Origin of the sequence: Nostoc sp. DedSLP04 (genome assembly GCF_034530775.1) — a bacterium.
Taxonomy (GTDB): Bacteria; Cyanobacteriota; Cyanobacteriia; order Cyanobacteriales; family Nostocaceae; genus Nostoc.
In genome coordinates this window covers 1-46,789 of record NZ_JAVRCL010000067.1, presented here as the reverse complement: position 1 = coordinate 46,789, position 46,789 = coordinate 1, and the positions used below count along the sequence as shown (strand labels likewise).

The following is a 46,789-nucleotide window of genomic DNA, read 5'->3' as shown; positions in this document are numbered from 1 at the left end:
TTTTCTTTTAATCCTTTTATTCAGAATACTCGGAAAGTGACAGAAGAGGGATATTTGAGATTACTCATAGCTTTTAGCTTGACTTTATATTATTAGCGATCGCATTTCCAGGTCAATTTGGGATAAAAGAATGTAGAGACGTATCACTTCTACGTCTCTACAAAGGTTTTAGATGGAGATATCTTAGCGATAATCTTGACTTTGAATGCTCCCTAAACGAGCAGCATCACGAATATTGTAGTCAGCACGGGTAAAGCGATTTAGCTGCATTTCAAAAAAGTCTCGATTAGCTTGTAAATGCTTGGGATTTTGGTCATCTAATGGATATAAAAGTGCAGTTCGCAAAGCTTGAATTACCGCAGAAGTGACACAGTACATTGAACGTTGAAAACTCACTCCCAACTGAATCAACATATCTTCTTCACCCCGGCAATGTTGGCTGTAGTAATCCACAAGATAGGGTGGTAAAAAATGCAACATATCTTGCATTAATAATGTTGGGGGAATGCCAGCAGTACCCACTGGGAATACATCAGCGTAAAGAATGCCATAGTGAAAGTCCTTTTGGTTTTCCGGCACTTGACGCGCTTGAGCATTATAAGATTTTGTTCCTCTAAAGGGTGAAGTGCGGTAGAAAACTGCTTCTACATAAGGTAGTGCAGCTTCGTATAACCACATGAAACCCTTAGATTTGGGGATAATTTCGTAGCATTCACCACGAATATAAACGTGATGGTAAATCGGACGACCTGCGATCGCAAATATACCATTAACTATGAAGCTCATCGCTTCTGGGACGCTGCTAATGGTACCTTCGTCATAGCGGTCTGACATTTCAAAGAATACTGGGGCCATGATTTCCCAGAATAAGCCCAGGTTGGCGTAGTATGACATCTGGCGGCACTGTTCCAAAAACATATCGGGGAACAGCGTGTAAAGCCCCAGCATGACGGGGTTGCCTTGGAAGTAAGCTTTAATTGCTCGGTCAGCGTTGGCTTTGTATTCTTCAGAATCTAGGTAAGGGTCAAATTGTCCACCCATGCCTCTGTGCCACAACATCGCCCGCATACAAGCTTCCGCAAATTCCATGTTAATGCGATCGTGCAACAAGTGATGCAACAACTTCGGCATTTTGAAAGTTTCACCCTTTTCAATAAATGCCAAAAGTTCTGGATGTGCAGTAGCTTCGCCGCGCCAAATTCGTAAATCGGCATCATCACCAGCATAATGATTATGCCGTTCTAAATACTCTTTGGGTAAGAAGTATTTAAAGAAGGGAAGCGGGTTTAAAAATTCGCGTTCGGCAATATAAAGTAGGTCGCGCCAGTAGAAATCCATCGGTACAGCATAAGCTTTGTATAAACCGATGATTTGCATCAAATTTTCTGGAGTATCGGGTAACATTGCACCGCCAGCTTCTAAGCGGTGAATTACTTCGGCAAACTCATGCGTGGAAGGAGGTAATTTAATCGCTGTTTTAATTGCTGTCATGGTAATCGGGAATGGGGAATGGGGATTGGGGACTGGGGATAGAGGAAAAAACTGTAACCTGTAACCTGTAACCTGTAACCTGTAACCTATTTCAGTGCGACTTCAGAGACTACGGTTTTTTCCAAGGGGGGAATTGCAGCCACCATTGTTGTAGTTGTGGATTCACTCCAACGCACTAACCAAGTGGGTTGTACTCCTAAAAAGATGATGAAAGCTGCCAAAATTAAAGCGGGGATTTTTTCACGCCACATAACTTTGGGATAGTAGGCGAAGTTATCGAGTCTGCCAAAACAAGTGCGATTGAGGAGGATGAGAAAATAAACTGCGGTTAATCCACTAGCCACTATACACAAAATTGTCGGGATGGGGAAGCTAGAGAAACTACCTTGAAAGACAATAAATTCCGCGATAAATCCTGTTAAACCGGGAATACCTGCGCTAGCCATTCCGCTTAAAACTAGTAAGGCGCTAATTAGGGGTAAACCGCGTATGGGACTCATTAAACCATTGAGTTTATCTAACTCGCGAGTGCCAACTTTGGCTTCCACGACTCCCACCAAGTGGAAGAGAATTGCCAAGATGAGTCCGTGGCTGAACATTTGGGCGACTGCACCAACGAGTGCTAAGGGAGTACTAGCAGCACCAGCTAACAAAATATAGCCCATGTGACCAACGGAACTGTATGCTACCATGCGCTTGATATCTGTTTGAGCGATCGCAATTACTGCCCCATAAATAGCGCCGATTGCTCCCCAAATCGCTAGAGTCGGTGCAATAATGCTCCAAGCATGAGGAAACATACCCAACCCAAATCGCAGCAATCCATAAGTTCCCAGCTTTGCTAACACGCCACCGAGAAGAATGGCAATTGGTGCTGAAGCCTCAACATAAGCATCGGGTAGCCAAGTATGGAAGGGAATTAAGGGAATTTTAATCCCAAAACCTAATACTATTCCTGTTAGTAAAAGGATTTGCTTTGTTGTTGAGAGGTTTTCTGTAGAGAATGCATCAAAAGCAAAATTGGTAGAACCACTAAGCCATACCATACCCAAGAATGTTGCCAGAATTAAGGCTCCCGAAACAGCAGTATAAATCAGGAATTTCATCCCAGCATAACCCCGTTTTGCCCCTCCCCAAATGGAAATTAGCAAATAGAAGGGGATTAATTCTAGTTCGTAAAATAGGAAGAATAGCAGTAAATTCTCTGCTAAAAAAGCACCTGCAACTCCTCCACTAACTAATAAAATCATGGAGTAGAATAGCCGGGGACGTTCAGTTTCTTGACTACTGCTATAAATAGCAATCCAGGTGAGCAGGCTATTTAACACCAACATCAAGATAGAAAGCCCATCAACACCTATTTGATAGCTCAAACCAAGGGTTTCATTCCAGGGTAAATACTCTTTAAATTGCATTCCTGGATTGCTGATATCAAATTTTAACAAGATAAACAGGTTCCAGAACAGAACTATTCCCGAAAATATTAATGATATTAAACGAATGCGATGCTTAGGTATACTTCCAGGTAATATTGCTATGATAATAGCAACAAAAATTGGGAGCCAAATCAAGACACTTAACATGGGAATTTTGTCCTTTGTTCTTTGTCATTTGTTGTTTGTCATTTGTCATTTGTCATTTGTCCTTTGTCCTTTATGACTCAATACGCTTCAGTTAAGAGAATAATAGATTGGATTGAGCGTATGCGTTACCCAACTAAAGTCTCGATAATGTTGGTTTACTTTTCTCCTTTGGAAACGCTACGCAAATAGGCAGCAAGCTAAGTTGTTCAACCAAACATACATCAGTATAATTTTCAGGCTTAACTGAAGTGTATTACTTTATGACTTACTCTTAGCCAATGACTAATGACAAAGGACAAAGGACAAAAAAGCTAACTTACTAGACTGATTTTTCCACTATCTAAATCGTAATAACCACCGACTATTTTCAGTTTTTCTGCCTTGATTAACTCAGATAAAACTGTCGATGATTTCAATGTTTCAATTTGCGCCAAAATATTTGCTTTACAAGCATTTTCTAACTTATCTCCTGATTGATCTTTTGAGCTTTCTACACTTGGTTTAATTGCTTCAAGCAAACTTCCAATTCGCCCTGGCACTGAAGCACCTTTAATTGCCGCCTCTACCGCACCACATCTTTCATGTCCCACAACCATGATAACTTTAGTACCTAACACTAAGCTACCAAATTCTAAGCTACCAATTTGCTGTGTTGTGGCAATATTACCAGCTATCCGGCAGACAAATAAATCTCCAAGTCCTTGGTCAAAAACAATCTCTGAAGGAACCCGTGAATCTGCACAACCTAGAATAGAAGCAAAGGGCTTTTGACCTTTGGCAATTTCGACTAAACGTGATTTAGTTTGGTTAGGATTACGCCGTCTTGCTTTAACAAACCGATCGTTTCCATCTAATAATTCTTGCAATACCTTGTCAGGTGTAAGATCCTCTGGTGCTGATTTTGTTTCGACTGCAAGTAAGTTGGAACTAAGTCCGGCTGTCAATACACCTGTACCGATCGCACCTGCACCAAACTTCAATAAACCTCTTCTAGAAACATTGATTTGGGGAAGTTGTCTGCTCATGAAATTCTCCTCACAATATTAAATTGTTAACTTTTAGTAGGATAGTTACTGCTATCCAATTGTCGTCGAGATTTGAAAAACCAAATTTAAAAACTGCATTCCCCAAAATTGCCAAGTTACCCACATTCCTAAAAGACTCACTCCTAGAAGAACAGTGAATGCATAAAATTGGGTTTGCCCAGAGGTGCTGTATTTCAGACCTTCACTACCTAATAGCGAAAATAAACCAACGAAGTTAACAATGCCATCGACTACAAATCGGTCAATCATATCGGCAAGTTGGGAAATTTTGGCAACTCCAAAAATAATGGTCATTTTATAGAGTTTAGGGGTGTAAAAGTCGTATGCAAACAAATCTTGTAAGCCTTTCCAAGGGAGGCGAATTGGTTTGGGAATATTGCTTAAATAAATCACGCCAGTGATGCTACAACCGAAAATACTCGACCAAATTAACAGCAGTGCAACATCTTTATTTAGGCTTACCCAATCTGGTAAAAGTGATAAGCTTTGCAACACTAAAGGAAGATGTAGACTGACACCAAGTAAAATCATGGTTGGCAAAATCATCGGCCAGTGAGCTTCAGGCGATCGCTGACTCATTTGTGTAGGTTTACCCCCGAAAATTAAAGCAAATTCTCTGGTTAAACTCACGGCTGTTAAAGCATTTACTGCAATAACTACTCCTACTAACCAAGGTTGAGTTTCCCATAACCCATCTGCTAGTTCCATCAGCGCCCAAAAGCTACCCAACGGTGGAAAACCAATTAATCCCAATGTCCCGACGATAAAAGCGATCGCAGAAATCGGGCGACGCCTCCACAATCCGCCTAATTGGGTAACATCTTGGGTAATGCTATTCCAAATAATTCCCCCAGTACTCATTACCAACAAAGCTGCGGATATGGCGTGAGTAAGTACTAACAATAGCGCTGCTTCGTATTGTTGCACTCCCACAGCGATAAATACTAAACCCATGTATGCGCTGACAGAATAGGATTGACAGCGTTTAAGATCGATTTGAGCGATCGCAATTAAAGAAGCACCCACGGCTGTCACCGCACCAATCGCAACCATCGCTGAGGAAGCTATGGGGGAGATGTTTAACACCGGTTGCAATTTAATCAGCACCCATGCACCACTAGCTACTACTACCGAGTTCCGCAAAATCGTACTGGGAACCGGGCCTTCCATCGCTTCATCTAGCCATAAATGCAGGGGAAATTGGGCACATTTACCCATCGGCCCAGCAATTAAAGCTAAACTTACCAGTGCCATAGTTGTCGGGTTGACGTTAGCAGTAGCAGCCCATTCGGCTAATTCTGTATAATTCCAAGTTCCAGCTAAAGGCCATAATGCCAACACGCCTATTAGCAAGAATAAGTCTCCCACCCGCTTGGTTAAGAAAGCGTCTCTTGCACCTGAAACTACCAAAGGCTGGCTAAACCATAAGCCTACTAGTAGATAGGTTCCCAGCGTCAAGACTTCCAGAATTACATAGCTGAAAAACAAGTTATTACATAAAGCAAGGGCACATAATCCCGCTTCAAATAATCCCAATAATGAATAGAAGCGTCCCCACCCCCAATCCATTTCCATGTAACCGAGCGCATAAATTTGCGCCAGAAAGTTCATACCAGTAATCACCACCAAAGCGCTGATACTGACTGAGGATATATCCAAAGCAATGGTTAAATCTAAACCAGCCGTAGATAACCAAGGAATAAATACTTCTTGGGCTGGGTAATTCCAAGTTGCTTGTAAGGCGATCGCACTATGTACCAACGCCAAAAATGTCATCACCAAGTTTACATAACCTGCCGGTCTTGGCCCTGTTTTCCGAATGATCCCTGGCGACCAAGGTACGGCTAACAAACCACCTATTAAGGCATAGCACGGAACTAGCCAAACAGTCTCTAGTAGAAACTGAGCCATCAACTCACCTCTAAGATTTGGATCAAAAATTATGGGTTTTTAGTCAACTGGCGTTGATCCCAGTTAATCTAGCGACGATCTACGACGGACGACGCCTACGCAGAACATACAAATTTATGTTTATTTAATTTTGTTAGAAACAGCTTACCGTTATATCTGTCAAAATGGAATTAGCTAATTAAATAAATTTAAGATAATAACTCTAATTATTTCTTATATAATCAACTATTTCAACAAGAAATAATAGGTATTTATTCTTATCTATGTATCGAATCAGGGATGAATCAATAGTTATCATTAGTTTTATCAATTTATATAAATGACAAGAGACGCAATTGATTGCGTCTCTACAAATCGAATAAATGTAAATTATATTTTGGTGATTTTGTCAACCTGCCAGTGAGAGATAGTAATGGCAGGTGGGGAGTCAACTTGGCTGATGGGGGCGGGTTTCATGTCTCGGTAGTCCAGGAGTTGGACTACGATGAGGTAGGCGATCGCTAAAATGACCGAAATCGCACCTGTAAGAATAGCAATTAATTTTGAACGTTCCATCAGTATTTCCTGTAATGCAAGTTATTGTGCAGTGCCTATATCCACATAATAGACTTGGCTATAGTTACTGGGCGTGAGCGAACCGCAGTTTAGCAGATAAAATATTAACAACCTGAAAGCGACATTGAGCGATCGCCATGACAACGAAACAAGCTATCTTTGACGCTATTGAACAACTGCCAGAGCAACACCTAAAAGACGTGTTGCAGTATGTTCAACAACTTGCACGTATCCAAAAATCATCAGCATCCAACCCATCCACTCAAAGCAGCGATCCTCTTGCAGATTTCATCGGGGCAGTATCTCACGGTTCTCTAGCTGCCAATTTAGACGATGAACTCTATGGCAGATAAGCTTTTTAATTGATACATGGGGCTGGCTCACGCTCCATGACAGAAGTGAACGCTATCACCAAGAAGCTACAGAAGCTTACCAATATGCGTAGACGCATTCGCGCAGCATCTTGTAGAGAAGCGGCTTGTCGTCAGATATCGCTGAAAATGGGCAAATTTATACAACAGATTATGTTCTTGACGAAACGATTACTTTCTCGCTGTTAAAATACCACCAGTCCGCTAAATTAAACGAGACATAGAGCTTATGATTACTCAAATGATGGTTCAACCTTCATTCTGGGTAGATTCTGGAATCAAACTCAGTAAAGTTAGGGACATATATTTGTTTAAATTTACTGAAGAATTACAGTCTCGACTCGAAGAATTGTCTGAGAAAAAGAAAGCTGGATTGCTAACAAGCGAGGAAGATGCTGAATTGGCAGGCATATTGGAACTTGATAGAATTTTTACCTTGCTTAATGCCAAAATCATTTCTCAATCATGACAGTTAATGATGCGACCAAAAAATTAGTTAGACAAAGAGCGAAATTTCTTTGTGAATACTGTCATTCTTCAGAAGAAGCAAGTGCCGCTCTATTTTCTATTGACCATATTACACCGCAGTCTCTTAAAGGTTCGGATGACCCTGATAACTTGGCATTAGCTTGTCAGCGTTGCAATGGATATCGCTACAATTTCACCACTGGAATTGATCCAGATACAGGACAGATGCTACCTCTATTTAATCCACGCCAGCAAAAGTGGTCTGACCACTTTATTTGGTCAGCAGATGGTCTAACAATTATTGGCATTACTTCTGTAGGACGAGCTACAAGTAATCGTTTAGACCTCAATGATGAACGTCATAATGAAGGCTCTATTGTCAAAGCTCGTCGTCTTTGGATCAAAGGTGGTTGGCATCCACCTGATGAAGACCCGCAACAAGAGACTTCCAATTAAAAAAATATTCCATCGCTTTGAGGGCAGGGGAGCAGGGAGCAGGGAGCAGGGGGAGAGAAAGTCGTTTTGATGAACGTGAAATGGGATAATTTATTTTCTGGAAGTCCCCAAGTAAAAAAGAGCTGACCTTCAAAGGTTAAATGTTGACCTTCTGAGGCTCGAAGTTGACCTTCTGAGGCTCGACGTTGACCTTCTGAGGCTCGAAGTTGACCTTCTGAGGCTCGACGTTGACCTTCTGAAGCTCGACGTTGACCTTCTGAAGCTCGACGTTGACCTTCTGAAGCTCGACGATGACCTTCTGAGGCTCGACGTTGACCTTCTGAGGCTCGACGTTGACCTTCTGAGGCTCGAAGTTGCACCTTTTATCCTCGAAATTGCACATTTGAAGCTCAACTAACAAATATATCTAACCATTTCTGAATGTACAGGGATGAGGGTGTAGTAAAATTTGCTCACCTTTGTAAAGTGGAACATGGCTTTAGACTTCTCCGGTGAAAATCTTCGAGGACGCAACTTCAAAGGTAGACAAGACCTTGCGGGTGCAAACTTTAGCTATGCCGACATCCGAGGGGCAAACTTCACTAATGCTAACCTGACAGGGGCAAACTTCAGCCATGCCAAAGCTGGACTGCAACGACGTTGGGCAATTGGTTTAGTTATTATCTCATTCTTATTGTCGGGACTGTCAGGATTTCTCTGGGCTGTCAATGGTTACTTGGTAGCGCTGATGTTTAGCTCATCTCCTGAGAACCAAATTGCGGCCTGCGTTGCTCTAATCACATTGATTGTCTTTTTCGTCATTACGATTCGCCAAGGAATAATAGCTGGTTTAGGAGCCGTCGCCGTCGCCTTCGCCGGAGCCGGAGCCAAAGCCGGAGTCGGAGCCTTCACCGTCGCCTTCGCCGTCGCCTTCACCGTCGCCTTCGCCGTCGCCTTCGCCGTCGCCTTCGCCGTCGCCTTTGCCGTCGCCTTCGCTGTCGCCTTCGCCTTCGCCGTCGACGGAGCCGTCGGCGGAGCCGGAACCGTCGCCGGAGCCTTCGCCATCGCCGTCGCCGTCGCCGTCGTCGTCGCCGGAACGTTATTTAGTATCTACATCAGCTGGCAAGCCATGAAAGGAGATCAAAAACACTCCTTAATTCGCAATATTGCTGTTGCTTTTGCTGCAACAGGAGGTACAAGTTTTCGTGGCGCTGACTTAACCAATGCTGATTTCACCCAAGCTACGCTTAAAAGTACAGATTTGCGAAACACTATCCTTATCTGTAGCTGTTGGCATCAAGCCAAAATGCTTGACCGTGTTCGTCCTGGCTCAACTTATCTGCAAAATTCACAAGTACGTCAACTGCTGGTTACAGGACAGGGACAGGATAAGAATTTTTACCGTGAAGACCTGCGCGGTATCAACTTACAATCAGCAAACTTAGCAGATGCCAGCTTTATTAGTACCGATATCAGTGAAGCCAACTTGCAAGATGCCGATTTGTCAAGAGCAAAACTGAAGCAAACGCAACTAGACGGCACAGATTTAACAGGTGCAAATCTCACAGGCGCGTACATCGAAGATTGGGGGATTACAAATACAACTAAATTGCATGGGGTGAGGTGTGAATATGTCTTTATGCGTTTACCCACCAAAGAAGACCCTGACCCCCTCCGCAAACCCGATAATAAACAAGAAGTATTTGCAGACGGCGAGTTTGCCGACTTTATCAAGCCAATTTTTGACACCCTCGACCTTTACCATAATCAAGGCGTTGACCCCCGCGCTGTTGCCATAGCCTTCAAAAACCTTGCCGAAAACCATCCCGAAGCCGAGTTAGAAATTGTGGCAATGGAGAAACGCGGCGATGATAAAATCTTGCTCAAAGCTAAAACCGCCGCAGGTAGTGATAAATCTCAACTGAGTGCAGAATATTTTGATGATTATAATCAACTCAAAGCTTTATCGCAGAGTCAGCAATTATTGCTGGTAGAAAAAGATCAGCGCATTATTAGTTTAGAAAATATGGTAGACACTGCTCTCAAGCAGCCAAAATTTTATACTCAAGGAGATACAAATATGTCTGATATCAGCGGCATCAGTATTCAAGGCAGCAGTAATGTAAGCGGTATCGCTGGCAATAATTCTATTGCTAATCTAGGAACCATTAGCGGTAACGTGAGTATTGCCCTCAATCAGTTACCTGATGCAACCGATGCCGAGAAACCAGGAATCAAAGAATTATTATCGCAGTTGCAAGATGCGATCGTACAATCCACATATTTGTCAGAAGAAGACAAAACCGAAGCGCTAGAACAGGTGAAGACTTTGGCAGAAGCGGGTAAAAGTCCTCAAGAATCCACTAAGCAGAAGACGGCAAAAACTGCAATCACTATGTTGAAAGGGATATTTACCGGCTTACCTGCTGTTGCTTCGCTAGTTGAAGCGGGTAATAAATTATTGCCTGCGATTTCTAAACTATTCGGTTTGGGATAATTAAGGGACTGACAAATAAAAAAATACTCAACTACTTCTTGTGGGGTGGACATCTTGTCCGCCCTTTGCTATGGGCGGGCGAGACGCCCACCCCACAAGATTGGATAATTTATTTCTCTCCCTCTCCGACTCGGAGAGGGACGATTTTACGTAGTAAAACCAGGGAGAGGTCTTAAAATCCCTAAGCCGTTAGTAGTTCGTAATTAAGAGTTTTAATTACGATTTACCTGGCCACGATCGCATCTACTTTCTTCATTCTCAGGTAGTTTTGGAATGTAGAGTCGAATTTTTCCAAAATGTCTTTAACTGAAGAAATTCTTTCCCAATTACCAGGCGATGTTTTAAAAGGATTGCGCCAAGGCGATCGCATCCTTACATCTGTGCGCGAAAACTCTGCACCCACACTACAGTTAGTTAAAGAAAATTAACAGTCTTTAAGCGTCCAAGAATAATTAATCAAAGATTGAAATTACCTATTGTGGTAAATTCAATACCATGATTAATTTGTATAGTGCATAAGTCTTATATCAATATTTATGCAAAGGTATCTTGATTACATGAATCTAATGAACTTTAAAATCCAAGGCTTTTTTACAACGTTAATAATTGGTACTGTGTCAGCATTGACCATTTCAGACGCTATCTCTCAAAAGGTGAACGCCGAACCTGCGCCTTCTTGTAATAATGCAACCATAACAGGTAGCTATGGATTTAAAGCGACTGGGACGATCATAGGATCGCCTATAGCTAGCGTTGGTTTAGTTAAGGTTGATGGAAGGGGAAATTTTCAATCAATAGGTGGTGCTAGCGTTGACGGTACTGTACGTACAAACGAAACAGGCTCAGGAACCTATAGTGTTAAACAAGATTGTACGGTGCAGATAGTAACCTCAGATGGTAGTACTTATAGCGGTGTCATTGTTGATGGTGGCAAGGAAATCGTTTTTATCGCAACCGTTCCAGGTACAGTAGTTGTTGAGACTTGGAAAAAAGTGAACTGATTTACTCCATCTGTCCCAACACTTGGAAATGAATAGACATCTCCAGAAATTAAATATGTGTTATCTAGAATCATTGTAGAGACGTAGCAATGCTACGTCTCTACATTCTTTTTCACTGCTATGTCTAATAAATTATTGCCTGCGATTTTTAAGTTATCGTGAGTTCGACGAACCTCTCCCTGCCTTGAACTAAAGTTGAAGTCTGTCTCTCTCAGAGGTTGTTTTAAAAGTGTTTTGTTGTGATTTTAGGCACGTTTAGATCCCCCCTAACCCCCCTTAAAAAGGGGGGAAATGGAATCAAAGTCCCCCTTTTTAAGGGGGATTTAGGGGGATCTAGAACTTTTCGATACCAACAAGAGGACTTTTAAAACATCCTCTCCGACTGCAAACAATAAATCTCTTGCATCACAATATTTCTCATTAGGTAGAACTAAATCTGAATAAAACCAATTATTGCCTCCATTGAGGTTTTGAATTCTAGTAATGGGTGTGCCAGCAGTCAATAGTTCATATCTTAGGTAAGCTCTACCATTGATTAGCCTTACGCAGTGGTCTAGAGTTGTTTTTATCCATACCTTTGGTAAATTTATTACAATGCTGGTCAACTCTTTTCCTCCCAATCTTCAATCTGCAACCCATTCACCCGACCAAATTCTTTTGTATTATGCGTAACCACTATCAAATTATTCGCCATTGCAATAGCTGCAATCTGCACATCATAAGGGCCAATCGGCGTACCACTAGCTGTTAACTCAGCCCGAATTCTCCCTGCTATCCTTGCGGCTTCTGGGTCTAAAGGTAGAATAATAAACTGACTAAAAAAACGTTGCAATATTTCTAAATTTCTCTCCTGTTGGGCACTACGATAAGCACCATAGTACAGTTCTAATTGGGTTATTGTAGAAACTAAAATATCTTCTGGTTGTTGGGATGCCAGTCGAGTTGTTACCGCAGGACTACTATTATTTATTAAGCGGATACAGACATTAGAATCGAGCAGATAAATCAAAATAGCGGCTCCCTAGTTTCGTATTCTCCCTGTTCTGCCCGTTCTAGCGGTTTTCCTACCCAACCACCAATTACCTCTTCAAAAAACCCAGGCATCCAGCCCCGTTGTTGGGGTGTAACTCTTTGAATTGTTACCGTAACTTCAATTTCTGTATCTGGCATTTCTACTGGGATATCTAAATGTAAAATACCATCTTTACCCACATGCGACCGGATTTTTATACTATCCATCGTATTTTTATCCTAATAAAAGAAATAATATCGTATCTACTTTCTTTATTCTCAGGTAGTTTTGGAATGTAGAGTCGAATTTTTCCAAAATGTCTTTAACTGAAGAAATTCTTTCCCAACTACCCGGCGATGTTTTAGGAGGATTGCGCCAAGGCGATCGCATCTTAACATCTGTGCGCGAAAACTCCGCACCAGTACCAACCTTAGTTAAAGAAAGTCAACAGCCTTTAGGCGTTGTAGACTTCGATGTGCTAATCTGCGGTGGCACTTTAGGCATTTTAATTGGTTGCGCCTTGGCGGTGAAGGGGTTGCGGGTGGCGTTGCTGGAACGGGGTATTTTGCGGGGGAGAGAACAAGAATGGAATATTTCTCGCAAAGAATTAGATGTGTTTGTGGAATTAAACTTGCTAACAGAGGATGAATTAGCAAGTGCGATCGCCACTCAATATAACCCAGCACGAGTTAGTTTTGCTGGCGGTACAGAAGTTTGGGTAGAGGATGTCTTGAATATCGGCGTAGATCCAGTTTATCTACTAGCTACCTTGAAAACCCGATTTCTCGCCGCTGGTGGAAAGTTATTAGAAAACACACCTTTTAGCGAAGCGATGGTTCATCCCGACGGGGTGATGGTAAATAACCAATTCAAAACTCGCTTATTAATCGACGCGATGGGACATTTTTCACCCATCACCCAACAAGCACGCCAAGGCAAAAAACCAGACGCACTGTGCTTGGTTGTCGGAAGTTGCGCTCAAGGTTTTCCAGAAAATAACTCAGGCGATTTATTATTATCATTTACATCTTTGCAAAATCAATGCCAGTACTTCTGGGAAGCCTTTCCAGCCAGGGATGGCAGAACCACTTACTTATTTACCTACATGGATGCAGAACCTCAACGTTTGAGTTTAGAAGCTTTATTTGAGGAATATCTGCGTCTGTTACCAGAATATCAGGGAGTGGAGTTAAACAAACTGAAATTTCAACGGGCACTATTTGGTTTCTTTCCTACCTATCGCCAAAGTCCGCTAAAAACCCCTTGGAATCGCATTCTCCCAGCCGGAGATAGCAGTGGTAGTCAATCTCCCTTGAGTTTTGGTGGTTTTGGGGCAATGGTGCGTCACCTGAAGCGTTTAACTTATGGCATTGACGAAGCGCTAGAAACAGAACAATTATCTGCAAAAGCGTTAACACTGCTGCAACCTTATCAGCCAAGTTTGACTGTTACCTGGTTGTTTCAAAGGGCGATGAGTGTTGGTGTCAATCAGAAAATTGCCCCAGATCAAATTAACCAATTACTCTCAGCAGTATTTCAAGAAATGCAACAATTGGGTACGCCAGTGTTAAAACCATTTTTACAAGATATAGTGCAGTTTTCGGCACTAACGCAAACACTGTTAAAAACTGGTTTATATCATCCTCTATTAGTTGTCAAGATAATTCCACAAGTAGGTTTGGCAAGTTTGTTAGATTGGATGTTACATTACAGTAATTTAGGTGTATACACTGCCTTGCTTTCGCTAAGTCCAATGCTAGAAAGATGGATTAAGAATCAACCGAACGAACAACAATATTATTGGCATCGTTTGGTTGATGCTTGGAAGTATGGTTCTGGCGGTGATTACTCAGATGAAACTTAGAATAATATCGGTGTGAGGATAACATGATTGAACGGAAATCTTCAGGAATCAAATACTTTGCAGTGCTGATTGGATTCTTGCGCGATCGCCAAGGTTTTCTAGAGGAAATTCGCCAAGGTACGAGATTACCAAATAAAATCATTTCGCTGCTAGTTTGCAGTTCCTTATTTATCGCTGCTTATGGCGGAATCATTGGTGCATACCATAGCTGGATGCAAGCTTTGTCTTCTGCCATTAAACTCCCAGCCCTTTATTTAATCACACTTTTGATTTGTATCCCGACGTTGTTCTTTGCGAATATTATTTTTGGTTCCAAACGGAGTTTTGCCCAGCATTTAGCATTAGTCTTAACTGCGGTTTCAGTCACCAGCGTACTCTTATTTAGCTTTGCTCCAATCACGCTGTTTTTCTTAATTACCACCAATAATTACCAATTTTTAATTTTGTTAAATGTCTTTATCTTTGCCATCACTGGATTTATTGGTGTTTCGTCTTTATATCAAGCCACGAGTTTAGTTTTAGAACAAGATAATGAAGGTAGTAAAACCCGCCAGAAAATTTTACAATTTTGGCTATTTCTTTACGCTTTTGTAGGCAGTCAGTTAGGATGGACTCTCAGACCGTTTTTTGGCACACCTGGTTCTGTCTTTGAACTATTTCGCGAAAGAGAGGGTAATTTCTATTTAAGCGTGATTAAATCTCTTAGCTATCTCTTTGGATTCCGTTAATTAATCGTTAGCAATTCCCCAAAATATACAAAATAAAAAAATATGCTGAAAAAGCAAAATCGCGGAATTCAACAATTTGGAGTTTTAGTTAATTTACTGCGCGATCGCCAGTCATTCTTAGAAGAAATCCGTCAGGGAATCAGATTACAAAATAAAATCAGTTCTCTGTTCGTAACTAGTTCTATATTTTTTGCCCTTTATGGAGCAATTATCGGTGCATCCCACAGTTGGGGACAGGCATTATCGGGTGCGATTAAACTTCCGGTATTCTATTTAATCACACTGATTATTTGTTTTCCAACGTTGTTCTTTTTTAATGTTTTGTTTGGTTCTCGGAGCAGTATTTTACAGCATTTCGTTGTATTACTCACATCTGTGTCAGTGATTAGCGTACTTTTATTTAGCTTGGCACCCGTTACGCTATTTTTTCTTATAACGACACCCGATTCTTATCAATTTTTTAAACTGCTGAATGTGTTCATTTTTGGTATTACAGGTATATTTGGCGTTAAATTCCTGTATGAAGGAATGCAGTTACTTTCTCAACAAGATGAAGTTGGTAAAAAAACCCGCACCACTATTTTAAGATCCTGGTTATTGCTTTACGCCTTTGTTGGTATGCAATTAGGATGGTTTCTCAGACCGTTTTTTGGTGCGCCTGACTCTAAATTTGAATTGTTTCGCGCAGTGAAAGGCAACTTTTATTTGGATATTGTAGCGGCGATTTCCGAAATTTTAGGTTTGCGTTAATCTCAGAAAAAGATAATTAGTCTAGTTTCCAGTGACAACTAATAGTTAATAAAAACCTAACTTGATCAAATTTTCCTCATTCCCAGGCAGCTGCCTGGGAATGCATTCATTGAGTCAGAGACTCAATAAACCTCTTGCACAAATGCAAATTTCAAAGTCCCTCTCCCAAGCTTGGGAGAGGGATTTAGGGTGAGGGCTTTAAATATTCTTGTAATTGTTGGGTACGCAGTTTTGTAGTATCTTCCAAACAACCAAAATAAATGGTAGAGGCAATACTTCCACCCTCATAACTGCTTCTTTCAAACTCACAATTGGTATCTCGAAACTTGATCCATGCTAGTTGTGCCGCAATCAATTTTTGTTTTCTAGGCCTTTCTAATGAAGATATCACTTGTTGATAAACCTGATTCAGTTTTTTATCTGCATTCTGATAAGACAACTTCGTACATTCATTAATTGCTGCTTGAGTTTGAGGATTATTGCAGTTGAGCTTTTGAACTAAGCGCATTTCAGATAAATCAGGCGTTGTGCCTGCTATTGTCATGGCGAGGGGATTTAAACTGCTGAAAGTTAGTATACTGGACAAAACTAGTAATAATTGACGCATAGCAAAATCTTTGTTCTTAAATAATATAGAAATTTGAGCTTTTTGGTGGTCTCGAACTCAGAATCAGAGTAGAAAGTGGTATGCTCCACAAAGAAGTGTCATGCTTTGCACGAAGCTTTCCCTATTTTGCCTACCAGTAAACTCCAGCGATGGAGTTTTGGTTAAAAGAAGAAGACAGCAACTGCATGGAATCGAAAGAAGATAAGCGATCGCTAGTATATATACTTATTGCATCATCCAGAGCAAGGGATGAAATTTTTATTTAAGCAAATAAAATATATATTTTTGTTAGAAGTATGATCTTTGTGTCTAAAATATTTTTATTATACGTCAAATTCCGATAAAACTCTTGCATCGATCGTTAAAATAACTGTATTCTTTATATTGTTGAAAATTGCTTTTCACAAAAGCAATAACAAAGCACAATTTCAGCACATCGCAAAAAACATTGACTGGGCAAATCGATAAATGTCGATATCAAACCAAAATCTATGTATGCTGTTGTTGCTGGCATTATTGAGTAACAGGAGCAACTCTCAAAATGAAAAATTAAATATTTTGTTTATGCGTGTAGTGTAGCAAGGAATTCAAAAATTCTTACTATTCCCTATCTCTTACAGTCCATACCTAATTTGAATAGAGAAGAGTATTGGCTAAATTTTCAATCTTTTCATCTCTTTAATCGGGGCAAGAAATCTATTCTGTGCTGGCTGAGTTTGGGATTTCAAACTTATTTTATCAACGAATCAAGACCAGGAAAATTATGACCTCTTTAGATCCTAATTTTTTTGACATCCCGGACAAAAGCCTAATCATCATCGACCCAGCCGTTGATGACTATAAAAAGCTAAATGGCAACAACTTGGAAGTCATCTTTAAAGACGTAGTAGATCCAGAAGTAATAACAGTAACTTCAAAAGCAGAAAAACTACTGAAAGCTCCACCAAAGGAATTGTTAGCGCCTCCTGGTGATTTCAATCCTACATTACTACTGTTTTTTGCATCTGTGACAGTACTGGTGTCATCTCATTGCGGTTACTGGCTTTGGCAATGGCCAGACTGGCTGTGTTTTGTTTCTAACACTATTGCTTTGCATTGTGCTGGAACAGTAATTCATGATGCTTGTCACCAATCTGCTCACCGCAATCGAGTCATTAATGCCATACTAGGTCATGGTAGCGCCCTGATGCTAGGGTTCGTTTTTCCAGTGTTTACACGAGTACATTTGCAGCATCACGCTCATGTTAACCATCCCAAAAATGACCCAGATCATTTTGTTTCTACGGGTGGCCCGCTGTGGATGATTGCATTTCGATTCTTGTCCCATGAGGTGTTTTTCTTTCGACGGCGACTGTGGCGCAAATATGAGCTATGGGAATGGTTAATTAGCCGCTTAATTATTGTTGCAATTTTTTATATCTCAGTTCAATATCATTTTTTAATGTACGTTCTCAATTTTTGGGTTGTACCTTCTGGTATAGTGGGATTAATACTGGGCTTATTTTTTGATTATTTGCCTCATCGTCCCTTTGTTGAACGCGATCGCTGGAAAAATGCTCGTGTATACCCTAGCCCAATTCTTAACATCCTGATTTTAGGTCAGAACTACCATTTAATTCATCATTTATGGACTTGTATTCCCTGGTACAAGTATCAGTCTACATACTATCTGATGAAGCCTTTGTTAGATGAAAAAGGCTGTTATCAAACTTCGGGGTTGCTACAAAAGAAAGACTTTCTAGAGTTTATTTACGACATCTTTGTAGGAATTCGCTTTTCTCATCAAAAAACTAAAAATCAAGATGAATTACAAAGTCTTAAATAAGCATTAACTCGTGAATTAGTCATTATTTATATCATGTCCGCCAAATTACCCATAATAAAATAACCCCACCCCCAACCCCTCCCCGCCTGCGGGGAGGGGAGACAAAGCACAGCTTTGGCGGGGTGGGGTTCTTCGGGTTTAATAAGCAATCAAGCGGACATGATATTATTGGTCAATAACCAATATCTCGTTCCCAGTCGGAGACTGGGAACGAGGAAAAAGGCTTTTCACCCAGTCCCCAGTCCCCAGTCCCCAGTCCCTTGCTATATAACTATTTTATTTTTTGTAAATCAAAAAAACTGAACCAATCGGCCCAAGGTTTTCTACATAAGTTTTCTGGTTGTAATACAATCCTGGAGACATACCTCCATCAAATAAAATCCCTTCTTGAATCTTACCTAAACAGTTATTGCTAGCAATACCTTCTAAGACATTATCAAACATATCTGGCAGTAACTCTTGATTAAGTTGAGATAATTCAATCTGAGAATTAGCTTTCAAGTCATTAACTAATAAGATTACATAGCCTTGATTCGTGATAGCTGCTAGAGAGCGATTAGTTGCATTTTTACAAGCAAATTCTCCCAAATCTTGACAAATATCTTTAAATTTACCTTGACGATAGAATCTGCCATTACCGCCCACTAAATTGTAATTGAGAATATCGTTCGTTCTTCTGCCAGCTTGAATAGTAGCCTGTCGCTGCTGGGGTGTACCTCCTGATATGCCAAAGGAAGAACGTTTATTTTTAAATGCTCCTGAATACTCTACGCCACGAGAAATATTTAAGCCTTGGGGTTTATCATCAGTATCTATATAGTCGGCATTAATTGCAGCAATGGGTAGCTGTCCGTTTAACTTGGCATTTTCATCAGCGATAAGTTCACGAAACTGTTTTGCTACATATTCTTTACGCAGTTTACCTCTACTATCTTTGGCGTAAAGTTTATGAGATAGACCAACATTAACTTTGAAATCTAATTCTGCTGATTTGGGATTAAAAATAATCACATTGTTAATACCTTTAGGATTTTTTTTACCTTGATTATTGGTTTTAAAAAAATCAATACTGAACTTGGCATCTTTGCCAGGACAAGTTTTAGACGCTTTTGGGACTAAATTTGCTTCCATCTTTTGACAACTTGATAATAAGCTTGCACTGATTATCAAAATAAATAACAAAAATAATTTTTTTGTAAACATAATAATACAAAAAAAACCGCTACAGAATTACTATAGCGGGGAATAATTTAAAATTTCAGTCTGGAGTCAATCTCAGAACCAAAACTTAAGAGAACCATTCTAAGACAGCTTCTTCTTTGGTGTTAGTATTTCGAGATGGTGTCTCACGATTAAATTTCATCTGAATCGATCGGGTTTGCTCGCCATCAGCAGCTACAGCCAAAATTGGGTAGTCAATTAAACCATCTTGGAAGGACATTTGGAAGCGGAATGTTCCATCTGGATTCAGCTTAATTGGACGGCCACCAATAGTTACAGTAGCATCGGGTTCAGTTGCACCGTAGACTATCAACTCAGCATCGGCAATTAACCAGAACTGGCGCGGACGCACTGGTACGGCGGAAGCCGAGAAGCCAACACCTGACATTCCTGCACCGGAAGCGGTTAAACCAGACACGGTGGGAGTTGCCCACAGACCCACACCTGATGGGAAAATGTAAGAGCTAATAGCTTGTTCGGGACGCGCTGCACCTTGTTGGGAGCCGAAGATAGAGCCAGCAACCCGTTGTGCTTCGGCAGATTCTGCTAAACCAAATATTTCGTCGTAGATGGGGTTGCCGTTACCATTTACAACAACATTGCCATTGGCGGTAGCTGCAACTTTCTTGGCAGGAGGGACTAGTTCGTACTGAGTTTTGCCACGTAAATCTTCTTCAAAATTTACAGTCACGAAGACATCCTCAATCCAGTCAGAAGGATAGACGGGAGGAATGTGTACTTTACTAGAACGAGCTAGTACTAACCAACGACCATCAGCAGCACGATAGCCGATATCGATCGTATAATCGCGATCGCTAACTGGAACTGGTAAATACCATTCTCTAGCTAGTTCATCAGCAGGATATTCTTGAATGCTATGTGGGCTTTGGTATTCGATATCGATGTCGGTGACATCATAAATCCGTAGTGCCAGTTGTTGTCCGCCTTGCCGACGCAGTTCCTCTTTGTGTTCATTGGGAACATCCCAGTAAGTGTAAGCCCATTGAGGATCGCGCGGTAAAAGTACAATCCGGCTTTCACCATAGCCAGAAGGCAAATCTGCCAGTCCTTCATCAACATCAGCTAAAGACCCACCAGTACGATCTTCCTGACCTAATTCAAACTTTGCAGCTTCCACGGTTTCTTGTGCCTCCAATGAACGAGATGGACTGAGTAAGTTTTTGCTACGCTGGACTTCTTGTATTGATGTCAGCAGTTGTGATTTACGCATTCGGCTATAGCGAGAGATGCTATATTCGCTAGCAACCTTGCGTAGTTGGCGTAAGGTCATCTCCTCTAGTGGCGGGCGTTCTTTTGCCATTAATTTGGCCTCCAGTAGTTTAAGCGGTAAATGATTTCCCCTGGTTAAAGAATGCTATTTAAAATCTCATCCATTCCAGATGAATTTCTTATTCCTGACTCCTGGTCTTGCCCAGTTTTTAAGTTTTTTAATCTGTTTTTAAATTGAGCCAACATCCTTTCAATTCCTCATAATGCTGAAATTAGCATTTCTTTGGGATCGGAGGATTTCTGTTTGTTAAGTCTATATTAACCACTAAGCATATCTAGGGATCAAGGGGTCAGAAGTAGGTTTTTTGACTGTTTCACGAATTTATCAGCCCTTCTGGGATCTTATTGTCATAATTTCATGACAATAACAGCTATCTATGGATAGAATGTCATGAAATTATGACATTGGTTTCTGAGTTAGCCAAAAACCCCAATTCTTGAAGAAGAATTCAGAAGTCAGAATTTATGAGCAAAGCCAAAGACGCTGCACTATCAACTCTTTCGTTCAAAATACCCAACTGATTTCTGGTGACTAACGCCTTTATTCAGTTTCATTAAGCGATCGCCTTTTTCACCCACTCTTCATGTGAAATTAAGTCCCAAGATAGTGTGTAGCCCACCATAGAAGAACTTAAGCTTGGCATATAAGTTTAGGGTTTAAGGAAATAGTTATGAATAAGGAAACAGTTCCTAGTCAAGCTGAAAAGTCTAATCCAGAAGGCGATCCATCAGAATTAAGTCCAGAGGTACTAGACAAAATCAAACACCCTGCAAGAATAGATGATGTTATTCGAGAGCAATCACCACAAGAACGTAGAAGTAACCCAGCTTTAGTACCAGAAATGATTGACGATCCATCTGATAATGATTGATTGGGTTTGCAAAACAGTAATCGATAAGTTCAGATGCCCGACTTTTGAGAGAAGTCGGGAATCTTTTATTCATAAACCATTCATGCCTCAACCGCCTCAACTTGATTTAGGTATTTCAAAGGATCTCATTGAATCTCATCAACTGTGACTCTCTGCATCTGAATATTTCGGCGTAGTGGTATCAGGATAGTAAATTACCTGATTCCATATCTGCTAGCTAGCCGAATAATACAACATTTTCAAATGAGGAGGTAAATCTATCTCTTGAAATTGTTCAGCCGGAGAAGTAGGTAAACCACTTAGTTCAAATAAATCTCTTATTTTCCGAGATAGCATTTGAATTAGAGTACCATTTTTTGTCAACTCATATATATCATCCTTGTCTAGAACAACTATCATTTTATTTGTTTTGGCATGAAAAAGTATTTGGCGAAGTCTACAATCACTAACTTTTCTTGTCCTTGGATCACCTTTTTTAGGAAAACCTGTTGCTCCATTAAGTGTAATAAAAATACCAAGACCTGCACTTTTTAAATTTAAATCCATGATGCTGCACAGTCGAGCAAATTGCTTATCTGGCACAGATGCTTTTGTTGCTTTCGCCTCGATAACTATATCTCTCTGATTCCACTCAAGATATAAAGTTTTACAGACATTTTGCCAAAAAATATCATCACCAGTAACTAACAAATCATATTGAGGCCCTGCCGACTGAAAACTTTTAATGCTTTGAACCCCTTTTAGTCCTTTAAATACTAGAAGTACAATCTGTTCTAGCAGCTTACCAGCTTCTTGTGTTTCTTGGAGTGTGGGTTTTTTTAATTGAGTAAATATCTTAAGGTCATCCAAATATTCAGAAAGTTTAACATCTGTTTTATACAGATAAGAAGCTAACTTATTTAATGCTGGATTTCCTAATTCCAGCAAATCCATAGCATTAATTATAGATTCTACAAGTTCGTCTTGAGTTGGCATAATTTAATCAAACAAATTCAATTGATTGCTTAGATGTCGCCATCAGATCAAACGATAGCTCATTATAATTTTCTACAATACTTTCACAATGCGGACAAATCCAAGGTAAATCAGGAAACCCTATACCGTAAGGAATTGCACCCGCAGGAACATCTGGCTCACAATTATGATATATAAGAAGCTTCATTTCACAGACTCCTTCTGCTTCAAGGTCTGCTAAGAGTGCCAAAGCATTAGAGTATTCTATACCCAACCGTACAGCAAGTTGATGCGGCATTGCTGTTGTCGATGCCGTCAGAAAATGCTTGCTCAGTTCAGCCTTCTGTTTTTCAGATAAGAAGTCCAAATGACCCTTGTGGATGAAGCTAGTCATGACCTTAGCCTTAAAATCCAAGTTCTTTTAGCAGAAACTCAAGAACACGAGTACTACCACCATAATACCCTGAATAGCACTTGAGGTGTTGAAGAGAATCTTGAGTTTTAGAGTTAGGCTTGAGTCCAAAATAGCAATGTGCTTTGATAATCTGTTTTAATTTAACTTCTGTTAATATCTCTGTTTCTATTTCATTAGCTATTAATATTCCTGTTTTTATTTCATTCGGTATTAATTCCCTGTCTAATTCAAATTCATAAGATTTAGTACCCCAATCTTTGATTAAGGTAAATAAAATCGCATCTTCAGCATTACTTATTTTTTCTTGCTCACCGGACAAACCAAGTATATTTAGAACAGAATGAGCTAATTTTTGCGATAGAGCTTGTAATCCTCTAACATCAATTTCTTGAATTCCAGAACTATGAGCATTTATAAAAAGTCCAGAAGCTTCGGCTCGAATCCTCAAATGTTTCCATTTATAGCAAACACCATTTATTGATTTATTGAGGTATTTATCCCACATATCATGCAGAACAAGCTGATGGAGATTGGGATGTGTCCACTGAGCTTGGCAATGATTAGCTAATTCATCAAAAAATCCAGGAATATGATTCCAGAAAGGGAATTGAGTACGTTGTTCTATGTGTTCATCGGCTGTTGAACTATAGGTAAATCCATCCCAGGATAAAGCTAAGTAATCTTTGTCTACCTCAGCAATTACAGACCAGCGAATATACCGTTCATCTAATTGGCTAGCAGTTCCAGACCCTCGACGCACATAATCGACAATTCTATAAGTTCGGATATACCATTTTTTCTTGGGTTGATTCGGTTCGTAAATTGGCCCGTACCAACCATCCTGACCAAATTCCTGTAACAAAGATGCAGAAGAGTTTAAATTAGGTGTACGAACGCACGTACCTAGTTTCAAGCTCAACCATCTTCTTGACTGTTTGACATAAGCAAGTAATATCTCATCTGAAGTAAGTTTACCTTTTTCAAGTCCATTCGCTATATCTACTGCTAATTCAGCTTTTTTAAGCCGACTTGTCTGTGATGAAATAATTCCAAGGGTTTCAACAGTAAATTCCGGGCTAGATAGAACTTTTACACAGAATTCCTGACCTGGAGGAAAGCCATGATCAACAAAAGCGTTAACACTCATAAACTATTGCTCAAAATTTTGATCGATTCATTTGAAAGGTTGTTAAAAAAAGAGCATAGCAAAAAGTATCTACGCTTAAGCAATTTCTAGTATGGACGGCAAAACGGCCGCCCTTCAAAAAATAGAACTAACCCAAGACTGACTTTAACTCACTTTGCACTTGTGCCAACGCCTCTGCCAATTTTCTCGCATCTCTACCGCCTGCTTGCGCCGAGTTCGGTCTTCCATCGCCACTGCAAGTTTTAGCGATCGCATCCCCAAGTTTACCGAGTGTATAACTGCAAAATTATACCTTTCAGGACTTTTAAAATATCCTCTAATAGCACAGCCTAAGTATCAAATTTAACTTGATTAATTAATGGATAAAATTATCTGATAACTTTGCATAAACCTAAGCTTTATTCATAGATATTTTGTAAGTGTGTTCGCATATACATTTGCCTCCTGAATAATGGAAGGCTAAATCATCATTGTCATCTATACTAAGTTAGATTCTGGAAAGTTAAAGTTTATAACCAGGGTCGTATATACAGGAGCGATTATAAAGTCATTTAATCAAATATTACTGACTGTGTTAAAGATAATATCTATACCAGCAAAGTTTCCAAATCTCAAAACGAACAAAACTAACGTCTGGTGAAAAATTATTAATCGAAATAAATTCAGGAATTAGACAAAATCATGAAATAACATAGACGCACTGCAAATGCGTCTTATTGGCGCAGCCTCCCCTCGAAAATACAAGCAGCTTGCCACAAAGTTCTTGCGTAAGTCCTGATATTGTGAAACCATAAATTGTAACTTGCTGATACAACTAACTAATTTGTCTCTAGCCTCACTCCAGAAAAATTACTGGTAGTACTAACAATCATGACGCGATCGCCAAATTCAGAAAACAATCAGGAACCATCTAACCGTCGTCTGTGGCTCCTGCTTTTAGGACGTACCAGTTTGGCTCTAGGTGGGGTTTTACTAATTGGAATTATAGTTGGTGCTTGGTGGGCTAGAAACTATGTATATAAAGATTTAGCACCGTTAGTACAGCAAAATCTTGAGCAATTACTGGGGCGTCCAGTAAAAGTTGGGAACGTTGAACGTTTTTCGCTTTCTAGTCTGAGATTTAGCTCTCTATCGATACCAGCCACTCCCACCGATGCAGATCGGGTGGTAGCAAAAGCTTTGGATGTGCAGTTCTCGCCATTGCAACTTCTTCTTAGCCGAAAATTAGCATTAAATGTCACCTTAGTTCAACCCAATGTCTACATTCAACAAGATAAAGATGGTCGTTGGGTGACAGCCCAAGTTAAGGCTGGAGAGGGACAAGGTTTTATTCAAACTGAGTTGCAGTCACTTCAAATTCAAGATGGCAATGTAGAGTTAATGCCATTCACTGCACTGACTAAACCCAACGGCTCAGTCATATTAGATCGAGTTGGTGGTATTGCCCGATTTTCCGATCGAAATCAAAGGATCGGTTATGACTTCAATACTCAATTCACTAGGGGAGGCGCTGCTAAAATTGTTGGCGAAACCCAAGTAAAAGCTCAACAAACTAACCTGCAACTTTCAGCCCAAAATTTACAAGCATCCGATATCACTCGATTAATTCAGTTACCCATCGCTCTGCAAGCAGGGTATTTAAATGCTGACTTAGGAGTTCAGATTCCACCCAAACTTTCAGACATCGCAATTACGGGAACAGCTACAGCTAATCAAATCACCGCTAAAATTCAAAATATTCCTCAGCCGGTTTCTAATTTTAATGGGAAATTTCTATTTCAAGGTCAGACAGTTACTTTAGATAATCTGAGTACGAACTTTGGCAAAGTTCCGATTGTGGCTAATGGAACAATTAATACTCAAACAGGTTTTAATGTCTCTGCTCTGATAAAACCTGTTACTGCGAAAAATATCTTAGATACATTGAAAGTAAATTCGTCAGTTCCAGCTAGTGGCGAAATTCAGGCAAAAATTCAGGTAGGCGGCGCACTTGAGCAACCAGTAGTCAGCGGTACAGTAAGTAATACCAAACCGATTCAAGTTGACCGCATTCAATTTAATACCATCAACACTGATTTTCGCTTGAATGCATCTAAAACTGCATCTCAACTTACTGTCTCCAATCTGAAAATAGTCCCCGCCGCTGGTGGTGAAATTACCGGAGGCGGTCAAGCTAATTTGGGAGCTAAAGATGGAGTAATATTTAATGCTCAAGCTGATGGAATATCAGGAGATATACTAGCACGCAGCTATGGTGTTACTCTACCGATCGCAGTGGGGAATGTTTCCGCAAAAGCTCAAATTTCTGGCTCACTTCGCAAACAGCCTTTAAAACTTGATGTTTCCAATGTTCAGATAACGCCGCCAGCCGGAGGACAAATCACCGCCAATGGTCAAATTCAACTTGCTCCTCAAGGTGAAGTAGGCGTAGATATTCAAGCTCAAGGTATCCCAGGAAATGCGATCGCTCAAGGTTACGGCATTTCAACTCCGATTAATGTTGGTGGTATATCTGCGAACGCTAAAATTTCTGGTTCTTTGGGTACACCGTTAAATGTCAACGTTTCTCGCGTTCAAGCAAATCCAGATGTGGGAGGGCAAGTCACAGCTAGCGGACGAGTTCAGCTTGCACCCCAAGGTAGGGTGGCATTGAATGTGCAAGCAAAAAATATACCAGGGGATGCGATCGCCAAAGCCTACAATTCCTCACCCTCCATTACCATTGGGAATGTCTCGGCAAATGCCGATATTTCCGGTACTTTGAGCAATCTGCAAACAGTCGCGCGGGTGCAAGCGCCTAGTGCTACCTATCCCACCACCGGACGAGTTGTTGTTACCAAACAAGGAGAGAATATCGTCTTTCCCGATGCGGTTGTGAACGTCGCCGGTGGGACAATCACAGCTCAAGGTCAACTTGCACAACAACGCTGGCAAGGATCTGTCAAAACTTCTCAAATTCAACTCAACCGTTTCTCACCACAACTGCGAGGACGGCTGAATAGCAATATTCAGTTAGCAGGCACAACCCAATCTTTCCAACTTGCAGATATTCGTGCCGCCGGACAAATCAGCCTTCCCCAAGGAGTAGCGCAGCTGGCGAAACCGCTAACTGCAAGATTTCAGTGGAATGGACAGCAGATTATCGTTGAAAATGCAAGTACCGCAGGATTTACTGCTAATGGTGCGATCGCTATTCAGTCTCCCCCAACTGGCGCACCCCAAATTGCCGGATTTGATTTAAATGTACTGGCGCAGAATTTCAACCTACAAAATACTGGCTTTAAAGTTCCTGGGGACGTAGCAATAGCAGGGCGACTTGATTTTAATGGAAAAGTTACAGGAACTCCAGATGTCCCGCAAGCTAATGGGAATATCCGGCTGCGGAATTTCAATGTGAGTAACTTGGCGTTTGACCGACTTTTAACTGGAAACGTGAATTTTCAAGGCGGACAAGGAGGAAGTCTGCGATTAGCTGGGAAACAAGACCGGATTGCCCTTAACTTAGGCGCAGATTATCGTCCCACTTCATTTTTAGTTAAACGCGATGAAGCAGTTACTACGGGTAGAACTGAGGGAGATAACTTGATAATCAACGCCCAACAGTTTCCCATCGCTTTGGTTGGCGGCTTTTTACCTAACAATCAATTGAAACCTCTGGGGGGGCAATTATCGGGTAATTTAGTTGTTAATTTAAATAATTATGCCATTGCGGGAGATGTGGCGATCGCAGCACCTCGCGTTGCCAGAGTTGCAGCCGATGAATTTCGCGGCAACATCAATTATGCTGATGGTACAGCTAGCTTGGCTAATGGTCTATTGCGGATTGGCGATAGCAACATCGCTCTCAGTGGTAATGTGCAAGCAGGGAATGACCCGCAATTTCAATTCCAAGCTAATTTTGCCGAAGCGAAAATCCAGAGACTCTTACAAGCATTTAATATCTTCGATTTTAAAGACCTCAGTACCGGGTTGCAGCCTCCGACGTTAGCAGGAGCCGAAGTACTGGAAACTGAGCCTGTCAGTTTGCCGGATGCAGATTTGAAAACACAGTTAGCATATTTCTCGAATATTACAACAGCGATCGCCAAAGAACAGCAAGTAGAGAAAAAACAAACCGCATCTTTACCCAGCCTTGCAGAATTAACAGGTGCTTTAAGCGGAGCAATTACAGCCAATGGCTCGTTAAAATCTGGGTTGAATGTTGGCTTTAATTTTCAAGGTGCTAACTGGCAATGGGGTAATTATTCCATCAATCCAGTCGTTGCTCAAGGTACTTTCGCCGATGGTATCGTCACCCTTTCACCCTTGAGTGTGGGGATCGATCGAGGACTAGTGGCGTTTTCAGGACAGTTAGGAACCGAGCAAGTATCTGGAAAATTGAATGTAGCCAGTCTGCCTTTATCACTTTTAGAACCTTTTATCGAAAAATACCCCGTAGATATCACTGGTAATGTAAATGCTGACGCCACTTTAGCAGGGAGTTTGCAAGACCCCAGAGTTCAAGGGAAAGTGGCGCTAGCGAATGCGACCCTTAATAAACAACCCGTACAAACAGGACAAGTGAACTTTGATTACAACAACGCTCGCTTGAATTTTGATAGTACCTTACTCGTGACCGGAACGCAGCCAGTTGCCGTTACAGGTAGCGTACCTGCTCCTTTGCCTTTTGCCAAAGTGCAACCTGATAGCAATCAAATCAACATCGACGCCAATGTGCAAAATGAAGGATTGGCACTGTTAAATCTGCTTACCAACAATCAAGTCGCTTGGGTAGACGGTCAAGGAAAAGTAGATTTAAACGTTAAAGGTACTTTAACCGAACCAATTATCAACGGCAACGCCACATTTAATAATGCAACTTTTAGCGCTCAAGCCTTATCCGATCCTCTCACGAATGTCACAGGAACAGCACTATTTAATGGTACTACGGTAAGCGTTGAAAATATCCAAGGTAATTACAATCAAGGGCAAGTAACTGCATCAGGCATCTTGCCAATTTTTGATGCTCAACAAGCCGCAGCTAATCCCCTGACAGTATCAATAGCAGACAAACTCAATTTTAAGCTTGCAGGACTGTATGAAGGTGGTGTTGGTGGCGATGTCGTGGTTCGCGGCACAGCCTTAAAACCTGTAATTGGCGGAGAGATTCAACTGAGTGATGGTCAGGTAATTATTGGCAACTCGCCTACTACGGCTAAAAAATCAGCAGCTACAGCAGAGTCTAACACTAAGGTCATAAATCTAGATAGACAACAAGTTAACCCTAACGCCACACCGACAGCAGAGAATAACCCTAACTCAGTAGCTACAGTGGACGGAAGCACTAACTCAGTGGTTACAGTGGATGGAAGCACTAACTCAGTGGCGACAACAGACGCAAGCACTCTTCCCGCAACTCCACCCAACTTACCTGTAACGTTTGCAGATTTAAAGTTGATTTTAGGCAAAGATATTCGGGTTACAACTCAGTCCCTACTCAGCTTTGTACCAGGAGGAGCGGCATTAAGTCAGCCCCTATTGAGGTTTGACGCAACAGGCGACTTGACCATTAATGGTACATTAGCCAAACCGCTTCCTGAAGGAGTCATTCGTTTGACAGGAGGACGACTGAGCTTATTTTCCACTGAGTTCACCTTGGCGCGGGGCTACGAACAAACTGCGCGGTTTACTCCAAGTCAAGGACTTGACCCGACTTTGGATGTCCGACTGACGGCAATTGTACCGGAAGCATCAGCAAGGAACACTCAAACTTTGGAATCACCATTGTCTTCTGAAGTCAGCGATGTTTCTGTAAACAACTTTGGGACTTTACGTAGCGTTACCGTTCAAGCGAGGGTGAACGGGCCAGCTAGCAAATTGGGTGACAATCTAGAATTGACGAGCGAACCTAGCCGTAGTAAGGGAGAAATAGTTGCTTTGCTGGGTGGCTCAATTCTGGGTTCTTTCGGTCAAGCAGATGCAGGCCAAGGGCTGACTAATTTCGCTAGTTCTACCATTTTAGGTAGTTTACAAGGAACTATCACTGCGATCGGACAGGCTGTTGGTTTTAGTGAATTTCGGATATTTCCGACTCCATCGATTAATAATGATGAATCAAAAACATCAAGAGCTTCAATTCTTAATTTATCAGCGGAAGGTGTGTTTGATATTAATAAAAATTTCTCTGCATCTTTATCACGCGCTCTTTCTAGCGATGAATCTTTCCGTTTCAATGTCCTCTATCGAGTCAATGACGAAATTCTGATGCGAGGCTCAACTGATGTGGGGGATGAAAATCAACTCCAAGTTGAGTATGAAACCCGATTTTAGATTGCTGTCTTAGCATTGTCAGCCGACACAATCCCATTGTTAGTCGAAACAATCGCATTGCTGGCCAATAAACTAACTAATTACCTGGACAGGATATCACTCAATACTGTTTGTTCAAGGCAAGAGACGCAATGAATCGCCGTCTCTACAATAATCAGTCCTTTGTAGAGACGGCGATTTATCGCGTCTTTGACGAGCAATAATTTTCATCAAAAAACCTTAACCGAACCGTATTGGGATATCACTGATGATTAAGTTGTTGGTTTGGATCTTCTTGATTTATTACCACAGGTGATGCTGCTGTCTCCACACTTTTTTCTTGGGCTTGTATTTCCAGTAGTTGGGGAATTGTCACAAATTTATAGCCTTGGGCTTTTAAACCTGCGATCATTTCTGGTAAAGCCTTGACAGATTTAGAACGGTTGCCGCCTCCATCGTGCAGCAGGACAATTGCACCGGGTTTTGCATATTTCAGCACATTTTTGACCAGCCCCGTAACTGGAGGCGAATGACGTTCAGCATCTCCCGATTGTTCTGACCACATCATGACAGCGTATTTCTCGTTTCTGGCATATTCGGCTAGTCCATTATTCAGAAAACCCCCAGGAGGACGAAATAGATTAGTTTTCTCTCCAGTAGTCTTGTAGATGATTTCTGCTGTACGATCGATTTCACTAGCCGCAGTAGCTAAGTCCATGTGGCGATACCAATGATGCCATGTGTGATTACCAATTATGTGACCATCAGCAGCCACTTGCTTGGCAACTTGAGGAAAATATTTCACCATTTCCCCGATCATGAAGAATGTGGCTTTGATATCATTTTTCTTCAAGATTTCTAAAATCTGTGCCGTATTTTTGGGGCTGGGGCCATCATCAAAAGTTAGGGCAATAACTTTCTCATTCGGTTTTAGTTTCCCTTGATAAACGATTGCTCCCTGAAATGCCTTTGGCACTTCATTCATCTGCTCTGTGACTGGATTTATGTTCTGTGCATCTGCACTCATCAGCTTGTTATGACTCGCTTTAGCATTCTCGCTTTTTGGCTTGAGAATTCCCAACAAATGCTCAAATCCGCTTGTGGTTAAAAGCAAGCTGATACCTAAACTACTAGCACCAGTAACCAATATAACAATTATTATTTTCAGTAATAAAGATAATTTACGACTAGACACATTAAATCTCCTCAAATATTAGTTATTGGGGATTGGTTTCTCCCTGATGTTCCCATACCTTATATCATGCCCGCGTGATTACTTATTAAATTGGAATTACCCGGACTTGATATTATTCCTAGCCTGTTGTAATTAATATATCTACTGCTGAAAGAAAAAAGAAAACAATAAAATACCTTGAAACATTCCAGCTAAAGGATGTCTCAATTTAGTCAGTACTAATTTGCCACCCAGATACCCTGAATCAAATAACACTCAGTAAATCGATCTGACCAGTAGAGCCAGCAATGATAGCAGTATAACCGTAACCTGGAGAAATGCTAGGTAATCGTTATATCATGTGCGGATAATCGCTTACGATCAAAGTAGTGAGTGCGAAGATGAGTAATATCATGTCCGGTTAATTAGTTATAATTCCCGTAATCTATGCAGAAACGGGAAAATTCCTCTTTCCCCTAGCTAAGAAGCCCCCAGCAAGAACTGCGGGATTAATGATAAGTCTTTACCGGACACGATATTAGTTAGGGGCGCATAGCTAGCTGTAAGCCCATACTTCACGCAATTGAAAACATGTATAATTCAGTAGCGCCGAAAGTCAATACTGCGATACTACGAACAATGTTGTTTATTGATTGATGTATGCTAATTACTTGTGGCTTGCCAGTGCTATGGCAACAATGAAGAGATGTTGGCTAGATGTCAAATCGAAGGGCAAATTTGCTTGGACTTTTAATTGAAGCGAGAACGTTGTTGACGACGTTGTTTGTGCCTAGCAATTGCTTTACGCTTCTCTTTTTCTATCGGCGTCTCAAAGTGACGCTTTTTTCTCATATCTTGGAAAATTCCTGCTTTAGAAACTTCCCGTTTAAATCTTCTCAAGGCTGATTCAATACCTTCATTTTCTCCTAAAACTACTTGTGTCATTCTCATTCCTCCTTAATATGGATGAATAGTTCAAGACTAGATACCAAATAAAATATTCCAGCAGAATGGAGCCTTTGGCTTTATCTGCTGGAGACTCTAAATGTGAAATTTTCAGGAATCGACTTAGTAGCGATTGTTGTTGCGGCGGGCATTATTACCGCCACCCCAGCTACCGCGAGAGGAGTTGCTTCTTTCCTCACGAGGTTTAGCTTTGTTCACTTTCAAATCACGTCCCATCCACTCAGCGCCATCAAGTGCATCAATGGCAGCTTGTTCTTGTGTGTCTGATTCCATTTCCACAAAAGCGAACCCACGCGGCCGGCCTGTTTCCCGATCTGTGGGGAGTTGAACACGGTTTACTGTTCCGTATTCTGCAAAAGCCTGCTTTAGGTCATCTTCTGTAACCTGATAGGACAGGTTTCCGACGTAAATTGACATAGAAATCTCCGAATTCAGGGAGTGTAGAGAGTTAAATTCGGAGAGACGGTTTTTAGAAATCAAAACGAGTTACTCAACCGAAAATAATCTTTATGTCCATGAGTGTAGCACAGCATTCAGCCTTTGAATATTGTCTGATAGTGAATTTTATTCACAAATCAAACCTTTAAAGACGGTTTGCAGACTTTCTAAAGACTGGCTTTTTTTGCTTGTACTATATCAAGTTACACTTTTAATCGGAAATCGTAATTAACTCGCGATCGCCCAGATATTTAGTGTTTTCAAAATTAAGCTGTGGACTAAGAGCTAAAGATTATTATTCGTAATCAGATTAATCATACCACGATCGACTGTTTTAAAAGCAAATTAAAGCAAATTAAAAAATATTCATCATCCAGTATCCCGTTAGCTATGGTCAAATTGCGCTAAGATCCCTTCTGCTTTTTTACATAGTAGTTCGTGATATTCACCATTACTAGCTAGCAAACCTCCCCATTGATTGATATCACCAGTGTTATACTGCAATGGAGTGCCGTCGAAGTGGGTAAATTTACCACCGGCTTCTGTTAAAATCAATTCTGGAGCGGCGATATCCCAGTCTTTGGGCGCAGACTTGCCGGAAAGGGAAATGTAGATATCTGCTTGTTGCTCAACAATGGTGGCGATTTTGCAGCCTACACTACCCACAGATTTCTGATTTTGACAGGGTAAATTTTGTAGCAGATGATCTAACCGTTGGTTGCGGTGAGAGCGACTAACGACTAAGGTTAAATCCTCAATTCCTTTACCTGAAGACACTTGTAAAGGAACAGATTCGTTGCGGGTTTCTACAAATGTACCCCCGCCTTTGGTAGCGTAATATAACTTATGAGCCTCTGGTACTGCCACCACTGCCAACACTGGGCGTGTTTCCTTGACTAAAGCAATGTGAACTGCATAGTCGCCAGTTTTTTTGATAAAATCTCGCGTGCCATCCAAAGGGTCAATTATCCATACCCAAGGGGCAGAAGCCTGTATACCACTACTTGACGATTGATAAGTTTCTTCGCTGATGTAAGCAAAATCTTCGTTACCCAAAGTTGCTTGTAGCCTCTGCAAAATGTATTGACTTACAGCTACATCGGCAACAGTGACAGGCTCATTCTGCTTATATTGGATTTCTAAATCAGGGTCTTTTGCTGTGCCGTGGTAATACGATCGCAGTATATCTGCTGCGCCCCAACCTACCTCACGAGCGATCGCTAATATTTCTTGTAAATCTTTCATTAATTTGGCCTATTTAAAAATATGCATAACGTGATTAGGGGCGCACAGCGATACTTAGTTTAACTAATTACAAATTACGAATTACGAATTACGAATTACGAATTATCTTAAATCCATCCAGCGCCGAGTACCAAAAAATTTACAGGAATCAGCAGCAATATTAGCTGCCAGTGCCAGTGCATCAGTAAAGCTTTGGCTTAAAATGTAATGACAAAAAGCACCGTGGAAAATATCTCCAGCCCCTAACGTATCAACTGCTTGAATCTGCGGCACATCTACGATACCAGTTTTAGTGCCACTCAAGTATTCAATTGGTTCTTGTCCGTGGGTAATGGCGATATGAGGAATGTCAAATCCACTGAGATAGCTAAATACGTCTTCTCCAGTCTGGCAGTTGGGGGGATAAAAATTAGCTGAACAGATAGCGTAATCTACAAACGGTAGAATTTGCTCAAATCCAGGCTTCCAACTACCACCATCGATCGCTACTCGGATATTATTGGCTTTAGCCATTTGAGCTATGGAATCACCAACCACCATCTGATGTCCATCAATCAGTACGATATCGACATTCTGCAAAATATCTGGCGGGATAGAGGCGCTGCTAGCTTGAGTTTTGACAGCATTGATCGAAACCACAGCGCGTTCACCTGTAGCTTCAGTGACAATAATCGAAGATACAGGCGGTACTAAATCAATGGTAGGCTCAAGGTCTGCGATCGCAACTTTGTAATTTGCCAAGTCATCTCGAATCAGCTGCGTCATTGGGTGAGAACCCACTACACCTAAGACTGTAGCCTGATTTCCTAAATAATTGAAAGTTACAGCCGCGTTTGTTGCTGGGCCCCCTGCCGCTACAGTATAGTCAGTAGCGACAATCTTCTGATTATTCTTAGGGGGAGAGTCAGCAAGGTAAATCAAATCTAAAGTTACTAAACCTACAAATAATCCACGATTCATCTGCTCTTTCGTTCAAAATTCAATTGGAGAATTCTGGCTCACTTCGACTCCTTTCGACTTCGCTCAAGGCAAGTCGCTCAGTGACCTCCTGACTCCTGAATTCTTTCTTGGTAAATGGATATGGCTCTTGGCGACTGACAACTTCGATTACTGTCTTTAACCAATCAATATAAGTTTCTTCTCTTCGGATGATCAACTCCAGCACCAGCCTTTGCATCACCTGGTTGCGGTTGGCAGATTCATCACCGATTGATGGCAAATCGATGGTTTCACATTCAGCCAGCTTTTTGCTTCGAGCCGCTAATTGTTGCTTTAGTAGGTCAATGATGGTTTCATTCGACAACTGATCTGCAAAATGCAACTGGACGAGTAAAGGTTCTCTGATAGTCGGTAAGGGCTGATGAATCCCTAGCCATCGCCTAAATTCCGCTTTCCCTAGCTCCGTCACACTGTAGACTTTGCGGTTGGGGCGATCGTGTTGAATCTCAATGTTACAGGTAATCCAGCCTTGCTCAACTAGCTTATCGAGAGTTCTGTAAATTTGTGCCTGATCTGCTGGCCATAAATGGGCAACGCATTGATCGAAGCAGCTCGTTTTGAGGTCGTAGCCCGTCATTTCTTGCTGCTGAAGAAGACCTAAAATTACATTTGCTAGCGACATGAAGATGGTTTTCCCATAATTGATATTTTCTCGCTCGGTTCTACACTGTGTACTTCTTATAATTTTATGCTAATATATGATTAATCAGATATAAGATATAACGGATATAAAAAGATATGCTCATTATAATGCTTCTTAGCAAGGAAACCAAATAGATAAAAAACTTCATTCACCAGGGCATGGGGAAGAAGAAAAAAATAGGTTAAAGGTTACAGGGTACAGATTATTCCCTATCACCTGTTATCTATCACCTCTTTCCTAATTCCATCCCAATGCCCAATTCTCAATGCTTAGAAATTATTTAAGCCATTGAAGACTATTGTAACGAGAGGATAAGTAACATTGACTTCTAACACACTTACAGAAAGAATACGTCAGCATCAATATCTGCGTGATTTACGAAACAAATTACTCCACCTTCACAAGATGTTGCTGGAGACAGAACGCATTGCCTACGAACAGATTAGCGGACGAGTATCAAGTGCAGAACTTCTTCAGCTAGTTATCGCTCACGAACAATTTGCTTGGCTACATCGCATTTCTGAGATGGTTGTGCAAGTTGATGAAATGCTCCAAGCAGATGAACCGATATTGTTGGACGATTTCCAAAAATTGATTGCTGATGCCCGTACACTCATTGTACCGTTAGAGACCGGTAATACCTTTGAGAGAAAGTATTACAACGCTCTCCAGCGCGAACCTGGTGCTGTGTTGGCACACGCGGAGATATCCAAATTTCTCACGTCTAAGGTTTGATTGCTAATTTACCCAAACAGTGCTGAGTATAAAAGTAAGAATCGTACTCAGCACTTGGGCACTCATTAACCAACTGCCACCAAAGGCTGAGGTATTTCAGCTTTATGCCATACCGATTTCCCTGTCAGCAGTTCTACAACATCCATCCCATTCCCAATCACACCTGGTACACTCGGATATCCGGCACTTGCTCCGACGAAAAACAGGTTAGATAACTCTGTCGTATAATGACTAACGATCCATTTGCACCAGTTATCGGACAACAGCAAGCCATAGAATTACTCACTCAGGCTGTCAGACAAAACCGGGTTCCTCCAGCCTACTTATTTGTGGGGCCAGATGGTGTAGGCAGGAGTTTAGCAGCCAGATGTTTTGTGGAATTGCTATTTTCTAATGGGATGGGAGTTACTGCATCTTTACAAAACCGTTTGCGTCAGGGGAACCATCCAGCTTTATTGTGGGTGGAACCAACGTACCAATATCAGGGACAACGATTAACAGCAGCAGAAGCAGCCGAAAAAGGACTCAAGCTTAAGGGATCACCTGTAATTCGACTAGAGCAAATTCGGGGAATTACCGAGTTTTTAGGTCGTCCGCCCTTAGAAGCGCCGAGAAATGTGGTAGTGGTGGAAGAAGCGCAAACAATGGCAGAAGCCGCAGCCAATGCTTTACTTAAAACCTTGGAAGAACCGGGACAGGCGACATTAATTTTAATTGCACCGACACTTGAATCTGTGTTGCCGACTTTGGTATCACGCTGTCAACGCATTCCTTTTTATCGCTTAAATGCACAGTCTTTAGCTGTTGTACTCACACAAACAGGTCATCAGGAAATTTTGTCAAATCAGGCAGTATTGAGCATAGCAGCTGGTAGTGCGGGAAGTGCGATCGCATCTTACAAGCAATTACAAGCTATTCCTGATGAGTTACTCGGAGACTTGAAAAAAGCGCCTAAATCTTACCGTAACGCCTTAGAGTTAGCCAAAAAAATTGATAAGGATTTAGATACAGAAGCACAACTGTGGTTAGTTGATTATCTTCAGCAATTTTACTGGCAGCAGTGGCATCAACCTAGTATCATTAACCAGCTAGAAGAATCTCGAAAATACTTGCTTGCTTACGCTCAACCGCGACTAGTTTGGGAATGTCTGCTTTTATCTGTGTATCAAAAATCAAATTCTATTTCTTCTACTCATCGCTGAGTGCGATTGTATTTCTATAGTTCCTCATCAAAGCCTCAGTACAATATTTAATTAATTCGTAGCAAAATAAATTAGGTAAAAACTCTGCGTTACTTTGCGTTTACTTTGCGTCCCTCTGCGTTTCAAAATATTACAATGTCTAGTTCATCCTCTATCGTCAAGTTCATAGCGAGTGAAGGTATTGTAATAAAAGCGATTCCTGGATAAAACAAAAAGTTTATATGACCTCAGTTTCTCCTCACAAAAAAGCCAGAGCCTTAAAACCTACTAGCCGCCGCCCAGCCAAAGAACTCTGTAGCGAGTGTGGGCTATGCGATACATATTATATTCACTATGTCAAGGAAGCTTGCGCTTTTATTAATCAGCAAATAGGCGAACTTGAAGAAGAAACACACACGCGATCGCGCCATCTTGAAAACCCCGATGAACTCTACTTTGGCGTTCATCAAGACATGATAGCGGCCAAGAAACAGCAGCCCATCGAAGGCGCACAATGGACGGGTATTGTGAGCAGCATTGCCATTGAAATGCTGAATCGCGGCTTAGTTGAAGGTGTAGTCTGCGTGCAAAACACCAAAGAAGACCGCTTTCAACCGATGCCCGTCATCGCCCGGACTCCAGAAGAAATACTAGCAGCACGAGTAAATAAACCAACACTTTCTCCGAACCTTTCCATATTAGAACAGGTGGAAAAATCGGGAATGAAGCGGCTGTTGGTAATTGGTGTTGGTTGCCAAATTCAGGCATTACGAGCCGTAGAAAAACAACTTGGTTTAGAAAAGCTGTATGTTTTGGGTACGCCCTGCGTAGATAATGTTAACCGCGCCGGACTGCAAAAATTCTTAGAAACCACCAGCCGATCGCCTGATACAGTTGTGCATTACGAATTTATGCAAGACTTTCGGGTTCACTTCAAACATGAAGATGGCTCATCAGAAACCGTGCCTTTCTTTGGCTTGAAGACTAACAAACTCAAAGATGTGTTTGCCCCATCCTGTATGAGTTGCTTTGATTACGTCAACTCCCTAGCCGACTTAGTTGTTGGTTACATGGGCGCAGCCTTCGGCTGGCAATGGATTGTAGTTAGAAATGACACTGGTAAGGAAATGCTAGATTTAGTGAAAGACCAGTTAGACACCCAACCAGTAACGTCTAAAGGCAACCGAAAAGAAGCCGTACAACAAAGTATTCCCGCTTACGATAAAGGCGTTACCCTGCCGATGTGGGCAGCAAAACTGATGGGTGTGGTAATCGAAAAAATCGGCCCCAAGGGTCTAGAATATGCGCGATTTTCCATTGATTCTCACTTTACCCGGAATTATTTGTATGTAAAGCGAAATCATCCAGAGAAATTAGAAGCGCACGTTCCAGAGTTTGCCAAGCGTATTGTGGGGCAATATAAATTACCAGAATAGAAGAGGGATTGGGGACTGGGGATTGGGTATTGGGGATTGGGCATTGGGCAAAACAGTGTTGAGTAATGAGTAATGAGTGCTGAGTTAGGAGTTATTCTCCCCCTGCTCCCCTGCTCCCCTGCTCCCCTGCTCCCCTGCTCCCTCTCACTGCTGACTCAACTCGATAATATTCCCATCCGGGTCTTGAGTGAACAGGGCAGCGCGACCGGAAGCGCTAGCTTGAATGGGATAATTATGATTGAGGAATTCCTGTTTGGCGGCGTTTAAGTCAGTTACAGTGAAGGCGACGTGGGGATTACGTCCCCATTTTTGGTTTGGGTTTTCCGTGGGGACAGTGGTTGAAACTATCAGGTGAATTTGATAGTCACCGACTTGATACCATGCACCAGGGTAGTTTAGAGAACGATCTATTTTGGATAATCCCAATACTTTGCCATAAAAATGTTCAGAGCGTTCTAAGTCAGTCACAAGAATCGCTGTATGGAGACTTTGAGTAATCTGCATTGTTAATAAGATGTTAGTAAGATGTGATCGCGTTTATTTAGATTTTGGCGTAGTTTGAACTCTTTCGATGAGCTAAAGCATCATCTAAAATATCATTAATTGCATTTGCAATCAGCTATCATAAGGAGTTAACCAGATATTTATTAACAGAGGAATCGCCAATTAGAGACTTGATATCAAAACTAAACAGTTAAAAGTTCTTTATATGCTCAAAATTTCTAACCTTAACGTTTATTACGGCGAAAGCCATATTCTCCGCAACGTAGATTTGAGCGTACCATCTGGGCAAATGGTTTGCCTAATTGGACGCAATGGTGTCGGAAAAACTACCTTACTCAAAACTATCATGGGTTTACTCAAACCCCGCAGCGGTACTATTAATTTAGCTGAAGAATTAATCAACTCCAAATCTCCAGACCAAAGGGCAAAGTTGGGAATTGGTTATGTCCCCCAAGGACGAGAGATTATCCCTCGGTTGACAGTTAAAGAAAATCTACTGCTGGGGTTGGAAGCTAGACGCAAACCAGTAAAAAAAGCAGAAATTTCAGAGGAAGTTTTTAGTTTATTTCCGGTGTTAAAAACCATGCTTTCGCGGATGGGTGGTGATTTAAGTGGAGGACAGCAGCAACAATTAGCGATCGCACGTGCTTTAATGGGAGAACCTCAATTACTCGTTTTAGATGAACCCACCGAAGGTATTCAACCCTCCATCATCCTAGAAATTGAAGCCGCAGTCCGTCGTATCGTCGAGACCACAGGTATTTCGGTGTTATTAGTAGAGCAACATTTACACTTTGTCCGTCAGGCGGATTACTATTACGCTATGCAAAAAGGTGGTATTGTCGCCTCCGGTTCCACCACCGAACTCAGCCAAGATGTGATTCAGCGCTTTTTAGCTGTTTAATTTTTGATACTTCTATATCAATTGTGTCGGCAGCAATCAAGTCTGCCGCTTCTTGTAAAAGCTGATGTTGTTCCTTTTGAATTGCTTCCAAACGACTAGAAATTTCTGCTAATCGTTGTTGTTTATTTGGTTGAAAACTTTCAGGTAGTAAAGGCGCATTATCAGTTGTTTTGGTACTTGTGATTCTTTGAACGGCAAAATTTCCAACTTTAGTTAAGGATAAAAAACTAACTTTAATCAAAGCCTGAAGCAATTTTAATGGAACTTTGAGTATTGACCAACTAGCTGTTTCAATTAAGCGGACAATTGCTTTGATGATGCTCCAAAGTAGAGCAAGTGCAAACAGCAAAATTACTACACTAATAATTGGGTGATTAGCTCCCCAACCTAGTATTTGAACTAACCGAAAAAATATCGGATGTTGTGTCAACCAATCACTTACAGAAGATGCGATCGCATCTTTAACTGCGCCCGATGTTGTACTCTTAAATTTATCAGCAGTTTGCCAAGTTTGCTCTAAACTTGTTGTGACTGTATCAATTGCTCTATCAGTTGTAGTAGTGGCTGTTGTCTTCAAAGACTCACCAGCTTGTTGCGCTGAGTTACTTAGAGAGTTAACGCCCCCGCCCACAAAATCTTTCACACTTTGCAAGCGTTGTAAAACTCCGTTAGGCAAATGTATGTTTATTTGGGATGTCATAAAACATTTTACCGAGGTTGAAATCTAACCCGCAATCCATCTTTCGGGCGATTAGTGGGAACTACAACTTCCTCTAAACTTTGATTGGGTAATATCTCCCAATGATAATTGCGTAGAAGATGAGCAGCAACAATCTTCATTTCCATTTTGGCAAAGGCTAGGCCAATACAGATGCGCGGCCCACCGCCAAAACCAACTAAACTAAAAGGATACTTTTTGTTTTCTTGGCGCTGGGGACTGAAACGGTCTGGCTCAAATCGGTCTGGTTCAGAATAAATTTCTTCAATTCGGTGAGTAACTCCAATTGAATAGTATAACTGCCAACCAGCAGGAACGTGATAACCTTTAAACTCAAAGTCTTTAATCACACCACGAAACCCGCCTCCGACAGGTTGATGCAATCTTTCAACTTCCCACAAAACCTGCTCTAAATAGGGCATTTTCCCTAATTGTTCTAAATCCAAATTACCTTTACTTGCAAGTTGCAATTGTTCAACTCTTGCTTTTTCGAGTACTTCTGGATGACGGGCTAACTCTACACCCAACCAAGTCAGCATCGAAGTAGTAGTTTCATGTCCAGCAAATAGTAATAGTAACGCCTGAGCGATGAGTTCTTTTTCACTCATCCGGTTCCCTTCTTCATCTTGGGCTTGCACTAATAAACTCAGAGCATCTTTTGTCGGATTTTGCTGACGTTCTCTAACAACTTCAGTTAGATGCTCTAAAATCTGATTACGAGCAGCTATAGCTTTACCAAATGTTGTAAATGGCAAGGGCAACGGATTAATCGCAAACAGTCCATTTGTCATGGCTGCAAACAATTTGCTAAAACGCACACATTCAGGGCCAGGACGCGTACCCAACAACAATTGACTGGCAATATCAAACGTCAGCTGTTTAAATTCTTGGAACCAAGTAAATTCCTGCTGCTTCTCCCACTTTTGCAGATAACTACGTGTAATATCTTCCATTGTGGAGACATAATTCGCCAATGCTGGGCCATGCAATGCTGGCATCATCAAGCGACGGTTTCTGCGGTGTTCTTCTCCATCTTGCAGAAAAAGTGATTCACCCAGTAATGTCTTGAAATTATCAGGCCATCCCTCGCGCCAAGAAAAATTCTCCATTTGGCTTGACAAAACCAACTCTAATGCTTCCGGCCCGACCATCACTACAGTCGGTCTGCCAAGAAGATGAGTTTTGAAGATGGGCCCATACTGGCGATAGCGCTTTTTAGCGAAATTGCGGTCGAAAATAAAGGAGGGTGTTTCACCTAATACAGGTATACCAAAGCTTCCAGGAGGAAATTGCTGACTTTTCATATCTCTAAGGGTAGCTATAAAAAAGTTAACACGATATTCCAACTCTGCTGCGTTAGCAAAGCTCGCCGTAGGCATCGCAGTACCCCAAAATATTCTTAGTATAGTAAGGGACTGGGGACTGGGGACTGAGGATGGTGGGGCCCCTGAAGGGGATAAGGGATAATGGGGACTGGGTGAAAAGTCTTTTTGTATCTAAGTTTTATCATCTGTTGATGTCTTAATGACTAAGGCTTTTGCTATACTTTCAAATGTCTTTGTTTCTTGCACCAATAACTCAAAACCTGTCATCTGTCATTACATTTCTTCAGATGACATAATAAATTTACAGAAATTTAATATTACTTTTTATTCAATAAAATTGCTGAACGTTAAGATGTTGTGGATCTATTGAAAGAAAAGTAAAAATTCTATGCATCTGGATTTGCCACAACTGATTAAATCACTTGGCTATTTTGGGGTCTGGGCGATTGTCTTTGCTGAATCTGGCTTGTTGATTGGTTTTTTTCTGCCTGGGGATAGCTTATTGTTCACTGCTGGATTTGTCGCATCTCAGAATTTATTGAACATTTGGGTTCTGATAATTGGTGCTTTTATTTGTGCAGTCTTAGGTGACAATGTTGGCTATGTGACTGGGCATAAATTTGGCAGAAGATTATTTAATAAGGAAGATTCATGGCTGTTTCATAAAAAACATCTTGTGAAAACTCAGAACTTTTATCACCAGCACGGTAAAAAAACGATTGTCTTGGCACGCTTTTTACCCATTGTACGCACTTTCGCGCCCATCGTGGCTGGGATTGGTGCAATGCATTATCGCACATTTATGTCTTACAACTTAATTGGTGGCTTTATTTGGACATTCGGCATTACCCTATTAGGGTTTTTCTTAGGAAAATCTCTGCCACCTGAACAGGTAGATAAGTATTTGTTACCGATTATTGGATTAATTATAGTTATTTCTTTAGTACCATCGATTCTTCATTTCGTACAAGAAAATAGAGCAAACAAAAGTTGAAATATCTTTGGTATTTTGTGTAGATATAATGACCGAATAATTCGTAATTCATAATTCATAATTCGTAGTTAAAAATTTATGAATTATGAATTAATTATTAATTAATGAGATTGAGGGTACAAGCTCCTAATTTTAATTATGAAAAAGAAAAAGTTTATTCCTTTTTCAAGCCTCTCCATTCATGGATGGGGTAACAATTACGAATTACGAATTACGAATTACGAATTGGAGCAAAGCGACTTGACACATAAACATCAGAGTTTGATAATACCCTCATGACTTCCTTAAACATCAACCTGTATCTGTTCCTAGAAAATCTCCTCTTTTTCCTTATTGCCACACTTTTTATTGTAGTTGTGAACTGGGGGTGGAAAAACACAAAGCCTTATACTCTACCTTTACCATTTCCCGGTTGGTATAAAATCTGGTTTGGCTCGGTACAACTGCTAGCAATAGTGCCGCCCTTAGTGGTCATGTTATTGTGGGGTGTATGGTGGGGCGATCGCACGGTGTTAACTGTGCTTGCTTGGTATTTTATCGTTTTAGGGTTGCAAATCATTTCAGAAAGAGTGACACTCAGGCAGTTGCAAAATGTTGTCTGGGTGATGGTTCCTTATATATATCTGCCTTACCGCTTCTGGCAGTTGTATGAGGGTTTGACACTTTTGGATTCTACAAGCGAGTTGCAGTGGGTACGATATGTATTGATTTTTGAATTGGTGATGTGGATTGTTAACTACGCTATAGATGTATCTCAATTGCCGCGGCTGTTTCGTTGGGAAGTACAATCAAATGACGCTAGCTAGGGATTAATCGCAGAATTAGCCATTTTTACTAAAGAAGTGCGATCGCCTGCTTTCAATCCAAAAACATATTGCACACCCTGTTGTCTCCAAGTCAAGGTAGCATCTGAGCAACCAGCACCACAAGTAAAATCTACAAAATAGCCAGTAATTCCCTTAGCTAAGGATACACGTTTCCCAGTCAGGCTGGGTGTTTTGCGGGTTACGGCTTCAGCAGAAACAACGCCTAAACGACAGGCAGAAGCACCATTACAGTCTGGACTATAACCCAGTAAAATATCATACTTTTTTTGCGTAGCAGCTTCTATAGTTGCGTAAATTGGATTTTCCCCATCCGACTCAGGAATAAACTTCGGTAAAAGAATCCGAATTTGAGTTTTTTGCTTTAATTTAGGCAGAATAGATTTAAAAACTGGGTTTGGCTGAGTTTTACTCTGCTGTGCTATTATTTGGGACTGATTGTTTATATTGGCTATAGCTGACTTGTGAAAACTGCTGACACTGACTAATAAAAATATGGCACACACAGCACTGGTATTTTTAAAGCTTAAAATCATCTTGAAAACCTTTTTCATCTAAAGTATTTATTTGTAATACCCAGTTTGAGTATAAAACTACGCATTTAACAGATAAAGCGATCGCTGGGAATAAGAAATACAAAATTACGCCGTATGATTGCAACACGAGCTTAAATCATCAGCTAAACTGAAAGCGCTTTCTTTATCAACGTCATAACCGGAATCAACTTAGATAACTTCGTTTAGGGACTGACAAATAAAAAAATATACAACTTTTCTTGTGGGGTGGGCGTCTCGCCCGCCCTATGGACTGGGCGGGCAGGATGCCCACTCCACAATATTGGATAATTTATTTCTTGGAATTCCCTTATTGGTTGTGGAAAATTAATCCTCAAGGATTTCAGCAAGTGTGTCGGCAACTTCCCCAAAAAGTGCAGCAAATATGTCCGGCTGGGAAATAGGTTATACAGAAATATTCTAATGTTGATGAGAAATGTTCCAGCATTGATGAGGAATATTGCAATGTTGGTGAGGAATATTGCAATGTTGATGAGGAATATTGCAATGTTGGTGAGAAATATTGCAATGTTGATGAGAAATGTTCCAGCATTGATGAGGAATATTGCAATGTTGACAAGAACTACTTGTACATTGAGAGTGACGGAGAAAAAAGTGGCGATCGCTAATGGGTTAATCTAGGTTAGCGATCGCAGTATAAGCAACTCTGTATCACATATTGGAGTATTTTGCAAAATTTTGTTTCTCTCTGTGTTTATAAGGGGAATGTTTTTAAAGGTACTCAATTTTTTTAGAAATAAAGAGATTAAAAAAGCTTTTGCCAGTTTATTTCCGCCGTGCTTTACTAGGTGTTACACCTATTCATTTAAGGCAAAGGTATTCGGATAAATCTTCCATCGCCTTATTGGTACGCGAGCAGTAGTTTTACTGTTGCCGATGAGTTATATCATGTCCGCTTGATTGCTTATTAAACCCGAAGAACCCCACCCCGCCAAAGCTATGCTTTGTCTCCCCTCCCCGCCTGCGGGGAGGGGCTGGGGGTGGGGTGCAATGACTGTGGAAATCATAACTAATTATACGGACATGATATTACACAATATCCGACATATTCATGCAACACATCGACCTTTTCTGCTTGTTTGCGTACAGTTTTCATACCTGGAGAATGCAGAAATGCGATCGCACCATTGCAGAAAACTGCATAATTAACGAATGTTTGCTTATGTACGATCCAAGGGTGCAGTTCTATTGGATACTTAAGCAAATCGGATAAATAACACCAGATGACGAAAAACTACAGATTACACAGGTGTTTGCAGTTCGGGTTGGCAGGATTGCTGAGTTGGCTAATTGTCAGTGGCTTGACCGGCAAAACCCAGGCGCAGCCAAGTAATGCCCAACTTAACCCGGATAATACATTAAGTAAAGAAAGCTCAGTTGTCGCCCCGGTTGATGCACTCAGTGACCGTATAGAAAAGGGAGCAATTAGAGGTACAAATTTATTTCATAGTTTCCAAGAATTTAATGTAGATTCAGGAAGAAGTGTTTATTTTGCTAACCCTGTAGGAATTGAGAATATATTAACTCGCATTACTGGTAGTAATCCTTCTAATATTTTAGGGAAATTAGGAGTGGAGGGAGCAGCAAATTTATTTTTAATTAATCCCAATGGGATTTTTTTTGGTAAGAATGCCTCGTTAGATATTCAGGGTGCATTTAATGGCACAGGAGTAAATGGTGGCGGAATTACTCTGAAGGCACAGGGCAATATCTCTACTGGAGACCTTAGCTCCTACTCATATTCATTAGACTTATCCGAAAATGGTAAATGTATACGGCAAAGGAATTTCAGCGATT

Annotated in this window: 45 protein-coding genes and 2 pseudogenes; 21 read left to right on the top strand and 26 right to left on the bottom strand. The window is 41.1% G+C overall.

The window, feature by feature from the left end; translation table 11 throughout:
• Positions 1–183 precede the first annotated feature (183 nt).
• The 5 genes from RMX89_RS28670 to RMX89_RS28650 form a co-directional block, all read right to left on the bottom strand.
• The gene (locus tag RMX89_RS28670; protein ID WP_322691318.1) at positions 184–1,491 is read right to left on the bottom strand and encodes a CO2 hydration protein; all 1,308 of its coding nucleotides are present in this window, start codon (positions 1,489–1,491) and stop codon (positions 184–186) included.
• An 86-nt stretch (positions 1,492–1,577) separates the two neighbouring features.
• Positions 1,578–3,074, bottom strand: a complete 1,497-nt coding sequence (locus tag RMX89_RS28665; protein WP_322691317.1) for an NADH-quinone oxidoreductase subunit M — start codon at positions 3,072–3,074, stop codon at positions 1,578–1,580.
• 311 nt (positions 3,075–3,385) lie between these two features.
• A complete protein-coding gene (locus RMX89_RS28660) occupies positions 3,386–4,099 on the bottom strand; it encodes a carbonic anhydrase (protein ID WP_322691316.1) in 714 nt (237 codons plus the stop codon).
• Between the two features lie 51 nt (positions 4,100–4,150).
• Positions 4,151–6,031, bottom strand: a complete 1,881-nt coding sequence (locus RMX89_RS28655) for an NAD(P)H-quinone oxidoreductase subunit F (RefSeq protein ID WP_322691315.1) — start codon at positions 6,029–6,031, stop codon at positions 4,151–4,153.
• A gap of 369 nt (positions 6,032–6,400) precedes the next feature.
• The gene (locus RMX89_RS28650) at positions 6,401–6,586 is read right to left on the bottom strand and encodes a hypothetical protein (RefSeq protein WP_322674485.1); all 186 of its coding nucleotides are present in this window, start codon (positions 6,584–6,586) and stop codon (positions 6,401–6,403) included.
• Between the two features lie 137 nt (positions 6,587–6,723).
• On the opposite strand from RMX89_RS28650, the gene RMX89_RS28645 reads away from it, so the two are divergent.
• From RMX89_RS28645 to RMX89_RS28635, 3 genes are all read left to right on the top strand, one after another.
• On the top strand, positions 6,724–6,939 hold the full coding sequence (locus tag RMX89_RS28645; RefSeq protein WP_322684437.1) for a hypothetical protein: 216 nt from the start codon (positions 6,724–6,726) through the stop codon (positions 6,937–6,939).
• Positions 6,940–7,186: 247 nt separating this feature from the next.
• The gene (locus tag RMX89_RS28640; RefSeq protein ID WP_094347747.1) at positions 7,187–7,426 is read left to right on the top strand and encodes a hypothetical protein; all 240 of its coding nucleotides are present in this window, start codon (positions 7,187–7,189) and stop codon (positions 7,424–7,426) included.
• Complete coding sequence (locus tag RMX89_RS28635) at positions 7,423–7,881, top strand: HNH endonuclease (protein ID WP_322691314.1); 459 nt, start codon at positions 7,423–7,425, stop codon at positions 7,879–7,881. Before RMX89_RS28640 ends, RMX89_RS28635 begins: the two co-directional genes overlap by 4 nt.
• Here the strand turns inward: RMX89_RS28635 and RMX89_RS28630 are convergent.
• Entirely contained in the window at positions 7,878–8,240 is a 363-nt protein-coding gene (locus RMX89_RS28630; RefSeq protein WP_322691313.1) for a hypothetical protein, read from the bottom strand. The two genes, RMX89_RS28635 and RMX89_RS28630, sit on opposite strands and share 4 nt — an antisense overlap.
• A 113-nt stretch (positions 8,241–8,353) precedes the next feature.
• Here RMX89_RS28630 and RMX89_RS28625 point away from each other — a divergent pair, with 113 nt between their 5' ends.
• The 3 genes from RMX89_RS28625 (at position 8,354) to RMX89_RS28615 (ending at position 11,358) form a co-directional block, all read left to right on the top strand.
• On the top strand, positions 8,354–10,357 hold the full coding sequence (locus RMX89_RS28625; protein ID WP_322691312.1) for a pentapeptide repeat-containing protein: 2,004 nt from the start codon (positions 8,354–8,356) through the stop codon (positions 10,355–10,357).
• 296 nt (positions 10,358–10,653) lie between these two features.
• Positions 10,654–10,785, top strand: a complete 132-nt coding sequence (locus RMX89_RS28620; RefSeq protein WP_322691311.1) for a hypothetical protein — start codon at positions 10,654–10,656, stop codon at positions 10,783–10,785.
• A gap of 138 nt (positions 10,786–10,923) precedes the next feature.
• On the top strand, positions 10,924–11,358 hold the full coding sequence (locus tag RMX89_RS28615) for a hypothetical protein (RefSeq protein WP_322684441.1): 435 nt from the start codon (positions 10,924–10,926) through the stop codon (positions 11,356–11,358).
• A 323-nt stretch (positions 11,359–11,681) separates the two neighbouring features.
• Here RMX89_RS28615 and RMX89_RS28610 read toward each other — a convergent pair whose 3' ends face one another.
• The 3 genes from RMX89_RS28610 to RMX89_RS28600 are packed head-to-tail and all read right to left on the bottom strand — an operon-like array spanning position 11,682 to position 12,597.
• On the bottom strand, positions 11,682–11,963 hold the full coding sequence (locus tag RMX89_RS28610) for a hypothetical protein (protein ID WP_322691310.1): 282 nt from the start codon (positions 11,961–11,963) through the stop codon (positions 11,682–11,684).
• On the bottom strand, positions 11,960–12,367 hold the full coding sequence (vapC, locus tag RMX89_RS28605; protein WP_322691309.1) for a type II toxin-antitoxin system tRNA(fMet)-specific endonuclease VapC: 408 nt from the start codon (positions 12,365–12,367) through the stop codon (positions 11,960–11,962). The genes RMX89_RS28610 and vapC overlap by 4 nt, the downstream gene beginning before the upstream one ends.
• Entirely contained in the window at positions 12,364–12,597 is a 234-nt protein-coding gene (locus RMX89_RS28600; RefSeq protein WP_322691308.1) for a hypothetical protein, read from the bottom strand. Before RMX89_RS28600 ends, vapC begins: the two co-directional genes overlap by 4 nt.
• 89 nt (positions 12,598–12,686) lie before the next feature.
• Here RMX89_RS28600 and RMX89_RS28595 point away from each other — a divergent pair, with 89 nt between their 5' ends.
• The 3 genes from RMX89_RS28595 to RMX89_RS28585 are packed head-to-tail and all read left to right on the top strand — an operon-like array spanning position 12,687 to position 15,712.
• Positions 12,687–14,234 carry an FAD-binding oxidoreductase gene (locus RMX89_RS28595; RefSeq protein ID WP_322691307.1) on the top strand — a complete coding sequence of 516 codons (1,548 nt, stop codon included), beginning with the start codon at positions 12,687–12,689 and terminating at the stop codon, positions 14,232–14,234.
• A 23-nt stretch (positions 14,235–14,257) separates the two neighbouring features.
• On the top strand, positions 14,258–14,962 hold the full coding sequence (locus tag RMX89_RS28590) for an actin-binding WH2 domain-containing protein (RefSeq protein WP_322691306.1): 705 nt from the start codon (positions 14,258–14,260) through the stop codon (positions 14,960–14,962).
• Between the two features lie 42 nt (positions 14,963–15,004).
• Positions 15,005–15,712 (top strand): actin-binding WH2 domain-containing protein, encoded by a 708-nt coding sequence (locus RMX89_RS28585; RefSeq protein WP_322675336.1) that lies wholly within the window; start codon positions 15,005–15,007, stop codon positions 15,710–15,712.
• 184 nt (positions 15,713–15,896) lie between these two features.
• Here RMX89_RS28585 and RMX89_RS28580 read toward each other — a convergent pair whose 3' ends face one another.
• Positions 15,897–16,319 (bottom strand): lysozyme inhibitor LprI family protein, encoded by a 423-nt coding sequence (locus tag RMX89_RS28580; protein ID WP_322675337.1) that lies wholly within the window; start codon positions 16,317–16,319, stop codon positions 15,897–15,899.
• Between the two features lie 763 nt (positions 16,320–17,082).
• Between RMX89_RS28580 and crtR the strand changes: the two genes are divergently transcribed.
• Positions 17,083–18,144, top strand: a complete 1,062-nt coding sequence (gene crtR, locus RMX89_RS28575; protein ID WP_322691305.1) for a beta-carotene hydroxylase — start codon at positions 17,083–17,085, stop codon at positions 18,142–18,144.
• A 276-nt stretch (positions 18,145–18,420) separates the two neighbouring features.
• Here the strand turns inward: crtR and RMX89_RS28570 are convergent, their stop codons facing one another.
• Together RMX89_RS28570 and RMX89_RS28565 are read right to left on the bottom strand one after the other, a co-directional pair.
• On the bottom strand, positions 18,421–19,347 hold the full coding sequence (locus RMX89_RS28570; protein ID WP_322691304.1) for a phosphodiester glycosidase family protein: 927 nt from the start codon (positions 19,345–19,347) through the stop codon (positions 18,421–18,423).
• 85 nt (positions 19,348–19,432) lie between these two features.
• A complete protein-coding gene (locus tag RMX89_RS28565) occupies positions 19,433–20,686 on the bottom strand; it encodes a DUF4912 domain-containing protein (RefSeq protein ID WP_322691303.1) in 1,254 nt (417 codons plus the stop codon).
• A gap of 640 nt (positions 20,687–21,326) precedes the next feature.
• Between RMX89_RS28565 and RMX89_RS28560 the strand changes: the two genes are divergently transcribed.
• A complete protein-coding gene (locus RMX89_RS28560; protein WP_322675341.1) occupies positions 21,327–21,527 on the top strand; it encodes a hypothetical protein in 201 nt (66 codons plus the stop codon).
• A 213-nt stretch (positions 21,528–21,740) separates the two neighbouring features.
• On the opposite strand, the gene RMX89_RS28555 is transcribed toward RMX89_RS28560, so the two are convergent.
• The 3 genes from RMX89_RS28555 to RMX89_RS28545 are packed head-to-tail and all read right to left on the bottom strand — an operon-like array spanning position 21,741 to position 24,043.
• Positions 21,741–22,502 (bottom strand): hypothetical protein, encoded by a 762-nt coding sequence (locus RMX89_RS28555; RefSeq protein WP_322684449.1) that lies wholly within the window; start codon positions 22,500–22,502, stop codon positions 21,741–21,743.
• A gap of 7 nt (positions 22,503–22,509) precedes the next feature.
• On the bottom strand, positions 22,510–22,875 hold the full coding sequence (locus RMX89_RS28550; RefSeq protein ID WP_322684450.1) for a hypothetical protein: 366 nt from the start codon (positions 22,873–22,875) through the stop codon (positions 22,510–22,512).
• Between the two features lie 10 nt (positions 22,876–22,885).
• Positions 22,886–24,043 carry a hypothetical protein gene (locus RMX89_RS28545; RefSeq protein WP_322691302.1) on the bottom strand — a complete coding sequence of 386 codons (1,158 nt, stop codon included), beginning with the start codon at positions 24,041–24,043 and terminating at the stop codon, positions 22,886–22,888.
• A gap of 870 nt (positions 24,044–24,913) precedes the next feature.
• Between RMX89_RS28545 and RMX89_RS28540 the strand changes: the two genes are divergently transcribed.
• Entirely contained in the window at positions 24,914–30,352 is a 5,439-nt protein-coding gene (locus RMX89_RS28540; protein WP_322691301.1) for a translocation/assembly module TamB domain-containing protein, read from the top strand.
• Positions 30,353–30,593: 241 nt separating this feature from the next.
• On the opposite strand, the gene RMX89_RS28535 is transcribed toward RMX89_RS28540, so the two are convergent.
• From RMX89_RS28535 to RMX89_RS28510, 6 genes and pseudogenes are all read right to left on the bottom strand, one after another.
• Positions 30,594–31,526 (bottom strand): polysaccharide deacetylase family protein, encoded by a 933-nt coding sequence (locus RMX89_RS28535; protein ID WP_322691300.1) that lies wholly within the window; start codon positions 31,524–31,526, stop codon positions 30,594–30,596.
• A 729-nt stretch (positions 31,527–32,255) separates the two neighbouring features.
• On the bottom strand, positions 32,256–32,450 hold the full coding sequence (gene rpsU, locus RMX89_RS28530; RefSeq protein WP_069073011.1) for a 30S ribosomal protein S21: 195 nt from the start codon (positions 32,448–32,450) through the stop codon (positions 32,256–32,258).
• A 123-nt stretch (positions 32,451–32,573) separates the two neighbouring features.
• Positions 32,574–32,888 carry an RNA recognition motif domain-containing protein gene (locus RMX89_RS28525; RefSeq protein WP_292779617.1) on the bottom strand — a complete coding sequence of 105 codons (315 nt, stop codon included), beginning with the start codon at positions 32,886–32,888 and terminating at the stop codon, positions 32,574–32,576.
• Positions 32,889–33,293: 405 nt separating this feature from the next.
• Positions 33,294–34,154 (bottom strand): 3'(2'),5'-bisphosphate nucleotidase CysQ, encoded by an 861-nt coding sequence (locus RMX89_RS28520; RefSeq protein WP_322691299.1) that lies wholly within the window; start codon positions 34,152–34,154, stop codon positions 33,294–33,296.
• A gap of 102 nt (positions 34,155–34,256) precedes the next feature.
• Positions 34,257–35,114 carry a sugar kinase gene (locus tag RMX89_RS28515; protein WP_322691298.1) on the bottom strand — a complete coding sequence of 286 codons (858 nt, stop codon included), beginning with the start codon at positions 35,112–35,114 and terminating at the stop codon, positions 34,257–34,259.
• A gap of 127 nt (positions 35,115–35,241) precedes the next feature.
• Positions 35,242–35,775 (bottom strand): annotated as a pseudogene (locus tag RMX89_RS28510) (PadR family transcriptional regulator); the annotation flags it as partial.
• A 342-nt stretch (positions 35,776–36,117) separates the two neighbouring features.
• Between RMX89_RS28510 and RMX89_RS28505 the strand changes: the two are divergent.
• On the top strand, positions 36,118–36,531 hold the full coding sequence (locus tag RMX89_RS28505; RefSeq protein ID WP_322675346.1) for a hypothetical protein: 414 nt from the start codon (positions 36,118–36,120) through the stop codon (positions 36,529–36,531).
• Between the two features lie 65 nt (positions 36,532–36,596).
• Here the strand turns inward: RMX89_RS28505 and RMX89_RS28500 are convergent.
• Positions 36,597–36,758 (bottom strand): annotated as a pseudogene (locus RMX89_RS28500) (NAD(P)/FAD-dependent oxidoreductase); the annotation flags it as partial.
• Here RMX89_RS28500 and RMX89_RS28495 point away from each other — a divergent pair.
• Both RMX89_RS28495 and RMX89_RS28490 read left to right on the top strand, forming a co-directional pair.
• Positions 36,759–37,733: a DNA polymerase III subunit delta' gene (locus RMX89_RS28495; protein ID WP_322691297.1), complete on the top strand. Its 975-nt coding sequence runs from the start codon at positions 36,759–36,761 to the stop codon at positions 37,731–37,733.
• A gap of 221 nt (positions 37,734–37,954) precedes the next feature.
• The gene (locus RMX89_RS28490) at positions 37,955–39,148 is read left to right on the top strand and encodes a Coenzyme F420 hydrogenase/dehydrogenase, beta subunit C-terminal domain (protein WP_322675347.1); all 1,194 of its coding nucleotides are present in this window, start codon (positions 37,955–37,957) and stop codon (positions 39,146–39,148) included.
• A 144-nt stretch (positions 39,149–39,292) separates the two neighbouring features.
• Here RMX89_RS28490 and RMX89_RS28485 read toward each other — a convergent pair whose 3' ends face one another.
• Entirely contained in the window at positions 39,293–39,652 is a 360-nt protein-coding gene (locus RMX89_RS28485) for a VOC family protein (RefSeq protein ID WP_322675348.1), read from the bottom strand.
• A gap of 205 nt (positions 39,653–39,857) precedes the next feature.
• On the opposite strand from RMX89_RS28485, the gene urtE reads away from it, so the two are divergent.
• Entirely contained in the window at positions 39,858–40,556 is a 699-nt protein-coding gene (urtE, locus tag RMX89_RS28480) for an urea ABC transporter ATP-binding subunit UrtE (RefSeq protein WP_099101646.1), read from the top strand.
• On the opposite strand, the gene RMX89_RS28475 is transcribed toward urtE, so the two are convergent.
• Positions 40,519–41,256, bottom strand: a complete 738-nt coding sequence (locus tag RMX89_RS28475; protein ID WP_322691296.1) for a hypothetical protein — start codon at positions 41,254–41,256, stop codon at positions 40,519–40,521. The genes urtE and RMX89_RS28475 overlap by 38 nt on opposite strands.
• 8 nt (positions 41,257–41,264) lie before the next feature.
• Positions 41,265–42,578, bottom strand: a complete 1,314-nt coding sequence (locus RMX89_RS28470) for a cytochrome P450 (protein ID WP_322675354.1) — start codon at positions 42,576–42,578, stop codon at positions 41,265–41,267.
• Positions 42,579–42,987: 409 nt separating this feature from the next.
• Between RMX89_RS28470 and RMX89_RS28465 the strand changes: the two genes are divergently transcribed.
• Together RMX89_RS28465 and RMX89_RS28460 are read left to right on the top strand one after the other, a co-directional pair.
• The gene (locus RMX89_RS28465) at positions 42,988–43,593 is read left to right on the top strand and encodes a DedA family protein (protein ID WP_322691295.1); all 606 of its coding nucleotides are present in this window, start codon (positions 42,988–42,990) and stop codon (positions 43,591–43,593) included.
• 275 nt (positions 43,594–43,868) lie between these two features.
• Positions 43,869–44,399, top strand: coding sequence for a hypothetical protein (locus tag RMX89_RS28460; protein WP_322691294.1), 531 nt, complete (start codon positions 43,869–43,871; stop codon positions 44,397–44,399).
• Here the strand turns inward: RMX89_RS28460 and RMX89_RS28455 are convergent.
• Positions 44,396–44,953, bottom strand: coding sequence for a hypothetical protein (locus tag RMX89_RS28455; protein ID WP_322675352.1), 558 nt, complete (start codon positions 44,951–44,953; stop codon positions 44,396–44,398). The genes RMX89_RS28460 and RMX89_RS28455 overlap by 4 nt on opposite strands.
• A gap of 284 nt (positions 44,954–45,237) precedes the next feature.
• Here RMX89_RS28455 and RMX89_RS28450 point away from each other — a divergent pair, with 284 nt between their 5' ends.
• The 3 genes from RMX89_RS28450 to RMX89_RS28440 all read left to right on the top strand — a co-directional run.
• Positions 45,238–45,375: a hypothetical protein gene (locus RMX89_RS28450; protein WP_322691293.1), complete on the top strand. Its 138-nt coding sequence runs from the start codon at positions 45,238–45,240 to the stop codon at positions 45,373–45,375.
• Positions 45,376–45,394: 19 nt separating this feature from the next.
• Positions 45,395–45,613, top strand: a complete 219-nt coding sequence (locus RMX89_RS28445) for a hypothetical protein (protein ID WP_322691292.1) — start codon at positions 45,395–45,397, stop codon at positions 45,611–45,613.
• Positions 45,614–46,215: 602 nt separating this feature from the next.
• The coding region (locus RMX89_RS28440; RefSeq protein ID WP_322691291.1) for a filamentous hemagglutinin N-terminal domain-containing protein at positions 46,216–46,789 on the top strand (574 nt) is incomplete at its 3' end.

What these genes read in the sequence shown, in the direction of transcription:
- RMX89_RS28670 (WP_322691318.1), bottom strand. Translation starts at nt 1,491, where the DNA reads ATGACAGCAATTAAAACAGCGATTAAATTACCTCCTTCCACGCATGAG.
- RMX89_RS28665 (WP_322691317.1), bottom strand. Translation starts at nt 3,074, where the DNA reads ATGTTAAGTGTCTTGATTTGGCTCCCAATTTTTGTTGCTATTATCATA.
- RMX89_RS28660 (WP_322691316.1), bottom strand. Translation starts at nt 4,099, where the DNA reads ATGAGCAGACAACTTCCCCAAATCAATGTTTCTAGAAGAGGTTTATTG.
- RMX89_RS28655 (WP_322691315.1), bottom strand. Translation starts at nt 6,031, where the DNA reads ATGGCTCAGTTTCTACTAGAGACTGTTTGGCTAGTTCCGTGCTATGCC.
- RMX89_RS28650 (WP_322674485.1), bottom strand. Translation starts at nt 6,586, where the DNA reads ATGGAACGTTCAAAATTAATTGCTATTCTTACAGGTGCGATTTCGGTC.
- RMX89_RS28645 (WP_322684437.1), top strand. Translation starts at nt 6,724, where the DNA reads ATGACAACGAAACAAGCTATCTTTGACGCTATTGAACAACTGCCAGAG.
- RMX89_RS28640 (WP_094347747.1), top strand. Translation starts at nt 7,187, where the DNA reads ATGATTACTCAAATGATGGTTCAACCTTCATTCTGGGTAGATTCTGGA.
- RMX89_RS28635 (WP_322691314.1), top strand. Translation starts at nt 7,423, where the DNA reads ATGACAGTTAATGATGCGACCAAAAAATTAGTTAGACAAAGAGCGAAA.
- RMX89_RS28625 (WP_322691312.1), top strand. Translation starts at nt 8,354, where the DNA reads ATGGCTTTAGACTTCTCCGGTGAAAATCTTCGAGGACGCAACTTCAAA.
- RMX89_RS28620 (WP_322691311.1), top strand. Translation starts at nt 10,654, where the DNA reads ATGTCTTTAACTGAAGAAATTCTTTCCCAATTACCAGGCGATGTTTTA.
- RMX89_RS28615 (WP_322684441.1), top strand. Translation starts at nt 10,924, where the DNA reads ATGAACTTTAAAATCCAAGGCTTTTTTACAACGTTAATAATTGGTACT.
- RMX89_RS28600 (WP_322691308.1), bottom strand. Translation starts at nt 12,597, where the DNA reads ATGGATAGTATAAAAATCCGGTCGCATGTGGGTAAAGATGGTATTTTA.
- RMX89_RS28595 (WP_322691307.1), top strand. Translation starts at nt 12,687, where the DNA reads ATGTCTTTAACTGAAGAAATTCTTTCCCAACTACCCGGCGATGTTTTA.
- RMX89_RS28590 (WP_322691306.1), top strand. Translation starts at nt 14,258, where the DNA reads ATGATTGAACGGAAATCTTCAGGAATCAAATACTTTGCAGTGCTGATT.
- RMX89_RS28585 (WP_322675336.1), top strand. Translation starts at nt 15,005, where the DNA reads ATGCTGAAAAAGCAAAATCGCGGAATTCAACAATTTGGAGTTTTAGTT.
- RMX89_RS28580 (WP_322675337.1), bottom strand. Translation starts at nt 16,319, where the DNA reads ATGCGTCAATTATTACTAGTTTTGTCCAGTATACTAACTTTCAGCAGT.
- crtR (WP_322691305.1), top strand. Translation starts at nt 17,083, where the DNA reads ATGACCTCTTTAGATCCTAATTTTTTTGACATCCCGGACAAAAGCCTA.
- RMX89_RS28570 (WP_322691304.1), bottom strand. Translation starts at nt 19,347, where the DNA reads ATGTTTACAAAAAAATTATTTTTGTTATTTATTTTGATAATCAGTGCA.
- RMX89_RS28565 (WP_322691303.1), bottom strand. Translation starts at nt 20,686, where the DNA reads ATGGCAAAAGAACGCCCGCCACTAGAGGAGATGACCTTACGCCAACTA.
- RMX89_RS28560 (WP_322675341.1), top strand. Translation starts at nt 21,327, where the DNA reads ATGAATAAGGAAACAGTTCCTAGTCAAGCTGAAAAGTCTAATCCAGAA.
- RMX89_RS28555 (WP_322684449.1), bottom strand. Translation starts at nt 22,502, where the DNA reads ATGCCAACTCAAGACGAACTTGTAGAATCTATAATTAATGCTATGGAT.
- RMX89_RS28550 (WP_322684450.1), bottom strand. Translation starts at nt 22,875, where the DNA reads ATGACTAGCTTCATCCACAAGGGTCATTTGGACTTCTTATCTGAAAAA.
- RMX89_RS28545 (WP_322691302.1), bottom strand. Translation starts at nt 24,043, where the DNA reads ATGAGTGTTAACGCTTTTGTTGATCATGGCTTTCCTCCAGGTCAGGAA.
- RMX89_RS28540 (WP_322691301.1), top strand. Translation starts at nt 24,914, where the DNA reads ATGACGCGATCGCCAAATTCAGAAAACAATCAGGAACCATCTAACCGT.
- rpsU (WP_069073011.1), bottom strand. Translation starts at nt 32,450, where the DNA reads ATGACACAAGTAGTTTTAGGAGAAAATGAAGGTATTGAATCAGCCTTG.
- RMX89_RS28525 (WP_292779617.1), bottom strand. Translation starts at nt 32,888, where the DNA reads ATGTCAATTTACGTCGGAAACCTGTCCTATCAGGTTACAGAAGATGAC.
- RMX89_RS28520 (WP_322691299.1), bottom strand. Translation starts at nt 34,154, where the DNA reads ATGAAAGATTTACAAGAAATATTAGCGATCGCTCGTGAGGTAGGTTGG.
- RMX89_RS28515 (WP_322691298.1), bottom strand. Translation starts at nt 35,114, where the DNA reads ATGAATCGTGGATTATTTGTAGGTTTAGTAACTTTAGATTTGATTTAC.
- RMX89_RS28495 (WP_322691297.1), top strand. Translation starts at nt 36,759, where the DNA reads ATGACTAACGATCCATTTGCACCAGTTATCGGACAACAGCAAGCCATA.
- RMX89_RS28490 (WP_322675347.1), top strand. Translation starts at nt 37,955, where the DNA reads ATGACCTCAGTTTCTCCTCACAAAAAAGCCAGAGCCTTAAAACCTACT.
- RMX89_RS28485 (WP_322675348.1), bottom strand. Translation starts at nt 39,652, where the DNA reads ATGCAGATTACTCAAAGTCTCCATACAGCGATTCTTGTGACTGACTTA.
- urtE (WP_099101646.1), top strand. Translation starts at nt 39,858, where the DNA reads ATGCTCAAAATTTCTAACCTTAACGTTTATTACGGCGAAAGCCATATT.
- RMX89_RS28475 (WP_322691296.1), bottom strand. Translation starts at nt 41,256, where the DNA reads ATGACATCCCAAATAAACATACATTTGCCTAACGGAGTTTTACAACGC.
- RMX89_RS28470 (WP_322675354.1), bottom strand. Translation starts at nt 42,578, where the DNA reads ATGAAAAGTCAGCAATTTCCTCCTGGAAGCTTTGGTATACCTGTATTA.
- RMX89_RS28465 (WP_322691295.1), top strand. Translation starts at nt 42,988, where the DNA reads ATGCATCTGGATTTGCCACAACTGATTAAATCACTTGGCTATTTTGGG.
- RMX89_RS28460 (WP_322691294.1), top strand. Translation starts at nt 43,869, where the DNA reads ATGACTTCCTTAAACATCAACCTGTATCTGTTCCTAGAAAATCTCCTC.
- RMX89_RS28455 (WP_322675352.1), bottom strand. Translation starts at nt 44,953, where the DNA reads ATGATTTTAAGCTTTAAAAATACCAGTGCTGTGTGTGCCATATTTTTA.
- RMX89_RS28450 (WP_322691293.1), top strand. Translation starts at nt 45,238, where the DNA reads ATGCCCACTCCACAATATTGGATAATTTATTTCTTGGAATTCCCTTAT.
- RMX89_RS28445 (WP_322691292.1), top strand. Translation starts at nt 45,395, where the DNA reads ATGTTGATGAGAAATGTTCCAGCATTGATGAGGAATATTGCAATGTTG.